The following is a 57,671-nucleotide window of genomic DNA, read 5'->3' on the forward strand; positions in this document are numbered from 1 at the left end:
TATTAATGCTGATATTAAACATTTAAACATCAATTATTTCACCGGAGCAAAGGGCAATCAAATCGTAACAGGTTTGGTGGATGGTAAAATTTCGATGACGAATATTAATGATTTGAACCTCGATGCGGATCTTCAACGCGTCACTTTTGCAAATGCCTCTCAAAAATTCCTAATTCCGAATGCAAAAGTAAAAGCATTCTTCGAAAACGGGAACAGAATCGTTTCAGTTGATGCTCCAGGCGCCGTAACTGGACAGATTTCGGGAAGATATAATCTTGGCGATTTGATGGGAATGGTGCAAAACGGAATCGGTAAAATTCTTGTGGGTCCTCCGCCAAGAAAATTATATCGTGGACAAAATTTCTCCATGAATTTTGATGTAAAACAAGGTTTGGTAAGCTATTTTCAACCTAATTTGCAAATTCCAAAAGGCGCATCTTTAAATGGTTCTTATGATGGGAATTCGAATAATTTGATTTTGAATGTCGATGCGGAAACTTTAGAATATATCATGACCACAAAGCAGGAAATCACTGATGCTGACAAAGCTTTAGCAGCTGCAAATCCTGCATATAAAATCTCCGAACGCGACAAAATTACCCGAGACAGTGCGATGGTAGACAGCCTGATGGTGAGAATTAATACTGCAAACCTCGATGAACAGATTTACGCGAAAATTAATCGGGTAGAATACAATAAAAATATCTTAAAAGATATTACTTTAAGTGGAAGAAACGAAAATAATCAACTTCTTCACATCGCGGCGAATTTTAAACACGGAACTCCGGAAGATGAAGTGAAACAAAATTTGAAAGAATATGCCATAAATCTTAATCAAACTACCAATTCTGCTGGCGATTATGTAGTAAGATTCGAGCCTACAACTGTGAAATTTAATAATGTAGCGTGGAGCGTCGATACTTCAGCCGAGTTGAACCATTCGATTACATACAGGAAGAAAACTTCAGATTTTCTGATACAGAATTTACGGCTTTACTCGGACGCCAGTGAATTATTTTTGAGAGATGCCATTTTCAAATCAGCTAAGGATTTTTCTGCCGATGGCGGAGTGAAAAACCTCGATATTTCGAAAATTTTTGCTTTGACAAAGAGTGAAAATAGCATGGATATTCAGGGAATTGCGAATGGAACTTTCGACATTAAAATGAATAAAAATAATCTGGAACCGCTCATCGATTTCAATATTAATGATATTTTGATGAACGGAAAAGATATGGGAAATGTAATGATTTCTGCCAAAAAAAGTGATACACCCAACGTTTTTGATATCGATGCAAAAATAGTTTCTGCAGGAATTATTGGGGATAATAATCTGCATCTTACCGGAACAATTAATAACAATACATCTTCACCAAACCTCGATTTGGTCGCAGATATGAAGGAATTTGATATCGCTTTTGCTCAAGAATTTGTAAAAGGAGTTTTCGGAAATCTTCGCGGAAAAGCTTCCGGCGAACTGAAGATTTCCGGAAAATTGAGTGATATCGATTACAGTGGCGATATAGCAATGAAAGATTTGGGATTGAAACTTAATTTTACGGGTGTTGATTATGCTTTTGATGACACTGTGATTTCGCTTTCCAGAGGTTTGGCGATACTGAATGACATCGGTGTTCGGGACGGAAGAACCAATTCTCGAGGCTCAATTTCTGGTGCGATCCAGTTTGAAACTTTAGCTTCAATGGGTGTCAACTTGGTGATGAGAGCAGATAATTTAATGCTTCTCAATACAACGCAGAAAGACTTTGATCTGTTTTGGGGCAGAGTATATGGCACAGGAACGATCTATGTGGACGGACCAGTTTCCGCGTTGAATATTTCGACTCCGGAAATGAAAGTGCTCAACAACAGTGTATTTACTTTTAACTCGAATTCTACTTCCAACATTGAGGAATTTAAAATGCTTCGATTCTTGAAAAGAGACGAAACCGGTGTAGTTTCTGTAGAAGAAAGGAAAAGATCCAGCGCGAATATGAATATCGATTTTACACTTTCTTTAGATCGCGGAACTACGGTAAACGTTTTGGTAGGAGATGATATCGGTGATATTACGGTTCGTGGAAGTTCTGAAAGTCTGCGTTTTGTGATGAACCGATCTGGAGCGATTTCTATGAACGGAAATTATTTTGTGGACAATGGAACTTTTGTTTCTAAAGCGATTCTGAATAGAACTTTCCAAATTACCAAAGGAAGCAGCATCCGATGGGATGGCGATGCAATGTCGCCGGAACTCGATATTGACGCTACTTATCTGAGAACAGTAACAAATGCCGGATCTTATCTGGGAATGTCGAATTTGCAGCCGATTAATGTTTTGCTTTCTACTAAAATTACGCAAACGCTTAAGAATCCGAACGTTCAGTTAGGGGTTTCTGCTATGGATGTTTCAAGTAATTTAAAAGAAACGCTCGCCCAAAAAATGAGTAATGAGGATGAAAAAATCATTCAATTCGGGTCTATTTTGGTGTTGAGCAGTTTCAATGAAGCAAATGCAGGTTTCGGAAATCTTAATCTCGGAAATACTTTGGAAACCTCGGGTTACAACATGCTTTTCAAACAACTGGGTTCGGTTTTAAATACCATTAGCAACGAGTTTCAGGTGGACTTGAATTATTTGCAAGGCGACACCAATTCCAACAGTGGCGATCGTGCGAACGCAAGTGTGAGCTTTAGTCTTTCTCCAAGAGTAAAAGTGAAAACAGGTTTGGGAATTCCTATTTCTAAAACGCAAAATACCAATGCCGAATATCTTTCAGGCGAGGGAATTATTGAATATGACTGGTCTAAGAAAAACGACGGAACCCGACTTCTTCGAGCTTATTCAAAACCAAGTAACATCGGATTGAACGGTGCTGTCGCCGGAAATGCCAATGCGAACCAAAGCTACGGAGTGGGGGTAGTTTATAGTAAAAGCTTTAATACAATATTTAAAAGGAAGAAAAAAGATAAAAAAAATAAAAGTTCAACCGGTGATATCATAAGAGATTCTATTAAAAAAGATACAATAAGATAGGAATAATAATATGAAAATTATCATTTACGTTAAAAGTTGTTAATATATCATTATATTTTTTCATTTTAATATTTTTTCATAAATTTGCAAAAATATTCACGGAGTATTATTAAATACATAAAATTCAAAAATGAACTATCAACTTGACGAAATAGATAAAAAAATCCTTGATTTTTTAGTAGAAAACACAAGAATGCCTTTTACAGAAATTGCTAAACAAATGGACGTTTCTGCAGGAACCATTCACGTAAGAGTAAAAAAGATGGAAGATGCGGGGATTATCCTGGGATCTTCTTTAAGCATCGATTATGGTAAATTAGATTATCATTTTACCGCTTTCATCGGAATTCTTCTTACCAAATCAAACAGAACTCAAGAAGTTTTGAAGGAATTAACTACAATTCCAAACGTAATCGAAGCGAGTGTAATTTCTGGTAAATACAACATTTTCTGTAAAGTGAGAGCTAAAAATACCGAAGATGCAAAAAGAATTATTTACCAAATCGACGATATCCAGGATGTGATGAGAACTGAAAGTATGATTTCGATGGAAGAATACATCTCGGATAAAAACAGATTGATCGATGCAGTAACCATCTAATTATAAAACACTTTAACATATATTAAAAAACTTTTGAATCTATTCAAAAGTTTTTTTACTTTTACCCTTATGAATAACGAATTTGCCAACGAAAATCCAAAAAAAGATTTAGGTTTTATCCTTTCACTTGCCGCGCTGCTTTTGTTCACATTGATGGGCGTAGGAATCGATTACGACGAGTTTTTGCAAAAAGATGAAATCAATATTCCAGATTTTTATTTCCTACTCATTTTTTTTGTAGATTTTCTAATGATCGTAGGATTGGTGCTCATTTATTTCTACCGAAAAATTGGGATTTATCTTTTTCCAATTGCTGTAGTTTTACATTTCATGATGCACAATTATTATCTTTCCACTTTCCTCTACACCGATGTTACCAATCTTTTCCTTTATATCTCGGTAGGATTACTTGCTATAATTCCAAAGTGGCAATTTTTTAAGTAAATGAAGAATTATTTTTGCAGTGTTAAGATTATTATTTGAAAATAAAAAACCCGTTTAGCAGTTCTAAACGGGTTTACTTTTTCGATTGAATTTCCTGAATTATTTTTCTAAAATTCTTTTCACAGCTTCTTTTACTGCAGTGGAGTCGATTTTGTATTTTTTCATCAATTCGGCAGGCGTTGCAGATTCCCCGAAAGTATCATTTACAGCTACAAATTCTTGTTTTGTCGGTCTTTTTCTAGCCAGCATTCCAGCAACAGATTCGCCTAAACCTCCTAAATAATTGTGTTCTTCAGCAGTTACAATTTTTCCTGTTTTCTCCACAGATTTCAGGATAATTTCTTCGTCTAAAGGTTTAATGGTGTGAATGTTAATAACTTCACAAGAAATGCCTTCTTTCTCCAGTTCTTCTGCAGCAACCAAAGATTCCCAAACTAAATGTCCGGTTGCCACGATGGTTACGTCCGTTCCTTCTTGTAAAAGAATTCCTTTTCCGATTTCAAACGGCATATCCTCTGGAATGAAAACTGGAACTACAGGTCGTCCGAATCGTAAATAAACAGGGCCTTCAAAATCTGCAATGGCTAAAGTAGCGGCTTTCGTTTGGTTGTAATCGCAAGTGTTGATCACTGTCATTCCCGGAAGCATTTTCATCATTCCGATGTCTTCCAAAACTTGGTGTGTAGCGCCATCTTCTCCTAGGGTTAATCCAGCATGAGAAGCACAAATTTTTACATTTTTATTGGAATAAGCGATTGATTGACGAATTTGGTCATAAACTCTTGAGGTTGAAAAGTTTGCAAAAGTTCCGGTATAAGGGATTTTCCCATTGATGGTTAATCCGGCTGCTATTCCCATCATATTGGCTTCTGCAATTCCGACTTGGAAGAATCTTTCCGGGGCTTTTTCAATAAATTTTTCCATTTTTAGCGATCCGATAAGATCTGCGCAAAGTGCAACTACATTTGGATTTTTATCTGCCAATTCAGCCAATCCGGCTCCGAAACCGCTTCTCGTATCTTTTTTTTCTGTATAGGTGTATTTCATTTCTTTCTTTTTTGTTTTACGAATTACTTCAAATATTAAAAATTTAGTAATCCGCCGGCGCTTCTAAATACAATTGTTTGAAGGCAGTGATTAATTGCTCATCATTAGGTGCTTTTCCGTGCCATGCGTGGGTTCCCATCATATAATCTACGCCAAATCCCATTTCTGTATGTAGGATAATCGCGATTGGTTTCCCGTTTCCGGTTTTGGCTTTGGCGTGTTCCAGAACTGCAATAACGGCTTCCAAATCGTTTCCGTTTTTCTCTTCCAAAACGTCCCAACCAAAAGCACGAAGTTTTGCATTTAAATCTCCTAAACTCAAGACATCATCAACGTTACCGTCAATTTGTCGGTTATTGTAGTCGATGGTTGCGATGAGGTTATCTACTTTGTTGTGAGCGGCATACATCAATGCTTCCCAAATTTGCCCTTCCTGAAGTTCTCCGTCACCATGTAGGGTATACACTAAGCTTTGGTCTCCGTCCAATTTTTTTCCTAACGCTGCACCAATTGCGACTGAAAGTCCTTGTCCTAAAGAACCTGAAGCAACACGAACTCCCGGTAAACCTTCGTGCGTCGTTGGGTGACCTTGTAATCTGGAATTTAACTTTCTGAAAGTCGCCAATTCTGCAACCGGAAAGAAATCAAATCTTGCCAGAGTGGAGTAGAATACAGGCGAAATATGCCCATTGGAAAGGAAGAAAAGATCCTCATTTTTGCCTTCCATGGTGAATGGCAATTTGTAATTCATCACTTTACCATAAAGTGCGGTGAAAAACTCGGTACAGCCCAAACTTCCTCCTGGATGGCCCGAATTTACAGCGTGAACCATTCTTAGAATGTCTCTTCTGATCTGTGTTGTAAGAGATTTCAGCTCTTCAATACTTTTACTCATTTTTTTGATTTATTTGCAAGCGAATTTACGAATTTTTGATGGGTTAAGAAAATGGAAAACCATTGATTTTATATCGACGAAAATTATTTTTTTCTAATCAACCATAAACCAATAAAGGTGAGTAATCCATTGATAATCAATAATTCTAATCCAATTTTAAAATCTCCGAAAATATTTTCCTGGAATTTATCGATAAAGTAAGAAATTACCGGAGCAACAACGCAAACGTAAGGTACCAAATGATCTTTTACTTTGAATTTGGTGAAAATTCCGAATGCGAAAAGTCCCAAAAGTGGTCCGTAAGTGAAGCCGGCAAGTTTAAGAATCAAACCAATCATCGAATTGTCATTAATGATTTTAAAAATCACCACCATTATCAAAAATGCAAAAGCAACAATTAAGTGAACTTTTTTTCTGAATTTTTCTTTTTCTTTCTCTGAAATATTTTTTTCCTTTAAGCCAAAAATATCAATGCAAAGTGAGGAAGTAAGCGCCGTCATCGCTCCATCAGCACTCGGAAAAAGCGCGGAAATTAATGCGATGATGAAGATAATGGAGATTACAGGCGGCATGTGATTTAAGGCAATATCCGGAAACAACTGATCACCTGAACTCGCTACATGTTCTGTGGTTCCATAAAGGTGTAGCAAACCGCCCATGAAGAGGAATAAGGAAATTACGCCTACCAAAATAATTCCAAGAACAACCATATTTTTTTGTGAATCTTTCAATTTGGTTACGGAAAGCGATTTCTGCATCATTTCCTGGTCGATTCCCGTCATTGTAATCGTGATAAATGCTCCTGCTAAAATCTGTTTAAAGAAAAATGCTTTTGAATTGATATCAGTATTGAAAACTTCGGTGTATCCGAGTTTATTCATCTCTTTTAAACTTTCAAAAAAGCCCAAATTCAGATGGTTCAGCATATATGCGGAGCAAATGATGAGCCCCAAAAGCATACAGGTTGTTTGTAAAGTATCCGTCCAAACAATGGTTTTTACCCCTCCTTCGTAAGTATAAAGAATAATCATCCCCAAAATCACCAAAGTAGTAACGATAAAAGGAACTCCCAAACTATCGAGAATGGTAAATTGAAGAATATTTACTACTAAATAAAGTCGCGCTGTAGCACCAACTAATCGGGAAACAATGAAAATCCAAGCTCCGGATTTGTAGGAAATCTGGCCCATTCTTTCTTGAAGATACCCATAAATTGAGGTGAGTTTCAACCGATAATACAATGGCAGAAGCACATAAGCGATAATTACATAACCAATAAGATATCCAATGGTGATTTGTAAATAATGAAATTTATCCGCACCCACTGCACCCGGAACCGAAACAAAAGTCACACCCGAAAGGGACGTTCCAATCATCCCGAAAGCAACGAGCATCCAATTCGATTTTCTGTTTCCGATGAAGAAACTGTCGTTGTTACTGCCTTTTCCGGTTCGGTAAGCTACCCAAAGTAAAAGCGCGAAATAGGCGATGATAATACACAACAACACAATCGGATTCATAGAATTTTGTTTTTGAAAATTTCACAAATATAGTTTTTTTGGGCAAATGAAAAAACGCACCGGTTTGGTGAGTTTTATTTTAGAAAAATTAAGAAATTTCACGAAAGTACATCCTGAAATTGCAGAGTCTTTTCAATGGTTTTTTTGGCAAACGAACATAACGGTATAATCTTTATTCCTTTTTCTCGGGCATATTCCACGCCGGCGTAAATCAGTTGTTTAGCATATCCTTTTCCGTTAAAAGCTTCGTCAACACCGGTGTGATCGATGATGAATTTATCGGTTCCTGCCCAAGTATATGTCATTTCTCCGGCTTTTACGCCATCTTCATAAATTTCGAAAACGCCGTTTTTCTCGTTGTTTTGGTGTTTTATTTCTGTCATAATATTGTTTATTTTTTGTTTAATTAAAATGGTTTTTCCTGAAAATTTTATTCAATGAAACTAGTGTTAACCTCCATACTTCCGTGAAGAATTTTGTGTACAGGGCAAGCCTCGGCAACAGTAAGTAGGTGCTTAAGCTGATCTTCATCCAAAACCGCACCTTCATAACTGATTTTTCTGATGAAAATTACATTTTTGGTTAGCGGATAATTTTCCAGTTCTACTTCCACATTAATTTTCGGAATTTCCCAACCTTTTCGGTCAATATACATTCTTAAAGTCGCCGCAGTACAACTCGCCAAAGAAGTTGCCAAAATTTCAAGTGGATTGAATCCTTTGTTTTGGCCACCTTTTTCCAACGGTTCATCGGTGATGATTTTGTTTTCGCCTGCAGTAAATTCTGTATAATACTTTTCGTTTCCTAAAATTGCTTTTACCGTAACACTCATATTTATTTTTTTTTAATTAAAAATTTTCCGTTAGTGCAACGAATTTAATTCCAATACCTTATACAGTGACATTTTTTTTTAAAGATTGCGACATTCTGTTATTTTGAAAGTTTTCCGTTCAAAATCGCTTTTGGAAGTGGCACATATTCTTCTTCATCACCCGGAACGAGTGGAAAAGCTTAGTGGTTTTGCTCATGCCAGTTGATTTTGGCTTTTTCGATGATTTCTTTATCAAAAAAGTTTCCTATGTCCGCAGCTTTTTCTTCAATGATGAGTCCGATGTTTGACATGATTAAATTGGGTTTTTAATGATATAAAAAAGGTCATAGAATAAGCAATATCTGCAATATTTTAGTTGAGTCCTAATTTTCTTTTGACCTCAGGAATGACCTGTGTTGCAAACAACTCGATGGATTTCATCGTCATTTCATGTGGAACAAATCCCATGCTCGCCTGCGCAAAAAATCGGGTAAAGCCGAAAAGTTCGTATTCATAAATTATTTTTTCAACTACTTGTTCTACACTTCCTACCATCAGTGATCCTTCCGGACTTCTCATGAACTCAAATTGTTCGCGGGACATCGGTTGCCAACCGCGGCTTTTTCCTACACGATCCATCATTTGGGCGTAATAAGGAAAAAATTCGTCAGCAGTTTTTTCCCCATCTTCTCCTACAAACATATGGTTATTGATTCCCACTTGAAGATCTTCCGGTTTTACTCCATTTTCTAAGGCAGATTTTTTATAAAGATTAATAAATGGCACAAACTGACTTGGCATTCCACCGATAATTGCAAGCATTAATGGAAGCTTAAGTTTTGCAGCTCTCACTGCCGAAGCGGGAGTTCCGCCCACAGCAAGCCAAATTGGAAGTTCTCCGTTTAATGCTCTTGGATAAACGCCTAAATCATGAATCGGTGCACGAAGTGTTCCTCGCCACGAAACTTTTTCTTCTTTATTAATTTTAAGCAAAAGATCGAGTTTCTCATCAAAAAGCTCGTTATAATCATTCAAATCAAACCCAAACAATGGGAAAGATTCTATGAAAGAACCCCGTCCGGCCATGATTTCTGCTCTCCCTCCGGAAATTGCATCCACCGTAGCAAATTGCTGATAAACGCGAACCGGATCTTCAGAACTTAAAACTGTTACCGCACTCGATAATTTAATGTTTTTGGTGATTGCAGCAGCAGCCGCCAAAACGGTGGTTGGTGACGATACTGCGTAATCCGGCCGGTGATGTTCGCCAATTCCGAAAACATCAACGCCCAATTCATCGGCTAGTTTTATTTCTTCTAAAAGATTTTGTATTCTTTGGTGTGCATTAAATCCTTTACCGGAAACAGGTTCCGGAGCCATATCGGCAAAGGTCATCAAGCCAAATTCTATTTTTTTCATGCTTTTCATTTGGTTTAATAAGCCGCTGTGAAAATCTGATGTTTGAATTTTTTGTTTTTAAGTTCATCAACAACCGCTACTGCCAAATCCTGAACAGAATGTCTGGAGCGTCCTTCCTCATCAAAAACCGGTGAATCGGTTGCCAATCGGTATTTTCCGGTTTTGGTTTTGTCTTCGCTGAACATGCTCATTTCCAGAGCAGGGCTGAAGAATTCCCAATCGAGGTTTTCGTTTTTAGAAAGATTTTCAACAAAATATTTTTTCACCGCACTTGCAGCGGGATAAATTTCTTTAGGGAAATTCGGTCCGTCAACGAGGTGATTTCCATCAATTTTTAAAGTTCCTGCACCTCCGATAACGATCAATTTCTTCACGCCTGAATTTTCAACTGCATTTTGAATGGAAGCTGCACCTTTTTGATATTCATCGTGAATGTTGGGATTGGTCCATCCCGGGTTGTAAGCGCTTATTACGGCATCGCTGCCTTTCACGGCTTCAGCCAACTCCGCTTCACTAGAAACATCAACATTTTTTTTCTCTAGATTTTCGTTTTCGATAGTGATTTTATCTGTATTTCTTGCGATTGCAGTTACTTGATAATTTCTTTCTAAAGTTCGTTAAGAATTGCATTTCCTACAAAACCTGTAGCGCCGATAAGTGATATTTTCATTTTTTTATAATTTAAAATTTAATTTTTTTTTTCATTAATTAAAGGTAGAGGAAAAAGAACAACTCAAATAGTTTGTAGTTATTTTTAACAAAACTTTAATCTTCCAGATAGCCAAACTTGCCTGTATTGAAATCATCAAAAGCTTGAATGATTTCTTCTCGGGAATTCATTACGAAAGGACCGTGAGGAAAAATTGGTTCGTTCAACGGTTCACCGCTAATGATTAAAACGATAGCGTTTTCCGATGCCTCGATGGTGAAATCTTCGCCTTCATTTTCGAACAAAACGAAATGATCGGTCGGAGCATTTTCTTCACCATTAACCAAAATATTTCCTTCAATCACCAAAGCTGCCGTATTGAAATGGGGAGGAAAACTGAAATTTGCTTTCCCATTTGCTTTTAATTTTGCATTCATCAAATTGACAGGACTGAAAGTGGAAGCCGGACCTTTTTGGCTGTTGTATTCTCCCGCAATTACTTCTATAAAACCATTTTCTCCTAGATCGACCTTGGTCATATCAGAGTTTTTAATGGCTTGATATTTTGGAGCGCTCATTTTATCTTTCGCAGGCAAATTCACCCACAATTGCACCATCTGGAAAATTCCACCTTCTTTTGCCCATTCTGTTTCGTGAAATTCTTTGTGAAGAACTCCGGAGGCAGCGGTCATCCATTGCACATCGCCTTCACCGATAATTCCGCCACCACCTGCGCTATCGCCGTGTTCTACACGACCTTTGTAAGCGATGGTTACGGTTTCGAAACCTCTGTGAGGATGCACGCCAACTCCGCGTGGAGTTTCTGTTCCTGAAAAATGAAATTTCGAGTTATAATCGAGTAATATGAATGGATCCATTCTTTTCATATCCAAACGAAAACCGCTTGGAATAAAGTTGTGTACCCGAAAACCATCGCCCACGAAATGGGGCGGTCGGGGAGCTGCTACTATTTCTACTTTTTTTGTTGACATTGTGTTCTTTATTTTGTCTTACAAAAGTACTTCAAGCGAAACAAAAAAACATTGATGTAGGGTAAGAATGTAGGGTGTTGAGAATCAGTAGTGTTAATGAAAACTGAATTTTAAAATTATTCAGATCTCATGTTTTCGCCATCTTTTATATGAAGTCTTCGGAACACAAAACCTGAAAGAATGGTGAGAATTCCGACTACAAAAAAAGTATAACGAAAGGCGAGGTGTGGATTTTCAAACTTTGCTTCAAATGATTTTAAAATAATCAGTCCAAAAGCGATTCCGAAACCAATGGCCAATTGTTGATTTACGGCGAGCAAAGAGTTTCCGCTGCTCGTATGATCATTTCGCAAATCGGCGATAGAAATCGTATTCATCGAAGTGAACTGAATGGAATTGAAAAATCCGAGCACTGCAATAATCGGAATAAACCAGAAAATGGAAGTATGAATTCCCGGAATTCCGAGGCAACAAATGAGTGCACCAATGATGAAAGTATTGGTCATCAACGTTTTTCGGTAACCGAATTTATTTAAAATATGAATCACGGAAGATTTTCCGAACATCGCTGTTATCGCCATCGGAGCTACGATCCATCCGGAAATTACCGCACTTTCCTTATAAGCAATTTGTATTAATAAAGGTAAAAGCAAAGGAATGGAACTGATTCCTAATCGTGTAGCGAGATTTCCTAGAATTCCTACTCGAAAGGTTCTAACCTGAAAAAGGTTTAAAGGAAAAATCGGATTTTTGGTTTTAGTTGCGTGTTTGTAATAGTAATAAATCATTAAAAATCCCAAAATGAAAATCAGCAAAACGGGAGTGGTGTGCGTCGTATTTCCAAATAATTCCAAGGAAACCGAGAGCAGCAAAGACGCTGAGGCGAAGATGATAAACCCTTTCAAATCAAATTCCGAAGACGCAGACTGATAATTTGGCATGTACCTGAGTCCTAAAATTATTCCCAGCAAACCAATAGGAATATTGATGAGAAAAATCCAGTGCCAAGAAAGATAATCCACCATGTATCCGCCAACCAGTGGCCCTAAAACCGGACCGATTAATGCAGGAATAATTGCGAAATTCATCGCTTTTAGCAATTCGTTTTTCGGAAAAGTTTTGATCAGTGCCAATTTGCCCACTGGTGTCATTAAGCTTCCGCCAATACCCTGTATCACTCGGGAAATTACCAAATGCATCAGGTTTTGAGATATTGTACAAAATATCGACCCTGCACTGAAAATAATTAAAGCGAAAATGAAAACTTTCTTGGTTCCGAATTTATCGGCCAAAAAACCGCTTACCGGCATGAATAAAGCTAAAGTTAGTACATAGCTGATAATTGCATTTTGCATATTCATTGGCGATTCGTTTAAATCTTTTGCGATTGATGGCAACGATGTGTTCAGAATAGTAGAATCAAGCATTTGCATGAAAATTGCCGTTGCAAGAATTATCGGGAGAAATTTTTTAACAGATGAGTTTGGTGTATTAATGGATTCAGACATTAAACAAAAATAAAAAAAAATCCCGTGACAACTCGCGGGATTTAGAATGTTAAACGACGTCTTCTTTTTCTTTTCGGATACGTGTAATTCTTGTCACTTCGCTAGATTTTTCTTTTAATTCATTTTCAATATCATAATCATCTTGAAGTCCGAGCCAAAATTTCGGAGAATTTCCAAAATATGCGCTTAATCTCACTGCGGTATCGGCAGAAATTCTTCTATTTCCTTTAATGATTTCCGAAATTCTGGTTTGTGGAATTTCCAAATCTTTCGAAAGTCTGTATTGTGAAATTTCGAGTGGAACCAAAAATTCCTCTAATAATATTTCTCCGGGTGATATATTTCTCAACTTTTCCATGTTTTTTCAATTTAATGATAATCTATAATTTCAACTTCAAACGCATTACGATTTTCCCATTTGAAAGTAATTCTCCACTGATTATTAATTCGAATGCTATAAAATTCTGATAAATCACCTTTTAGTTTCTCAAGCCGATTTGCGGGTGGAACTCTAAGGTCAGCAATATCAACGGAGTTATTAATCATCCTCAGTTTTCTTCTGGCAACCTCCTGAATTTCTCTTGGAAGTTTTTTAGAAACAACTCCATTCCAGATTTTTTCTGTTTCTTTATTTCCAAAATTGATAATCATCCTCTTTTGCGTTACTAACGTCAAAGGTAAGTAAAAATTTTTGAACATGAAGAATGTTTATCTTGAATAATCTTCACTCCAAAAAAACACCCCTAAAAAGCTTAAACTTCTTAAGGGTATTTCAAATTTTTTAAATGTAAATATCGATTAGTAACTGTCTTCGTGAACGGTTTTCACGGCTCTACCACTTGGATCGTTGGCGTTTTTGAAAGCTTCGTCCCATTCTAAAGCGATAGGAGTGGAGCACGCAACCGATGGAACCGATGGAACTGTAGCGGCGGCGGTTTCACTTGGGAAATGCTCTTCGAAAATGGTTCTGTAGCGGTATTCTTCTTTGTTTTGTGGCGTGTTTAGTGGGAATCGGAATTTTGCATTCACCATCATCTCGTCTGTCACTTCTTTTTCGGCAACTTCTTTTAAAGAATCGATCCATGAGTAGCCAACTCCATCTGAAAATTGCTCTTTTTGTCTCCACGCGATAGATTCCGGCAACAAATCTTCAAAAGCTTTTCTTAGCATCCATTTTTCGATTTTTGGTTCGTGTGCGGTGACCATTTTGTCTTTTGGGTTTTGGCGCATCGCAACATCCATAAATTCTTTATCCAAGAAAGGAACGCGGCCTTCGATTCCCCAACTCATCAATGCTTTATTGGCGCGCAAACAATCGTATAAGTGAAGTTTTCCTAGTTTTCTAACGTTTTCTTCATGAAACTCTTTAGCGTTTGGAGCTTTGTGGAAATACAGATATCCTCCAAATAATTCATCACTACCTTCCCCGGAAAGCACCATTTTAATTCCCATTGACTTGATGACTCTCGCTAATAAATACATCGGTGTGGAAGCCCTTATGGTAGTTACATCATAAGTTTCCAAGTGATAGATCACATCGCGAACTGCATCCAAACCTTCCTGTACGGTGAAGTGAACTTCGTGGTGAATAGAACCGATATGATCCGCAGCTTTCTGGGCAGCTACCAAATCCGGGCTTCCTTCCAAACCTACCGCAAAACTGTGTAAACGCGGATACCAAGCTTCCTGAGTATCACCACTTTCAATACGGTTTCGCGAATATTTTGCAGTTACCGCAGAAATAATCGAAGAATCCAATCCACCGGAAAGCAAAACGCCATAAGGAACGTCACTCATCAATTGTCTGTGAACGGCTTCTTCCAAAGCTTTTCTCAGTTCCGCCAAATCGGTGGTGTTGTCTTTTACGTTTTCAAAATCTTCCCAATCTCTTTTGTACCATTGCTGCAATTCGTAACCTTCGGGGCTGTAAAGAAAATGTCCCGGTAAAAATGTTTCAATGGTTTTGCAAACACCTTCCAAAGCTTTCAGTTCAGAAGCTACATAATAATTTCCGTGTTGATCCCAACCTTGGTAAAGTGGGCAGATTCCCATGTGATCACGGGCAACAAAATAGACATTGTTTTCGATATCATATAAAGAGAATGCGAAAATTCCATTCAGTTTATCCACGAAATTTTTTCCGTATTTTTTGAATAAAGGAATGATTACTTCGCAGTCGGATTCGGTTTGGAAATCGTAGTCCGGAAATTCATTTCTAAGTTCGCGGTGGTTGTAAATTTCACCATTTACGGCGAGAACGATTTTTTTATCATTAGAAAATAATGGCTGTTTCCCGGAAGTTGGGTCAACAATCGCCAATCTTTCGTGGGAGAAAATTACTTTTTCGTCCTGAAAAATTCCGCTCCAATCTGGTCCGCGGTGACGAATTTTTTTAGACATTTCTAAAACCTGAGGTCTTAGAGTTTCCGTTTTTTGTTTGGCATCAAACAAGCATACAATTCCGCACATAATTCAAATATTTTTATTTTGGTAACTTTTAATTAAAATTCTACTGCAAACATATTGCAAATGATTAAAAATAGAAACAAAAATTAATAAAATATGAATATTTTACTAAAATTAATTATTAGAAAGGAAAAATTTAAGTTCAATCGCTGATTCTGTACTTTTCAGCGGAAAAAATTCCAAAAAAAATAGCAGATTTTTGTCTGCTATCCATTTTTATAAACTTTTCAGTTACGCTTTTCTTTCGATTAATGCCATGTAGAAACCATCGAAACCATCGCTCGGCATTATTTTTTCTTCTTTTATTAAAGAAAATCCATCGTTGTTTTTAAGGAAAGTTTCCACTTGTTCATTATTTTCACTTGGCAAAATAGAACAAGTTGCGTAGATCATTTTGCCGCCTTTTTTTAAAATTTTAGAATAATCTTGAAGGATTTGTTGTTGCTCTTTTTTAATTCTGTCGATAAAATCCTGGTCAATTTTCCATTTAGAATCGGGGTTTCTTTTCAGAACTCCCAAACCTGAACATGGTGCATCGATTAACAGTCTGTCGGCTTTTTCATGAAGTCTTTTGATGACTTTATTGTCGTCGATGTATCTTGTTTCGATGTTGTGAGCCCCGGCTCTTTTAGCGCGGCGTTTCAGTTCTGCGAGTTTCCATTCGTAGATATCTAAAGCGATAATCTGACCTTTATTTTTCATCAAAGCCGCTAAGTGAAGAGTTTTTCCACCGGCTCCGGCGCATGCATCTACAACGCGCATTCCTTCGTGAACGTCCAAAAGTTCACCAATTTTCTGCGATGAAGCATCTTGAACTTCAAATAAACCGTCTTTGAATGCCGACGTAAGGAAAACGTTTTTCTTTTCCGCAAGCTGAACTGCATCAGGATAATTTCTAATCTGGAAACTTTCTACATTTTCGTCATTCAAATCGGAAATCAATTCTTTTGCCGTGGTTTTTAGGGTGTTGGCTCTAAGAATCGTGGGAGCTTGCTCGTTCAGTGCTTCCATTTCGCGTTCCCATTTGTTGCCCAATTCTTTTTCTAAAGTTTCGGCGAGCCATTCAGGAATTGAATATTCCACCGCTTTCGTAGGAACCGTATTTTTCTTGAGTTTGTTGAGGATGTCGGCATTTTTAATTCCGTCAAACTCTTCAAATTTTTTGTAATGTGTTTTGGTCCAAAGGCAATATGCGAGAATCATTTTATAGATGTTGCCTGGTTTTGCGCCTTCACCCATATAATATTCGAGGCGTTTTTTCCAACGGATGATATCGTAGAAAATCTGTGAAACTACTTTTCGGTCTTCGCTGCCCCATTTTCTGTTGGCTTTCAAAAGGCGTTCTATGACCTTGTCCGCGTATTTTTTATCTTCAAAAAAAGTTTCTTGCAAAGCATCGTGAATTCCGATGAGGAGGTTTCTGTGTATAAGTTCCATTGGGAGATTTTAATAGTTGAATTTTAGTTTTTTAACCTAAAATTTTTTGCAAAAATACAGAATTTAAAACAGAAAGTGGGAACCGTTTTTTTGTAGTTAAAATTTTAGTGATCGTGCTATATTGACAAGCATCATTAAATATCGTATTTTTGGATGATAAAAAATTGAAGAAATGAGCGACACAATGATCTGCCCAAAATGCCAATCCGAATTTACCTATGAACAGGATAACTTGATGGTTTGTTCCCAGTGTTTTCACGAGTGGGATCCGAAAGAAACATCAAATGATGATAAAATTTTAGATATCAACGGAAATGAGCTGCAGAATGGCGATTCGGTGATCGTGATGAAAGATTTGCCGGTGAAAGGTGCCCCAAAACCAGTAAAAGCCGGAACGAAAGTGAAAAATATCCGTTTGAGACCGGATTCCGACCACAATATTGATTGTAAAATTGATGGTTTCGGTGCGATGGCTTTGAAATCTGAATTTGTAAAGAAAGCGTAAATAATTTTCAAATAACAATATAAAAAACACGTTTCGGCGTGTTTTTTACTTTTTGGGCATAAAAAAAGGAAAGATTTGGACAGGGTTCTTTTCCGGACTTGGTTGTTCGAGAACCGAACTAATTTCGTCTTAAAGGTAGAAAGAGAATTAACCAAAAATTTCCTTATTCGGGAAGTGTAAAGTTAGGTTTTTACTTTGATAAGTGCAAAAAATTCCCCTGATATTTTTTCATGAAAATGAAAATTCTAAATGAATTCGATGTTTACATCGCCTACTAATTCATGGTTGGTATAAACAACCAATTTTTTGTCGTTCCAGGAAATTTTGTTCCAGAAATGGTTTCCTGCGAAGCGGCTTTCCATAACTTTTGCATTTAATTGTTGCTGATTTTCGCTAACTGAAATTTTTATTTCGTGTGGAAACCAGAAGGTTTTTGCAAGATTCCAAAGTTTTTTTTCTTCATCGGAAAATACATTCACTTCACCAAAAAGTTTTGCAACATATTCATTGTAAGGGTTTTTGTAAGTTTCTATGGGCGAATCGTTTTGGATCAATCTTCCTTCCTGCAGTACAATTATCTGGTCTAGCCACGGCATCACTTCCTGTATTTCGTGCGTAGAAATCAGCATCGAAATATTTTTTTCTTTCGCATAATTGAATAATTTTTCTCTGAGTTCAATTTTACGCGAAAAATCGAGATTGCTGAAGGGTTCATCCAACAAAAGCAGTTTCGGCATTACTGAAAGCGCGCGTGCAATCGCAACCCTTTGCTGTTGGCCTCCACTTAGATATTTAGGCAAAATCAATGCGTATTCTTCCAGCCCAACGACCTTGAGCAATTCCATTACTTTCGCTTTTTTCTCAGTCAAATTAATGTTTGAGATAAATTTCCCAACGTTGTCTGCTACGGTCGCATATGGCATTAAATCGTAATTTTGTGCAACCAATTTCATTTCTGGTTCTCCCGGAACAAGGTTTTTCTTCGGCCCAAAAATCGGTTTTCCAGAGAAAATAATTTCTCCTTTTTCCCAATCGAGCAAGCCATAAATTAAGCTCAGCAAAGTGGATTTCCCACAACCGCTCTCGCCGGCAAGAGCAATAATTTTGCCTTCGCTAATTCGCAGATTGAGGTTTTGAAAAAGTTTTTTTTCGGGCGTGTATGAAAAAAATAATTGATTGATTTCTAAAAGCATACTGCGAAAATAAGATTTTTATAAATAATCTGAATTTTTTTATTATTTTAGCGGAAACAATTAAAAATTCAATTTTCTAAATGAAAACGGTATTCAAAACTACAATTTTTTCAGCATTTATTGCGGGAATTTTACTGGTTTCTTGCGGGAAAGATAAACCGTTAACCAGCGAAAGCAATACTGTTTCTACCACAAAAGAAGGAGATGTTTTCGTGTTGGATACGCTCAATAGCCGTATAGAATGGAAAGGTTTTAAAGTGGTGAAAACCGACAATACCAGTCATTTCGGAACTATAAAGTTTGAAAGTGGGGAAGTAACTGCAAATAAAGGAAAACTGGAAAGTGGGAAATTTGTAGCAGATATGAATTCGCTGACTTCCGTTGATTTAAAAGATGATCCCGAGCAATTGAATAAATTGAACGGTCACTTAAAAAGTGCCGATTTCTTCGATGTAGAAAAATTCCCTACAGCTTCTTACGAAATTACAAAGGTTTCTGAAAATACTTCCGGAGGCGATTACAACACTGTTTTAGAAGGAAATCTTACCATTAAAGGAATTACAAAACCGGTACAGTTTAATGCCAATGTCTCGGTTAAAGACGGCATTGTAAGCATTGCCACTGAACCTAAAGATATCAATAGAGAAGATTTTGGAGTAAAATTCCAAATGCCAATTGAAAATGGTTTAATTAAAAATGAAATTAATATTCAGATTTTAGTTAAAGCCATGGAAATGAAATAAGAATAATTTTTTTTTATTAAGTGTAATAAGTGATGTTGATTCGTCTCGTTTTTTAGCGAGACGAATTTTTTTTAATTACTTCTCCCTCATCACTTCAGATAATTTTTCCGGTAGCGAATTTGCGTTCAATTTTCTCCCAAAATTTCCTAAATTTGCATGCTTACCAAAAAGCCAAAAGCAACCGCTAACAGCAAAACTCAACTATGACTTCACAACAAATACGAAAACAGTTTTTAGATTATTTTAAAGAAAAAGGACATCTTATCGTTCCTTCAGCGCCTATTGTACTGAAAGATGATCCTACATTGATGTTCTCCAACTCCGGAATGACGCAGTTTAAGGATTATTTTCTTGGTTACAAACAACCGAAAGCGCCTCGAATTGCCGATACCCAGAAATGCCTCCGCGTTTCCGGAAAACACAACGATTTGGATGACGTTGGTAGAGATACCTATCATCACACGATGTTTGAAATGCTCGGAAACTGGTCTTTTGGTGATTATTTCAAAAAAGAAGCGATTGCTTTCGCATGGGAACTGTTGACAGAAGTTTATAAAATTCCAAAAGAAAATCTTTACGTAACTATTTTTGAAGGGGATGCGTCTGAAAACTTAGAACGCGATCAGGATGCCTACGACTACTGGAAAACCCACATTGACGAAAGTAGAATTATCAACGGAAACAAGAAAGATAATTTCTGGGAAATGGGAGAGAGCGGACCGTGCGGACCTTGCTCGGAAATTCACGTTGATTTGCGTTCCGAAGAGGAAAAAGCGTTAGTTCCGGGAATCGATTTGATTAATAATGATCATCCGCAAGTGGTGGAAATCTGGAATAATGTATTCATGGAATTCAACCGAAAAGCTGATGGTTCCTTAGAAAAATTACCTTCACAGAACGTGGATACCGGAATGGGTTTTGAGCGTCTGTGTATGGCTTTGCAAGGAAAAAAATCCAATTATGATACCGATGTTTTCACGCCTTTAATAGCTAAAGTTGAAGAACTTTCAGGGAAGAAATACACCGGAATTTTGGAAGACGAAAAAGATATTGCAATTCGTGTTGTGGTTGATCATATTCGTGCGGTAGCATTTGCAATTGCCGATGGACAGCTTCCTTCAAATGGTGGAGCGGGTTATGTGATCCGAAGAATTTTAAGAAGAGCAATTTCGTATTCTTACCGTTTTTTAGGGATGAAAGAGCCTTTCCTTTTCGAATTGGTAGCAGTTTTGAAAAAAGAAATGGGCGAATTTTTCCCAGAATTGGTGAAACAGGAAAAATTGGTAACTGAAGTTATAAAAGAAGAAGAAACTTCTTTCCTGAAAACCATCGAACACGGTTTGAAAAGAATTGATTTAATCATCAATGAAACCCTATCGAGAAATGAAAAAACGCTTCCTGGTGCTGAGGTTTTTGAGTTGTACGATACCTATGGTTTCCCGGCAGATTTGTCGAGAATTATTGCTGAAGAAAAGAATTTAACCGTTGATGAAAAAGGATTTGATGAAGAAATGGAAAAGCAAAAACAGCGTTCCAAGAAATCATCGGCTCAAAAAGTTCACGATTGGGTTATTTTAGAAGAAAAACAAGAAGTTTTCGTTGGTTACGACCAAACAGAAGCTGAAACATACATCACTCGTTACCGGAAGATTGAAAATAAAGACGGTGAATTTTACCAAATAGTACTTTCGAAATCGCCTTTTTATCCTGAAGGTGGTGGACAAATCGGTGACAAAGGACTTTTGATTCCAAGTTATACCGAAGGTTTCGATATTGCGAACCCAGATGTTTTTGATATCACAAATTGCAGCGACGTTGTTGAGGTTTTGGAAACCCGCAAAGAAAACAATTTGATCGTTTCTTTAATTAAAGATTTACCGAAAGATGCAGGTGCTGTTTTTTATGCAAAAGTAAATACTACTGACAGAAAAAACACTCAGGCGAACCACTCGGTAACGCACTTGTTGCACGAAGCTTTGCGCGAAGTTTTGGGAACTCACGTTGAGCAGAAAGGATCTTTTGTTGGTCCTGATTATCTCCGTTTCGATTTTTCTCATTTCTCAAAAATGAGCGAGGAAGAATTGAAATTGGTGGAAGATAAAGTGAACGCAAAAATTAAAGAAAATATTGCGTTACAGGAATTTAGAAATATCCCAATTGCAGAGGCTTTAGAGAAAGGAGCAATGGCGCTTTTCGGTGAAAAATACGGCGATACCGTGCGAATGATTCAGTTCGGTACTTCCCGGGAATTGTGCGGAGGAACACACGTGAAAAATACTGGTGAAATCGGTTATTTTAAGATTCAGAATGAAAATTCTACCGCTGCAGGAATCCGTAGAATTGAAGCGATTTCCGGAGATAAATCTGCGGAATATTTCCAAAGTTTAGAGCTTCAGTTTAAAGAAATTTCTGCTTTGCTCAAATCCAAAGATTTAGCAAAATCTGTAGAAAAATTAATCGAAGAAAACGCCACTTTGAAATCAGAAGTTGAATCCTTGAAAAAAGAGAAAGCAAAAGGCGAAACCGCGAATTGGAAAAATGATTTTGTAGAAAATGGAGGCAAAAAATTATTGGTAAAAAAAGTTTCAATGGATGCCGGTAGCGTGAAAGATATCGTTTTTCAGTTGAAAAAAGAAGTTGAAAACGCTGTGATCATCATTATTTCCGATGCGGATGGAAAACCGATGATTACGGTAGGTGTTTCGCAGGATTTGGAAGCTCAATACCACGCCGGAAATATCGTGAAAGATTTGGCGAAAGAAATCCAAGGTGGAGGTGGTGGAAATCCAGGATTTGCTACTGCAGGTGGGAAAAATCTAGATGGAATTGAAAGTGCTTATCAGAAAGCACTAGGTATATAAAAAAAACAGAAGCCCCAAAAAAATCCCGAATGAATTTTCGGGATTTTTTATTATGTATAGTTTGTTATTTGCTTCCGCCGCCTCTGGTGATCAATGCGATGATGATGATTAGAACTACTGCTCCAATTACCCAAACGATCGGGTTGCTCATCCATTCTGCGCCCATTGCGTCGCTTCCTTTATTGACATCAACATCAACTTTTAAGTCCGCAGCTTTGTCTTGTGCTTTTACGATAATTGCAGCGAAGTTTGCGAATAATGCTAATGCTAGCATCTGAATCTTGGTGAATAAATTTGCGCGTGTCATAGGTTTATTTTTTAATGTTATGATTTTAGACATTCTAAAATTGTACCAAAAAATTTTTAATGAGCAGTTTAATAATGATTAAAGGAAAAATTCCATCAAAGAATCATCCATCACATACCCATTTCCGATTTCGAAAATTGCTTCTTTGTAAGTTGTAAATCCTTGTGATTCATACATTTGCTTTGCAGGATTGTTTTTGTTGACATTCAGAATGATTCTTTTGTCGGAAGTTTCGGAAGTTTTTCCTTTCAGGAAGTTAATCGCAGCTTTTCCAAGACCTTGACCTTTGAAGTCTTCCAAGAGATAAATTCGATGAAGTTTCGTAGTAGCATTTTCATAGTGAAATTCAAAACCAATGAATCCTGCCGCTGTTTCAGCTTTTAAAATTAAATAATAGTGATAATTCGGATTTTCCAAATGATTGGAAATTTCTTCTTCCGAATACATTTGCTGTAACATATAATCAATTTGATCTTGCGAAATAATATTTTGATAAGCTGAATTCCACGACTTTTTTGCCAATTCCTGAATTTGTGGAATATCAACTTTTGTGGCTTTTTTAAATGAAATCATTAGACTTAAAAAAAAAATTAAACGAGTTCTATTAAGGTAATTTCCGGCTCAATTCCGACTCTTCCTGGGAAGGCAATTACGCCGAAACCTCGGTTTACATAAAGGTATTTACCGGAACTTTCATATAAATCCGCCCATTTTTTATATCGATACTGCACAGGAGACCAACGAACATTTTTCAAATCGAGGCCAAATTGCATTCCGTGGGTATGTCCGGAAAGTGTTAGTTGTACATTGGCAGGGTGGTTTTTCACCACCGCATCGAAATGGGTAGGATCGTGGCTCATCAATATTTTCGCTGCCTCAGCGGGGATTCCGGTGGAAGCCTTATTTAAATCACCGTATTGTGGAAAAGGTTTTTCGCCCCAGTTTTCAACCCCGAGAACATAGAGCTTTTCACCATTTTTCTGGATAACTCGGTGTTCATTTCTCAGCGTTTCGAAGCCGGCTTGCTTTTGTAATTGAATTAAATTGGGAATATTTTGGGCTTTTTCTTCAGCGGAATTCCATTCGGCATAATCTCCGTAATCGTGATTTCCTAAAACTGAAAATTTCCCGTCTTTCGCTTGAATGCTAGAAAATAATGGTACAAATGGCGCAAATTCGCTGGCAAAATTATTCACCATATCACCAGTGAATAGCACTAAATCAGCTTTTTGCTCATTGATTAAATCAACTGCTTTCTGCAATTTTTCGGGATGAAAAAAACTTCCCGAATGGACATCAGAAATCTGAACGATTTTGTAACCTTTGAAAACATCTGGTAAACCGGTGATTTTCAATTTCACTTTTCTTACATGGTGGCGGTATTTCCCGAAGATAATTCCATCGATTACCAAAGCAGAAAAAATTCCGGCAATTCCTACTCCGATGAGACTGATGAATTGTCTTCGCTCGGGAAAATAACTTTCCGGTTTTGCAAAAAATGAGAATAAATACCTAAAAAACCTTCCGATATCTTCAATTAAAAGGAAAAAAACGATGAAAAGTTTAGGAATTAGAAAAATTAAAAAAATAGAAGACACTATTTGTATGCGATGATGATCTCGGTCGCTTCGCCTGAAATTGAGTAATTCATAAAGTAAGAAGCCGTACACCAACAGTGTTACGGCCCAATATCCGATACGCAACCAATTGTTGGAAGCGATGGTTTTGAACGCTTGATAAACGTAAAATTCCAGAATAAAAATAATTCCGGTGATGATTAAAAAATTTTTCTGCATGCGATAATTTTCAATAAAAAAGCACAAAATGGATTTTTGTGCTTCTTATGTTTTGTTTAAATGCTTTATTTTAAAAATTGTGGTTTAAGGAAATCTGTAAACAATCGCGTTAATGTTCATTCCTGCACCAACGGAAGCGAATACGATATTTCCTTTGTCTTTGAATTGATGACCTTTCATATTTCCTTTTCTGATTAAATCAAACATCGTAGGAATTGTAGCAACCGACGAATTTCCGAATTCCTGAATCGTCATTGGCGCAATATCGTGGCTGTAATCAGTTTTTCCATAGAGCTTGTGCAATCTCGAAATCATTGCATAATCCATTTTAGCATTGGCTTGGTGGATCAATATTTTATCGATATCATCAATAGTTAAATTTGCTTTATCGATGGTTTCTTTGATCGCATCCGGAACGTATTTCAACGCGTATTCATAGATTTTTCTGCCGTGCATTCTGATGTAAAGAGGTCTTCTGTCTTCATCTTTTTTCAATGAAGGTGCATTTTCCAGGTAATTTAATTCTAAATTATTATCACAAATTGTAGCATCAGCGATAATTCCTACATTTTCTTCATCAGTAGCTTTTACTACGACAGCGCCGGCTCCGTCCGCAAAAATCATTTTGTTTCTATCGAAAGGATCAGTTACGCGGCTCAACGTTTCGGTACCTACCACCAAAATCAGTTTTGCTCTTTTTGCTTTAATTAAAGTATCAGCCAAAATCATTGCTTCTATCCAACCTGGGCAACCGAAAATCATGTCGTAATTGATGCATTTCCTGTTGAGGATTCCCAATTTGTTTTTGATGCGTGCAGACATAGAAGGCATGAAATTAGTCATTCCATTTTTATCCACCTCGCCAAAATTGCTGGCACAAATAATATAATCAAGTTCTTCTTGATCAATTTTGGCATCAGCAATCGCTTCCATTGCAGCTTTATGTCCAAGATCCGAATTGAATTCATCATCTTCCAGATATCTTCGATTTTCTATTTCTGTGATGTCCACAAATTTTTGGATGATTTCCGGATTGGGTTTATCGATTTTTTCACCTTCGTCAGTGTAGAAAACTGAATCCATAAAGTGTTCCCGGCCGATAACTTTTTTAGGAATATAACTTCCTGAACCTATAATGATTGTATTGGGCATATTTTTTTTGAAAATTTCCGACAAAGTTAAGAATTATATTGTATCGGCTTAAATGAAAATTATTATTAAATTTGCAAAAGTTTTTTCAAGAATAAATTATGAAAATGAGTGCGTCCACGAAAGGTTTGATTATATCGGTGATTGCGGTGCTCTTTGCGTTTGGAATTTATTTTTTGTTTTTGGCTAAAAGAAATTATTATCTGGTTGATAATCCTACCAATAATACATTTTACTTTAAAATCAACAACGGATCTGAAAAAATCATCGCTCCCGGACAAAAACTTCAGGTAGATTTAGCGAAAGGGAAAAACCAAATCAAGGTTTTCGATGGACAGAAGAAAATGCTCTACGATTCTGGTTTTGTAGTAAATAAAGATCGGGGTTTGCTGAATATTGCACACCAAGATTATTACATCAATGAGCAATTTTACGGTTATGGACTCAACAAAGATTCACTGATCGCCGCTCGTGGTGCTACTATCATTGATGGGAAAAACTATCTTAACGAGCCCAAACTCTTCAATAAATTATATACTGACGATTTCTACTTCAATATTGACGAAGATTACGATAAAGTGGTAAAAAACGTCCAGAAAATAGAATCCCGAACAAAGATTTTCAGAAAACAGGATTTTCTCAATTATTATAAAGAGTACTATCAATTTTAAATAAAGCATTTTGAGCCAAGTAAAACCATACAACACAGAAGCAGGGAAAAAGAGCGAAGTTGAAGACATGTTCGACAATATCGCTCCCAAATATGACTTACTGAACCACGTACTTTCTATGAAAATAGATGTGCTCTGGAGAAATACTTTGGTAAAATGGATGCAGAAAGACCAACCGAAAGAAGTTCTAGATGTAGCGACAGGAACCGGAGATTTGGCCATTGCCGTACAAAAAGGAACTTCGGCGAAAGTAGTAGGTTTGGATCTTTCCCAGCAAATGCTGAACGTGGGAATCGAGAAAATCAAGAAACTCAACTTGGATCAGCAAATTTCCATGCAGAAAGGTGATGCGGAAAACCTTCCGTTCGATAGCAATAAATTCGATGCTGTTTCCGTTGCATTTGGAGTAAGAAATTTCGAGAATTTAGAAAAAGGATTAGCAGAACTCAGAAGAGTAGTGAAGGAGGAAAAAAGCGTATATATTTTAGAATTTTCTAAAGTGGAAGGCTTTTTAGGACCTTTTTATATGTTTTATTTTAAAAATATTTTGCCACAAATCGGTAAATTGGTCTCCAAAGACAACAGAGCTTACACCTACCTTCCGGATTCGGTAAACGCTTTTCCTTATGGTGAAAAAATGAAAAACATTCTTCTAAATATCGGTTTCAAGAAAGTGGAATATAAAAAACTAAGTTTAGGAATCGCAACGATTTATAAGGCAACCAAGTAAAATATGGGTAAAATAGGGTTAAAAATTAATTTGCTCACGGCAATTTTTGTTGCATCATTATTGAATGCGCAACTTTTCCGTACCAAAGACCGAATGGACAATCTGGAAGGATTTGATGACCAAAAGCTCAGCTACGGTTTCTATCTTGCTGCGAATAATTTCGATTATAAATTGGTTTTGGATCCGAAATTTGGGATGAATAAGGGCAAAAATCTTGTGAGAACTAAATCTTCCTATAGTTTTGGTGCCGGATTAATCGGGAAATTCAGATTGAATGAAAATTTTGATTTAAGATTCGAACCAGGTTTACATTTCGTGGAAAGAGAAGTGTATTTCGATACTCAATCGAATGATCAATACGCCGGTGGAACCACTGCATATCCAGCTTTTACACCAAGACCACTCACCGATGCAGATAAATTAAGAACCGTAAAATCGACTTATGTCGATTTGCCGTTGCTCATCGAAGTTCATGGTGACAGATGGTACAATTCTCGTCCTTATGCGGCAGCCGGAGTGAATTGGATGATGAATTTGCAATCAAACAACAAAGCAACCGACGATAACCAGCAAGGACTTTTCCGAACTACCGCAAGCAATTTTGCATGGTCTGCAGAAATCGGGATTCAGTTTTATTTCAGCAGATTCAAGCTTACACCAGGTTTCCGCGGAACATTTATGATTAACGATGAAATGGTAGCAGACAATCCAGAAACGCCACCATATTGGAACGCAGCTATCGCCAGTGGAAAAACCCGTGCATTCATGTTTGTTTTGAAATTTGAGTAAAGAAAAACATCGAGATAAAAATTAAAGAGAAAGTAAATCAATGCTTTCTCTTTTTTATTTCAATAAATTGTTGAAATAATTCATCAATTCAAATTAAAATTTTATATTTTTGCTAAATAGTTAGAATTAATTAAGCCTGAAAATGCTCAAAGATTTAGAAAACAACTTTTCGGTTTTAGAAAAAAAAATTCTTAGTGTAACGAAGAATTACCGGGATTTGGACGAAAAGTATGCGGAATTATCGAAAGAGCACAACGAATTGAAGAAGAAATACGACGAGGAAAAAAGAAAAAACCAGGTTTTAGCAGAAGAACAAAAGAATATAAAATTGTACTCGGCAATATCCGGAAATCCCGATCATAACCGATTGATGAAAAACCACATCAACCGCCTGATTAAAGAAGTGGATAACTGTATTGCGGAACTTCAAAACAGCGGGTTGTAATGGAAGTAAGAAGAATTACCATCAACATTGCCGGAAGAAATTATCCGCTGAATGTACCTGCCACCGAAGAAGAAACACTTCGGAAAGTAGGAAAACAGATTGAAGCAATGATTAAAGATTTTGAACAAAATTTTGACGTGAGAGATAAGCAAGATGCTTTGGCAATGTGCGCTTTAAAACTAGGCACGAATGCAGAAGTATCAGCAATATCCAACGAAAAAAATATACAAGCTTCCAACGAAAGATTAATGCAAATTAACCGCCTGTTGGAAGAATTGGAAAAGTAGATTTTCTTTTCCAAAACACAACTGCCTACAATAGTTCTAACACATTAAGGTAAACTCAACGCTAAACAATTTCCGAACGAAAGTTCACTTAATGGCGCGCCGACTTGCTCGGATTACAGAAAGTGAAAATCAGTTCAAATCGTGAAGATTAGGAGTTTACTCTAAATCTCTGAATTATTGTAGGCTTTTTTTATCTTAAAAAATGGATAAAAAATAATTAAAAACAACGATTTCAAATTGGAAAATCCACCTTTGAAATCATTAAATAAAGGAACATTTAAACTAAACATATATGACAACAGCAACCGCAATTATTATCGGTATTGTTTGCGTTGTTTTGGGAGCCATTATAGGAATGCTATTTTCTAAAAGCTCACTCAACGCAAAAGCAAAATTCATCATTCAAGATGCAAAGAAAAATGCCGAAAACCTTATAGAAAAAGCCAACGTACAGGCCGAATCCATTAGAAAAGAAAAACAACTCCAGGCCAAAGAAAAGTTTTTGGAATTGAAATCTCAGCATGACGCCGATATTCAGGCGAGAGAAAAAAAGATGCAAGATGCCGAAAAAAGAATTAAAGAAAAAGAAAATAAGCTTAATGATGAATTGAGCAAAACCGGTAAACTGGAAAAAGATTTGGACCGACAAATTGCCGATTACAGCAAAAAGCACGAAATCCTCGAAAGAAAACAGCAAGAATTAGATATTGCTACTTCCCAAAAAGTAGAAATGTTAGAAAAAATAGCAAATTATTCTGCCGATGAAGCAAGAAATGAATTGATAGAATCCCTGAAAGCAGAAGCGAAAACCAGAGCTCAGGCGCACGTTCAGAGCATTATGGAAGAAGCTAATCTTAACGCAAAACAAGAAGCGAAAAAGATTGTTATTCAAACCATTCAGCGAATCGGAACCGAACAGGCGATCGAAAATTCAGTTTCAGTATTCAATATCGAATCTGATGAGGTAAAAGGTAGGATTATCGGTAGAGAAGGTAGAAATATCCGTGCTTTGGAAGCTGCAACCGGCGTTGAAATTATCGTTGATGATACTCCGGAAGCGATTTTACTTTCATGTTTCGATCCTGTAAGAAGAGAAATCGCAAGACTTTCGCTTCACCGTTTGGTAACCGACGGAAGAATTCACCCAGCGAGAATTGAAGAAGTGGTAGAGAAAACCAAAAAACACATCGAAGAAGAAATCATCGAAGTGGGTAAAAGAACAGTGATCGATTTAGGTGTACACGGACTTCACCCGGAATTGGTAAAAATCGTAGGACGAATGAAATTCAGATCTTCTTATGGCCAAAACCTTTTGCAACACTCCAGAGAAGTAGCGAATATCGCTGCAACGATGGCTGCAGAACTGGGTTTAAACGTAAAAATGGCGAAAAGAGCAGGTTTGCTTCACGATATCGGGAAAGTTCCGGAACAAGAGTCCGAACTTCCACACGCGCTTTTGGGGATGCAATGGGCCGAAAAGTATGGTGAAAATCCTGAAGTAGTCAATGCAATTGGAGCGCACCACGATGAAGTTGAAATGACTTCGTTGTTGTCGCCGATTATTCAGGTTGCCGATGCAATTTCTGGAGCTAGACCGGGCGCACGTCGTCAGGTTTTGGAATCTTATATCCAACGATTGAAAGATCTGGAAGCAGCTGCTTTGAGTTTCGATGGTGTTTCCAGTGCTTATGCGATTCAGGCCGGGCGCGAACTTCGCGTAATGGTTGAAAGCGGAAAAGTAAGCGACGATAAGTCCGCACAGCTTTCTTATGATATTTCAGAGAAAATTCAGAATGAACTTACGTATCCAGGACAGGTGAGAGTTACGGTTATCCGCGAAACCAGATCCGTAAATATTGCTAGATAATTTCTAGTTATTGATAACAAAAAACCTTCCGGGAAATCGGAAGGTTTTTTTATGAAATGAATTTTTATAAGAACGGTTTCATCTCGTCCTCGATTTTTTTTCGCAAGTCCATGAGTTTTACGGCGTACTGTTCCATTTGTTTTTCGGCTTCGGTTTCCGGTTCGAATTTTGGGACTTGTAACGAATTACCTTCATCGTCAACCGCCACAAAAACAATGATGCAGTGCGTTTTCTTTTCAAAATCTTTCCGCTTGATGTTTCGGGAGAATACATTGATGGCGATATGCATACTCGTACTTCCGGTGTAAATTACCTCGGCTTCCACTTTTACGATATGCCCGATTTTTATTGGCGAATAAAACCTAATTCCACCCACATAAACGGTTACACAGTAACTGGAGCTCCACGAACTTGCACACGCGTAGCCCGCCTGATCAATCCATTTCATAACACTTCCGCCGTGTACATTTCCACCATAATTTACATCGCTTGGTTCAGAAATAAACTGAAAGACCGTTTTAGTCACCATTATTTTCTTAAATTTAAATAAAGATATTGATAAAATTTTTAATTTCCTTTTATTAACCCTATTTTTGAAAAATGAAAAAAGTATTTTATTTAAAAACCTGTGATACCTGCCTGAAAATTCTTAAAAAATTTAATTTGAAAGACTGGGAACTTCGGGAAATAAAAATAAATCCTGTAACAGTTGAAGAGCTGGAAGAAATGTACAGACTTGCAGGTTCCTACGAGGCGCTTTTCAGTAAAAAATCAAACCAAATCAAGCTCCGGGAAATAGATCCGAAAACATTGCAGGAAAACGATTACAAGGAACTTATCCTGGATCATTATACTTTTCTTAAACGTCCGGTTTTTATGACAGATAAAGAAATCTTTATTGGTAACGAAAAGAAAACCCTGGAAGCTTTACGCGGATATTTTGCAGATTAAATCATGAAATTCCTGTCGGTTTTTCTGTTGTTATTTGCCCTGACTATTTCAGCACAAACTGTTTATAAAACACCTTCCGGCTCGAAGTACCATTTGTCATCCTGCCGGATGGTAAAAAATGTTTCATCATCATTAAGCATTGAGAAAGCACTTAAACAAGGACTCGAACCGTGTAAAATCTGTAAGCCTCCTTTCAGGCAGGGATTGGGAATTGTTTCAAAGCCTAAGAAAACAGCGGGACAGAATTCCGCAAACCGGTGTTTTGCCATTACCAAAGCCGGAACCCGCTGCACAAGAAATACGAGTATCGGAAATAATTTTTGCTTCCAGCATTTGCCGAAATAATTTCAGAAGTTTCAGCATCTTGTGAACTCGATTTATGACATAATTTCCGGAAGATCAGCTTTGTTAAGTAATTTTGTCCGCAAATTGTAGCGGGCATTTTTTTTGAGGAAAATACAGTAATCAGTTACAAAATGTTTAACCTTTAAATTTAATGTCATGTCAAATTTAATCAGAAGCAACAGTTTTTTCGATGATTTCCTTACGAAAGATTTATTTGAATTTAACAGACCGAAATTTACCCGATCTGAATTAACCTTGCCTTCAGTTAACGTGAAAGAACTCGATAATGGTTTTGAAATTCATGTAGCTGCGCCCGGGCTTAGAAAAGAAGATTTAAAGATTAATCTCGAACGAAATGTTTTAACTATTTCGAGCGAAACTAAAACAGAAAATGAAGAAAAGGATGAGAAAGGGGCTTTTACCCGAAGAGAGTTTAATTACAGTTCATTCAGTCGTTCTTTCACCCTTCCCGAAGATGCCGAACCGGAAAAGATTGAAGCATCCTATGAAGACGGTATTCTGAAAATCACCGTTCCTAAAAAAGAAGTAGTGATGGAGAATGTGAAAACGATTGAAGTCAAATAATCCTTTTTTGGCAATAAAAAACAAAAATAAAAACCGTTTGAAATTTTCAAACGGTTTTTTTATTTATTGAAAGATGTTTTTTATACAAATGGCAGTTTTACCACCTTTGCAGGAACATTTTTATTTCTGATCTGGATGAAAATTTCCGAACCTACTTTAAAGTGTGGTTTTGCCACGTAAGCAAGACCGATCCCGATATTTTTCATCGGGCTCATGGTTCCTGATGTTACTTTGCCAATTTCTTTACCTTCCGCATCCACCACAAGATAATCGTGTCTTGGGATGGCTCTTTCCTGCATTTCGAAACCAACCAATTTTCTGGTAACACCATCTTCTTTTTGTTTTGCAAGAAACTCTTTGTCCACAAAATCCTTATCGAATTTGGTAATCCAACCCAAACCTGCTTCCAACGGAGAAGTAGTATCATCGATATCGTTTCCATAAAGACAGAATCCTTTTTCCAATCTCAAGGTATCTCTGGAAGCCAGTCCGCAAGGAATCAAACCGAATTCTTCGCCCGCTTCTGTCAGCGAATCCCAAATTTTTTCAGCACTTTCATTTTTAAAATAAACCTCAAAACCACCGCTTCCGGTATAACCTGTGTTGGAGATAATCACATCTGAAACTCCTGCAACAGTTCCCACAGTAAAGTGATAGTAAGGAATATCGGAAAGTTGTGTGTCGGTTAATTTTTGAAGGGTTTCGGTAGCTTTTGGACCTTGGATGGCGATCAAGGACATTTCGTCTGAAGCATTAGTAAGTTTCGCGCCGAATTTTTCGTTGTATTTGGAGATGTGATTCCAGTCTTTCTCGATGTTGGAAGCATTGACCACCACGAAATATTTTTCGTCTTCCATTTTGTAAATAATCAAATCATCTACTATTCCGCCGTTTCCGTTGGGCAAGCAAGAATATTGAGCTTTTCCATCTTCCAGAGCATCCACATTATTGGTGGTAACATATTGCAATAAATCTTTTGCAGAAGGTCCTTCCACAAAAAACTGCCCCATGTGGGAAACATCAAAAATTCCTACTTTTTCGCGTACAGCGAAGTGTTCTTCCGTAACACCGGAATATTGTACAGGCATTTCGAAACCTGCAAAAGGTTTCATTTTTGCGCCCAAAGAAACATGTTTGTCAAACAGGGCAGTTTTTTTCTCCATTCTTCAAATTTATTTATTAGATTATATTTCGATTATTTTAAAGATGATCTTTGTATTCCTTTAAAATGATTTTAAACCATTCTGTGAATTTTTCAGGATTTGCGTTCATTTCCTCATCGAGCTGTTGCATGGAAATATATCTTATTTCCGAAACTTCTTCTTCATTCAGCGCGAAATTTCCTTCGTAATTTCCTGTAAAAACGTGGTCTAGCTCATGTTCCCAAAGATTTTGGCCTACATCGGCTTTGTAAATAAAGCTGAATTTTTCCGTAAGATCAGTGGTAATACCCAATTCTTCATTCAATCGGCGTTGTGCGCCTTTGAGATAAGTTTCATCGATTTTTGGATGCGAACAAACGGCGTTGGTCCACTGATTTGGGGAATGATATTTTCCGGAAGCGCGCTTCTGAAGTAGCATTTCGCCTTTATCATTAAACAAAAAAACAGAAAATGCACGATGAAGAATTCCGTTTTCATGGGCATTCATTTTTTCCATCAGTCCTAAAATTTCATCATTTTCAGAAACTACAACTACTTGTTCTTCCATATCTCACAAATTTAAGTTTTAAAACTTAGTTGGTAAAATTTTTAATAAAAATTTATGCTTTCTGTTTTTTTATTTAAAAACTCAAAAAATTTAACTGCTGTAAACCAATCAAAATTTGTAATTTTGCCTCTTAAAATTTTTGTGATATGGAACTGGATTATAAAGATCATTTGAGCCCAATACTGAAAGGTGGTGTAAAGAATTACCTCATTGATATCGACGGAACGATTACCGACGATGTGCCCAATGAAGAGCCCGAAAGAATGATCGATTGCGAGCCGTACCCCGATGCGCTGGAAACCATCAACAGATGGTATGATCAGGGACATATCATTTGTTTTTTCACTTCGCGTACCGAGAATTTAAAGCAAATTACCATCGACTGGCTCGATAAACACGGGTTTAAATATCACAGCGTTTTGTGCGGAAAACCGAGAGGTGGGAACTATCATTGGATTGATAACCACCTCGTGAAAGCGACCAGATACAAAGGAAAATTTACCGATATGGTGGAGAGACAAGTAACAATTGAAGTATTTAAAGATTAATAAATGAAGATATTAGCTAATGATGGTTTAGACCAATCCGGGATTGATGCGCTTACAGAGAAAGGTTTCGAAGTAATTACCAACAAAGTTCCTCAGGATTTGTTAATCAATTATATTAATGAAAATCAAATTCGCACGATCCTTGTAAGAAGTGCAACACAAGTAAGAAAAGAACTCATCGACGCTTGTCCAAGCATCGAAATCATCGGAAGAGGTGGAGTAGGAATGGATAATATCGATGTCGATTATGCGCGTTCGAAAAACATTCACGTAATTAATACACCGTCAGCTTCTTCGGAATCGGTGGCGGAACTCGTTTTCGCGCATTTGTTTTCCGGAGCTCGCTTTTTGCAAGATTCCAATAGAAAAATGCCGGTTGTAGGAGATTCTGAATTTGCTAAACTGAAAAAATCTTACGAAAAAGGAATCGAACTTCGAGGGAAAACCATCGGAATTGTAGGGATGGGAAGGATAGGGCAAGAAGTTGCTAGAATCGCATTGGGATTAGGGATGCGGGTAATTGCAGCCGACAGCAATGTAGGCAGAGCAAGCATTAAAGTGAAATTTTACAATAACCAATTTATCAACGTAGATATCGAAACTGAGCCAATTGAAGGTGTTTTGAAACATGCTGATTTCATCACTTTGCACGTTCCAGCACAGAAAAACGGTTATATGATCGGTAAAAAAGAATTTGATTTGATGAAAAACGGCGTAGCAATCGTAAACTGTTCCCGAGGCGGAGTTATAGACGAAGAAGCGCTGATTGCCGCATTGAATTCCGGAAAAGTGGCCTTCGCAGGATTAGATGTTTTCATCAACGAGCCAACTCCTTCAAAAAATATTTTGAATCATCCAAAAATATCTCTTACCCCGCATACCGGAGCTTCAACTTTGGAAGCGCAAGACCGAATCGGACTTTCTTTGGCTCATCAAATTTGCAGCATTTTGCAAATTCAATAATTTTTGAAAGAACATATCTGAACAAAAAAATCCCGGAATATCCGGGATTCTATATGATGATGGAATAATAATTTATTTATTCTTCAGTAAATCTCTAATTTCTGCCAAAAGAACCTCTTCGTTTGAAGGTCCTGCAGGTGCAACTTCAGCCGGCTTAGAGACTTTATTAGCCGCCTTTATCAACCAGAAAAGTACCATCGCAATACATAGGAAACTAATCACCGCCGACAGGAAATTTCCGTATTTCACGCCGTTCCAGCTCAGTTGTGCGATGTTTTCTGCGCCTACTGCTTTCAGCGTAGGATTTAGGAGTAATGGTGTAATTACATCTTCAACCAAAGAGGAAACAATTTTACCAAATGCAGCTCCAATGATCACACCGACTGCCAAATCTACCACATTTCCTTTGAAAGCAAATGCTTTAAATTCTTGTACAAATCCCATAGTTTTTTATTTTAATATGTTTAAGTTCAGCTAAATTAATAAATAATTTTAAAATTTGTTGATAAATCTTATCATTTATTGATTTTAAAGGTAGAAATAATGCTGAGTTCTCAATTTTCATTAAATTTATTAACTATCTAAGCTCTTTAAAAATGTAAATATTTTCCGCTCAGCGAACCTCATTTTTTTACGGAGCAATATTCGTCGAATCCATCAAAGGTTTTTGGGATTTGGCTTCATTGAAAGCTTGAGATTTTTCCGTAGAAAAACGTTCAGAAGCGGTGATTCAGCGTTCAGTTTTGATTGATGAATTGGGAAATGTTTTTAAAATTTTATCATAAAAAAACCTTTCAAAAAATTTGAAAGGCTTTGCTAGTTTTATTTAGAAATTATTCCGGTTGACCGTTTTCTTCTTCGGTAATTTTGTTGTTTTTAGAATACCACATGCTTAAAAAACCTGCAATCATAAAAGGGATTGAAAGAACTTGGCCGGTATTTAAACCTGCAAATTGAATAAATTCGTCGCCTTGTGGTTCTTTTAAAAATTCTACAAAAAATCTTATTGCCCAAAGAATGATGAAAAACACTCCAAATAACCAACCTTGTTGATATTTTTTGTTGGTGTAGCGGTATAGAATCCACAATAAGATAAAGAGTAGGAAGTAACCTATTGCTTCGAAAAGCTGGGTAGGATAGCGCGGAACGATGGCGCCGTACTCGGAACTTTGCTGAGGGAAAAGTATAGCGAATGCAGATCCTTCGGGAGCGGGTTTTCCTATGATTTCTGAATTGAAAAAATTTCCGATTCTTACAAAGGCACCTCCTAAAGCAACTACAATTCCGATTCGGTCATATACCCAAAAAGGATTTTTCTTAATGATTTTAAAGGAATAATATAGCGTGGTGAAAATTAAAGCAATAGTAGCACCGTGACTCGCTAAACCAGAAAAACCAGTGAATTTGAACTCTGGCTTGGTTTGAATCGGAAGAAAAACCGACCAGAAATCTTGTTTGAAAAGTTCGGGTTGGTAGAAAATAACATGTCCTAATCTTGCCCCAAGAATAGTTCCCACCAAAGTCCAGGTGAAAAGCGGTTCTAGATATTTTTGGTTGACATTGTCGATTTTGAAGATTTTCGCCATAATCGCATAGCCAAGTCCGAATGCTAGAACAAACATTAAACTGTAATAGTGCAGCGTTATTGGACCTAAATTGATACCGGTTGACGGATCCCAAGTGGTATATAAAAATGAAACCATATTTTTTTATTTATTTTTTTTAATGTTGATGTTCGCTTTTCGGAGGTACCGGATCATAGCCTTCTCCGCCCCAAGGATGGCATCTCGAAATCCTTTTTGCTCCCAACCAAAAACCTTTGAAAAGCCCATGAACACGAAGCGCTTCCACCATGTAATGAGAGCAAGTTGGTTCATATCGACAGTTTTTCGGAAGAATCGGCGAGATAAACCACTGATAAAACTTTATCAGTACAACCAAAGGAAATGTGATGATTTTGTTGAACATTGCGTTGCAAAAATAACGAAATAGTTTAATTTTGTTGAAAGTTTATGGCTAAACTTATCTGGCCGGCCATTTGCAATCAAATAATTTCAATTTTCTATCTTGAATTCAAATATTCCACTTGCTGAATTGCTGCGTCCGAAATCTCTAGATGAAGTTTTGGGTCAGGAACATCTTACCGGAAAAAATGGTACGGTGAGAAAAATGCTGGAAAATGATACGCTGAACTCGCTGATTTTTTGGGGACCGCCTGGAACCGGAAAAACAACTTTGGCAGAAATTGTTTCAGAGAAATCCGGAAGGAAATTTTTTAAGCTCTCTGCAGTTTCCAGTGGTGTGAAAGACGTTCGGGAAGTGATAGAAGATGCCAAAAAGCAAAATCTATTTTCCGGAAAATCACCTATTTTGTTTATAGATGAAATTCACCGATTCAATAAATCTCAGCAAGATTCGCTTCTTCACGCGGTGGAAAAAGGTTGGATCGTTCTCATCGGAGCTACGACTGAAAACCCAAGTTTTGAAGTGGTTTCAGCGTTGCTTTCGCGCTCGCAAGTTTATGTTCTGAAATCTTTAAGTTATGAAAAGCTCGAAGAACTGGCAGAAATTGCTTTCAAAAAATACAACGAAAAAGAGCACACCGATTTTAAACTTAAAGATAAAGAAGCATTCATTCAATATTCCGGCGGAGATGCCAGAAAGCTCATCAATTCTGTAGAAAATGTTTTGAATAATTTTAAAAATTCAAAAAAACAAGAAATATCCAATGAAGATGTTTTGGAGGTTTTGCAGGAAACGATGGCGCTTTACGATAAAAATGGAGAGCAACATTACGACATTATCTCTGCTTTCATTAAATCCATGCGCGGATCGGATCCGAACGGTGCAGTTTATTGGCTAGCAAGAATGTTGGCAGGCGGTGAAGATATTAAATTTATTGCCCGAAGAATGCTTATTTTGGCTTCCGAAGATATCGGTTTGGCAAATCCAAATGCATTGGTGATTGCCAATAATTGTTTTCAGGCGGTGAATGTCATCGGAAATCCCGAAGCGCGGATTATTCTTAGTGAAACAGCGGTTTATTTAGCAGTTTCGCCAAAAAGTAACTCGACCTATTTAGCGATAAATGAAGCGATGGCGTTGGTGAAAAAGACGGGAAATTTGCCGGTTCCGCTTCATTTAAGAAATGCTCCAACCAAATTGATGAAAGATTTGAATTACGGAAAAGATTATCAGTATGCCCATTCTCACGAAGGCAACTTTGTTGATTTGGAGTTTTTGCCGGAAGAAATTTCAGGAACGCAATTCTATGAACCGGGCAATAATTCTACCGAAAATAAAATCGCGGAACAGCTTCGCAAGAAGTGGAAAGGTAAATATTGAAAATTTTGGGTCTACAAAAAATATTATCCTTCCAGCTCGTATTCGCTATAGTGACCCGCAAATCTCACCTCGGCGCCGATAGATTTTAGTTCTTCCAAGGAATTTTTATAAAGTATGTTTTCCCAATTTCCTTCGACATTGATGTAGAAAAAATAATTTCCAAGTCCGGTTTTTAGGGTTCGGCTTTCAATTTTCGAAAGGTTCATTTTGCGCCAAGCAAAAACCGATAAGACTTGATGCAAACCACCGGCATGATCTTCGGGAAGTGTTATTAATAAAGAAGTTTTCTCAAAAGTTTTCTTGAAGTTGAGTTGTAATGCTTCGTTTTCTCTGGAAATTACAATAAATCGGGTATGGTTTTGCTCAAAATCCTGGATGTTTTCATCGATGATTTTTAAACCATATAATTTTGCTGCGTAATGATTGGCAATCGCCGCGATTTTTTCCTGAGGATTTTCCGCAACCAATTTGGCAGAAGCAGAAGTTGAAGAAAAATCTTGAGTCGGAATATTGCCGTATTTATTGACTCTAAAATGAAATGTTTGCGCCAATGCTTGCGGATGCGAAATAATTTTCTCGAAATTTTCGTTTTCCGGATGTATCATCAGATGATGCGAAATCGGCATAATCACTTCGCTCTGAATGTAAATTTCATTAAACTGATAAAGGTAATCGAGCGTCATCGAAACGGTTCCTTCGATGGAATTTTCCAATGGAACCACCGCTTTTTCGGCTTCTCCATTTTTCACTGCAATGAAACAATCTAAAATACTCGATTGTGGAAGGAGCTCGTCTGTCGGGAAAATTTGCGAACAGGCAAGTTGTGTAAAGCTGGCTTGCGGACCGAGAAATGCTATTTTCATGCAACAAAAATAGAAAAAAGATGGCTTCTTGAATTTTAATGAAGATATAAACTTGCGTTTTGAAATAAAAATAAGGTTTTGAACAAAATTCCAAATGAAAAATCTGCTTTTTTTGTGGTGAAATTTCCAAGTATCTTTGTGTTTTAATTATCGCAGTTATGAATATCGTTCTTGCTTCTACTTCCACGCTTTTTGGTGGTAATTATTTGGAATATCTCACGGAGGAAATCAAAATTCTTTATAATGGAATTGATGAAATTGTCTTTATTCCTTATGCAAGACCCGGCGGGATTTCTCATGAAGAATATACTGAAAAAGCTAAAGGTTTTTTTGCACCGCTGGGATTATCGGTAAAAGGCTTGCATGAATTCGATGATAAAAAGACTGCGATAGAATCTGCCAAAGGATTTTTCACTGGTGGCGGAAATACTTTTCTTTTGGTAAAAACTTTACATGATGAAAATTTGATGCAGTTGCTGAAGGAAAATATTGAGAGAGGTAAACCTTATCTTGGTTGTAGTGCAGGTTCTAATATAGGCGGTGTGAACATGAAAACAACGAACGATATGCCCATTGTTTATCCGTCGAGTTTTGATTGTATGGGATTGGTTCCTTTCAATATCAATGCACATTATCTTGATCCTAAGCCGGATTTAAAACATAACGGCGAAACCCGCGAGACACGTATTAAGGAGTTTTTAACCCAAAATGATGTTAAGGTCATTGGTTTGCGGGAGGGAAACTGGATCCGAAATAAGGACGGAAAAATCAGTGTAGAAGGAAGTGAAATGACCAGGGTTTTCGAAAAAAACAAAGCTCCTTACGAAATAGAACCAGGAACATTCCTTTAATTATTCTTGCCATTTTTTTTCGATGAGGTCCATCAGGTAAGCAGGACATTTTATAATGTTATTGGTTTTGGAATCCAGAAAAAAGAGGGTAGTTTTTGCCTCCGTAATTTTTTGTTGAGAATTGTTAAAGATTTCATATTCAAACTCAATTCTTACACCAGGCTTTTTTTTGATGTAGGTGTGGATTTCCAAAATTTCATCATATAAAGCCGGCTTCAAATACTTAATGGAGAACTCCGAAACAGGTAACCATATCCCCTGATTTTCAATCTCATCATACGACATTCCGAGCTCGCGAAAAAGTTCCACTCTGGCTACTTCGAAGTATTCAGCATAATTGCCGTAATAGACGTATTTCATCGGGTCTGTTTCTCCGTAACGTACTCTTAATGAATGTGTTGTGTGTATCATAATGATTGGTAAATCTTTCATACAAATATATTTTTTAATAACCAATAGCACAAAAATTTTTTTATCAAATTTAAAAATTAGATATTTGTCTTCCTGTCCTAAAAACGAAATTTGCCGGAAAAAGCTGAAAGAAAATGAATGAAAATTTAACTATTATCTGGGAGAAATGTCTACAGTTCATGAGGGATAACCTTAATGCGGCAGAAGACAATACTGACCTGAAAAAACTCGAAAACTCTTTTGATTTACTCTTTGATAATGTGCGACCAGTTTCATTGGTAAGCAATAATCTTACGCTTTTGGTACCGAGCGATTTTTATAAAGAATATATTGAAGATAATTATTTGTCTTTATTATCAGCTGCACTGAAAAAGAATTTAGGAAAAGGAGTGAAGCTCTGGTATTCCGTAATGGAAAACAAACCGGCCGGTCAGGAACAGCCCATTACGATGAATGTTAAGGGCAAAAGCATACCTACTCCCAAATTACAGGAAACTCTGCCACCTTCTTTTTCAGCAAACTTGATCAACCCGTTCGTGGTTCCGGGAATGAAAAAAGTGAACATCGATTCTAATTTGAAAGCCGATTTCTCTTTTGATAATTATGTGGAAGGAGAAAGCAATAAGTTTGCAGCAACCGTTGCAAGATCGATCGCAAAAAGACCAGGCGCAACGGCGTTCAACCCCTTGTTTTTATACGGAGGTTACGGAGTAGGGAAAACGCATTTGGGACACGCAGTTGGATTGGAAGTAAAAAATGCCTTTCCGGATAAAGTGGTTCTATATTTATCTTCAGAAAAATTTATTCAGCAATTTGTTTCGGCAGCAAAAGCTCATAAACAAACCGAATTTGCGAATTTCTACCAAATGGTAGATGTCTTGATTATTGATGATATCCAGTTTCTTTCCGGAAAAAAATCAACTCAGGATAGTTTTTTCCATATTTTCGATTATTTGCACCAAAACGGAAAACAAATTATCCTAACTTCCGATAAAGCGCCTGTTGATATTTTGGATATTCAGGACCGTATTGTTTCCCGTTTCAAATGGGGGCTTTCCGCTGAAATTAAATCTCCGGATTTCGATACCAGAAGAAAAATTATTGTAGATAAACTGAGCCGCGACGGAATTGTTTTGACCGAAGATATGCTCGATTTCCTTGCATCTGAAGTGAAAACGAATGTTCGTGAATTGATCGGTGTGATCAACTCGGTAATCGCTTATTCTACGATTTATAAATCAGATCTAAGCCTTGAACTTCTCAAGGAAACGATTAATAAAATTGCTGCCAACCAGAAAAAGGTTATCAATATTCCTTATATTCAAGAGGTGGTTTGCGAATATTTTGGTATTCAGCGAGAGCAACTTTTATCGAAAACCAGAAAAAGAGAGATTGCCTTGCCAAGACAACTTGCGATGTATTTTGCAAAAGAATTTACCAATGCCACTTTCACTAAAATAGGCGAGGAAATGGGCGGAAAAGATCACTCTACTGTTATGTACGCTTGCGATACGATCAAAGATGTTTCCAAGATAGATAAGGAGCTAAAAAAATACGTAAAAGAACTTACCGAACGCATTAAGCAATAATTTTGCAGCGTTGGAATAGAAATTAATAGGATGAAGAATAGCAATATTCTTCATTTTTTGTAATATTGTTTATCACCGAAATCGTTTATCCATAATGAAAATATTAGCAGTTTGTCTCGGAAATATCTGCAGAAGTCCACTTGCGGAAGGAATTCTGAAATCTAAACTTCCGGAAAGCTTCATCATTGATTCTGCCGGAACAATTGCTCTGCACGAAGGTGAACATCCGGACAAACGCGCCATTTCCACTGCCGCAAAATATGGACTTGATATTTCAAAGCAACGTTCAAGACCGATTTTGCCGAAGGATTTTGTGGAATTTGATGTGATTTATTGCATGGATCTTAGTGTTTTTGAAACCGTGATTTCTATGGCGAAAACCGAAGCGCAAAAAAGCAAGATTTCTTTGTTTTTAAAAGAAGCAGAAATTCCGGTAAACAATTTTGAAGTTTTTGATCCCTACTGGAGCGAAATGGACGGTTTTGAGGAAGTTTATCAGCTTCTGAGTGATGCTTCAGAAAAAATTAAAACTAAACTTTTAACTTCTAATTCATAAACGCTTATGCTTTTCCTAATTCCTGCTTACCTTTCTGAAAATTCTCCAATTGAGTATTTTGCCCCTTCGATAAAAGAATATATTCTGAAGACCGATTATTTTTTTGTTGAGAACGAAAAAACCGCCAGAAAGGTGATTAAATTTTTCGCACCCGAAAAGAAACAGGCCGATCTCAAGCTTTTTCTTTTAGATAAATATTCCACAAATGTTGATTTAAAAGAAGCGCAAAAGCTGATGAAAAGCGGGCAGGACTTTGGTTTGCTTTCCGAAGCCGGGCTTCCGTGTATTGCCGATCCGGGAAATCTGATGGTGAAATGGAGCCATGAAAATAACATCAAAGTGATTCCAATCAACGGACCTTCATCGATTATCCTGGCTTTGATTTCGAGTGGTTTTAATGGTCAGGAATTCACTTTTCATGGGTATTTGCCGATCGATAAAACCGAAAAGAAAACGAAGATTCATTTTTTGGAAAATCAGGTTCAGAAAACCGGTTATTCGCAGATTTTCATGGAAACTCCGTACCGCAACAATCCGCTTTTTGAAGATTTGTGCAGGTTTCTTTCTCCCAATACGAAACTTTGTATTGCAGCTAATATTAATGATCCGAAAGAGGAATTTATTAAGACTTTAACCATTAAAGAATGGCAGAAAAACAAGCCAGAACTTCATAAGATTCCGGCGGTTTTTGTGATAGGGAAATAAAGTTTAACTTCCTTTAACAGCACTTTTGCACTATTGTTGCGATAGTCATGATAAATAAATTATTATGACAGAAAAAAAATTATCCGGGCTATGGCTCGATCAGCACAAAGCAATAGTAGTAAAAAATCATGATGCTCAGAACGCTTTCAAATTCTTTCTTTGTTCGCCGGTAAAAGCGGAGGTTCAACACGGAAATTCCAGCGAAAATGCTGCGAATAATGCAGAACAAACAAATAAGGCAAAGTACTTTAAAGAAATTGCCCATCTTTTGACTAATTCTGAGGAGGTTTTCATCACTGGTCCTGGAACCATACAAGAAGAACTGAAAAACTTTTTACATGAAACGGCTCAGTTTAAAAATTTGAAAATTACTTTAGGTACTGCTCAAAAGATGAGTGATGAAGAGGTTTTAAATGCTGTTAAAAGTCATTTCGGAGCTTAAAAACCAAAAAATAGGGTTGAAAAAATCAACCCTAATTTTTTTTTAATATTTAATTCCGAGTTTCTTTAAAATAAAATGCAAAAGCCAGATTGGACCTACCAAAAGAAATTGTAAATCTTTGAGGAAGCTAGGTTTTTTGCCTTCGATTTTATGACCGTAAAACTGACCAATCCAAGAGATTACAAAAACAGCAATATAAACCATCCACGATCGATGCTCGAATTGAATATTGATGAAATAGACGAAATGCTCCATCAACAGCATGAGGATAATCATCATTAAAGCAATTTGCCACGATAATCTGAAGTAAAAAACCGTCACCAAAAGCAGTGCTCCCAAGGACACCAAACTGATCGCTCCAAAATACCTCATGAAGAAATGAGGCGCGGGAATCAGCGAAACGAAACCTAGAATGGAAAAAAAAATCAATGGTACACAAATCCAGTGAATGGCTTTGTTGGTGTGGTTTTGATGGCTTTCGGCATATTCGGCGAAAAGCTGATCAATTTTTCTCATGAAAATTCATTTAATGATTAAAAATAAAAAAAAGATTTTGAATATGCTCAAAATCTTTTTTATAATGATTAGGAAGTTACGTTTAGCCAATTTCCACGCCGTTTTCTACCGGAACATCAGGCGTTACAAACGCTAATTTTCCGTCGGGTTTTGTGGTTAAAAGCAACATTCCCTGAGATTCGATACCGCGGATTTTTCTCGGCGCCAGATTCAGTAAAATCATCACCTGTTTTCCGATGCATTCTTCCGGAGTGAAACTTTCGGCAACTCCGGAAACTACGGTTCTCACGTCAACGCCCGTATCTACTGTGAATTTTAACAGTTTATCTGCTTTTTCTACTTTTTCAGCGGTAAGAATGGTGGCTGTTCTTAAATCTATTTTGGTGAAATCATCAAACTGAATTTCGTCTTTCATGGGGTTTGCTTTAGGATTAGTTTTTTTATTGGATTCTTTGGTGTTCTCCAGTTTCTGAATCTGGAATTCGATGGTTTCATCTTCGATTTTAGAAAATAAAAGTTCCGCCGGGTTGATTTGATGCCCGGTTTTAATTAAAGCTCTATCGTTTTTCAGTTGCTCCCAATTGATTTGAGGAACATTGAACATTTTCTGTAGTTTTTCAGCGCTGAACGGCATGAACGGTTCGCAAACCTGAGCCAATCCTACTGCGATTTGTGCTGCTACAAACAGTGAACTTGCTGCTTTTTCCGGGTTGTCTTTGATGGTTTTCCAAGGTTCTTCGGTTTGCAAATATTGGTTTCCGAAACGTGCTAAATTCATCATTGCAGCTAATGCATTTCTGAATTCGAAGTTTTCGAGGTAGTTTTCAATTTCGGTAGCTGACTTTGCTATTTCATGGAGCTCGACAGCGTTTTCGTCACCTGCAGGAACTATACCGTCGTAATATTTATGAATTAAAACAGCAACTCTGTTGATGAAGTTTCCGAAAATCCCAACTAATTCCGAATTATTTTTAGTCTGGAAATCTTTCCATGTGAAGTTGTTGTCTTTGGTTTCCGGAGCTGAGGATAGTAATGCATAACGCAAAACATCTTGCTGACCAGGAAATTCTTCCACATACTCATGAGCCCAAACAGCCCAGTTTCTTGAAGTTGAGATTTTTTCATTTTCAAGATTAAGGAATTCGAAAGCAGGAACATTTTTCGGCATCACATAATCGCCGTGTGCCTTCATCATACTTGGAAAAATAATACAGTGGAAAACAATATTATCCTTTCCAATAAAATGAATCAAATCTGAGTTTTCGTTTTGCCAATAATCTTTCCAATCTTTTCCATTTTTCTCTGCCCATTCCTGAGTGAAAGAGATGTAACCGATTGGCGCATCAAACCATACATAAAGTACTTTTCCTTCAGCATTCGGAAGTGGAACAGGAACGCCCCAGTTCAAATCTCTTGTCATTGCACGAGGTTTCAGTCCGTCATTCAACCAAGATTTTACTTGTCCGTAAACGTTGGTTTTCCAGTCATCTTTATGACCTTCAATAATCCATTCGTTTAGGAAATCTTCATATTCGTTCAAAGTAAGATACCAGTTTTTTGTTTCTTTTAAAATCGGAACATTTCCGCTCAACATTGATTTTGGGTTAATCAATTCTGATGGCGAAAGGGTAGCACCACATTTTTCGCACTGGTCACCATACGCACCGTCGTTGCCGCAATTCGGGCAGGTTCCCACGATATATCGGTCTGCAAGAAATTCATTTGCCTGTTCGTCGAAATATTGTTCAGAAACTTCTTCTGTGAATTTTCCCTTATTATATAGTGTGGAGAAAAAATCCTGACTTACTTCGTAGTGTTTTTTGGAAGTTGTGCGGGAATATTCGTCGAAAGAAATGCCCAGATCTGCGAAAGATTTTTTGATGATTCCGTGGTATTTGTCCACAATATCCTGCGGTGTCACGCCTTCTTTTTTTGCTCTAATGGTAATAGGAATACCGTGTTCATCGGAGCCACAGATAAATGCCACGTCATTACCTAGTCTTCTTTGAAATCTTGCGTAAACATCTGCGGGAATATACACCCCTGCTAAATGGCCAATATGAACGGGCCCGTTAGCATAGGGCAAAGCCGCAGTAATCATCTTTCTTGCTGACATAAATTGATCTCTTTTATTTTATGCAAAGATAAGGGTTAGGAGGCTTACTATAAAATTATTGAATCGATAAAAATTTCGAGTTGAGTTGCGAAATTGGGGATTTGTATATTAAAAAATGATAAACAAATGTTTAACTTTTTGTTAATATCCATATTCTTATTGATGAGACAATATAAAGGTTAAATATCTGATAATTAAAAAATTAGCTTTTATGTTCACAATAAAGATATGATTTTTCTCACATAAAATTAACGATTTTAATAAAATTTTAGGAATAATTGAATATTTGTTTAAATTGCAAGACTTCACCATGTGGAGTATTAAGTAAAGAATATTAATCCTTAAATTTTATTTTTGTGAGAAACTATACTACAGTTTTGAAAATTGCACCTGCCTTTTTGTTATTGGCGGGTACAATGTTACACGCACAAACAGCGGATTCAGTTAAAACTGCCGATATTGAGCAGGTTGTATTAATTGGTTATGGCGCCAAGAAAAAGTCTGATCTTACAGGTTCTGTTACGGCTGTCTCTGAGAAGGACTTTAACAAAGGTGCTATCGTATCGGCAGATCAGTTGCTTACAGGTAAAGCGCCAGGTGTTAGAATCACCAACGAAGGAGGATCGCCGGACTCGAAACCGAACATCCGAATCCGTGGAGGAGCATCTTTGAATGCACAGAATAACCCTCTTATTGTAATTGATGGTGTTCCACTTGATTCTAGCAATCCAGCTGGTGTCGGAAACCCACTGAACCTAATTAACCCCAATGACATTGAATCTTTCTCAATCCTGAAAGATGCTTCGGCGACCGCTATTTATGGTTCAAGAGCATCCAATGGTGTAATTATTATTACGACTAAGAAGGGTGGTGGCAAACTGAAAGTCGGTTTTAGTACCAACGTTTCCGTAGGTGAGGTAACGAAGAATCTTGACGTGATGGATTCCTCACATTTTGTAGATTACATCAAGACTAATTTCCCTCAGTACAGTTGGAGACTCGGCGTAGGTGGTGATAAAAATAATCCAACTGAAACGGGTACCATCTATAACACCAACTGGCAGGATGAAGTTTTCAGAACTACAGTTTCCACCGATAATAACGTAAGCCTTGCAGGAACACTATGGAATGCTCTTCCAATCAGAGTATCTATGGGGTATAACCGCACAGAGGGTGTAGTGCGTACAAGTGATTATGAGCGTTTCACTGAAGCAATTAAACTTACGCCAACGTTCTTCGACAAACATTTAAAAATTGATTTGAACTTAAAAGGTTCTCAGTCTAAGTTTAATGCGGTAGATGCAGGTGCAGCTATTGGAGGAGCGGTAAATATGGATCCTACAAAACCAGTTTATATTTCACAAACCGGTCTTACGGGTAGCCCCTATAACCGATTTGGAGGTTATTTTCAAAACACAGAATTTTCAGGCGGCCAGTATAGAACTTTAGGTCAAACCAACCCTCTTGCTGTTCTTCTGCAAAGAAATGCGCCGCAGAAAGTGAGCAAATTACTTGGGAACGTTGAATTTGACTACAAAATGCATTTCCTGCCAGAACTTCGCGCTGTCTTGAATTTAGGAATGGAAACGTCAAGTTCTGATCTGAAGACTGTTTATGCAGATAATGCAATTCAGACTTATAGAACGCCAAGTGGATCACAGTTCCCGAATGATTATATCTTCAACCCCGGCGTAGATTACGCCGAGCATCAGGACATCTTCAACAAAACGATGGATGCCTATCTGGTTTACAACACAAAAGTTTCGGATTTCCTTACGAACTTCCTTATTCAAGGTGGATACTCCTATCAAAATTTTAAGAACGAAGGATATAAAGACAAGTATATTTATCACGAAACAACAGGAGTTCGAACACCGTTCGTAGATAATGACCTCAATCCTACAAATGCTTATTACAATGAACTGAACTTGCAGTCATTTATTGCAAGATCAAATATTGATATCTTAAACCGTTATTTATTTACTCTTACTTTCCGTGCGGATGCTTCCTCGCTGTTCAAGAAAGATCAGCGGTGGGGTTATTTCCCTGCAGTAGGTTTCGCCTGGAAAGTGAATGAAGAGAGCTTCCTGCGTGATGCAGAGGCTGTACGCGAACTGAAGCTTAGACTTGGTTGGGGAAAAACCGGACAACAGGATATTACAGGACTCGTTGGTTTTTATCCGTCAAGGCCCCTATTCGCATTGGGTAGTTCTAATGCACAGTATTTCCCTGGAATCGGTACGTACAGTGCGCTTCCGTTTAACGAAAATCTTACGTGGGAAACAACCACTACCATTAATGCAGGTTTAGATTTCGGATTCTTTCGTGGAAATCTCCTGACAGGTAGCTTTGATATCTATGAAAGAAAAACAACGGATCTTCTTTTGTGGACTCCTCTTGCCCCAGGCCAAGGTCTTACTAACCAGTTTATTGACAATGTAGGTGAAATGACCAACCGAGGTGCTGAAATGAACCTTACAGTAACGCCGGTGAAGAACAGCAAGGTAACTTGGAGTATTTCCGGAAATGCTGCGTACAACTTAGGTGAGGTGACCAACCTGAAAAATGTCGAAAGCATTGCAGCTTCAGACAGTGGTTTGCCTGTAGGTACAGGGGTAAGCCTTGCATACCATCCAGTAAACGGGCAGCCCTATTCAGCTTGGGTATTCCAGCAGGTTTATGATAACAATGGAAATGCGATGCAGGGTGTTGTGATCGACAGAAACGGTGATGGTTTAATTAATAATGATGACCGTTATTATGAAGCGTTAAGACCGAACTGGACTTATGGTTTCAGCACTTCACTTAATTACCAAAACTGGGATTTCAGCGCTAACTTCCGCGGGCAGGTAGGTGGCAAAGTATATAACGCCAGAAAAATGTCTCAAGGCTTCCGCGAGTATGCAGTTCCACAGAACTCGAACTCTCTGAACAACGTTCTTACCTTTGCTGAAAATACTCCGTTCACTAACCTTACAGACCAGGTGATCTTCTCAGATTATTTCCTTGAAGATGCTACCTTCCTGCGTTTGGACAACGCGACTGTGGGGTATTTGTTCAAAGATTTATTTAACTCTACTGACCTACGCGTTTACGGTTCCGTGAGCAATGCATTTGTAATTACAAAATATGAAGGTTTGGACCCAGAAAATTTCAATGCGATTGACAACAATTTTTATCCAAGACCACGAACTTATACCATTGGTTTAAACTTTAATTTTTAAATAAAACAAAATGAAAAATATTAAATTCAAATTATTGGCTTTTGCAGCGGTAGTGATGCTGTCCACGCAGTCCTGTCTCCGGGATCTGGATACTGAGCCAAAATATGATATGACACTTGAATATATACTGCAACAGGATCCTAAAGCAGTGGAAGGAATGCTTTCCCGTCTTTATGCAAGTTTCGCTCTTTCCAGTGTTAAAGGTCCTGGTGATTCTGACATCTCTGGTGCTGACCCGGGAGAGTCGCCATTTATCCGTGGTCTTGTAAATCTTCAGGATTTTACGGCAGACGGAATGAAAAACCGTTGGGGAGATAACGGACTTGACCAACTAACCACTACCAGCAACTGGACCGACAATAATAAATTCTTCAAGTATGCATACGACAGAATTTATTATACAGTTCCTCAGGCAACTAACCTTATCCTCATCATGAAGAGCGATAACGTAAAATATCAGAACAAGGAGCAGGTGGTGAGCGAGCTTCGGTTTCTGCGTGCACTTTCTTACTATTATCTTATCGATCTTTTTGGTAAAGGCGTATTGGTAAATGATGAAACTTTCAATACGAGTACACCGCTTCCAGAAGCTTCACGAACTGAACTTTTCACCTTTGTTGAAACTGAACTTAAAGATATCGAAGGAAAACTTCCTGCCCAAAATTCTTATGCACGTGCAAACAAATCTGCGGCAAGAATGCTTTTGGCTAAACTTTATCTGAATGCTGAAGTTTATACAGGAACGCCGCGATATAATGATGCTGCCGCATATATTAGTAAAGTAATTAGTGAAGGTGGATATCAGTTGGAAGGAAACTTCCGCAAGAATTTTTCTGCTGACAACAATACTTCGAAAGAGATTATCTTCCCACTTATAGCTGACGCTGCAAGCAGCCAGAGTTTCGGTAACACTACTTACATCGTTAATGGAAGCATCAGTACGGATACCATGACGCCTGCAGATTTTGGCGCGACAGATGGTTGGGCTGGTCACCGGGCAACTAAAGCATGGTATGGTTTATTTGCAGGTTCTGCAGCTGGTCTTCAGAGCAGTACTGACGTACGTGCAAAGCTTTTCTGGTCAACAGGTCACAATTGGGAGATGAATGATTATAAAACTTGGACTGACGGTTTCCCTTCAGACAAATTCTGGAACAAAAATTCTGATGGTAGTGGGAGCGCAACAAGTTTCTCTTCTACAGATTTCCCTCTGTTCCGTTTGAGTGATGCTTATCTAATTTATGCTGAATGTGCGATTCGTGGCGCGGCAGGTACTTCAATGGGGCAGGCAATCACTTATTTCAACCAGGTTCGTACAAGAGCTGGAGCTCCAGTTGTTTCTGTTCTTTCACTTGACGAAGTTTTAAATGAAAGAGGCCGTGAACTCGGTTTAGAAGGTGTGCGTCGTCAGGATCTTATCCGTTTCGGGAAATTTACAGGTGGTTCTTATCTGTGGCCTTGGAAAGGTGGTGTGAAGAACGGTACTGCGATTTCGGACAACTACAAATTGTTTCCTATTCCTAGTACTGCGCTTCAGGCGAATCCAAATCTGACCCAAAATCCAGGTTACTAACTTTAATTTAATTCAATAATGAAAACCAATAATTTATATAAAATACTTCTTGCAGTGCTGGTCTTTTTCGGCATTACAGCCTGCGAGGACCGGGAACTGATTATGGTAGAAAATCAATCAGCTCCTATTGTGATGGATCTTTCGGCTTCAACACTTTTTTTAGATCAGAATTTTCCGGCTAATCCTGCACTTACAGTAACCTGGACAGCGGCAACTTATTCAGTACCAACCGAAATTAGATATAAAGTAGAAGCTTCTGCAGATGAGAAGTTTACGAAGCCATTAGAGCTTGCTACTGTTGCTGAATCAAGCAATACGGTAACTTTCACTGTAGATGAAATGAACAAGTCAGCGATTACTTTAGGTATGTCACCGGCAGTATCGTCAAAAATGTATTTAAGAGTTGTATCTTACTTAGGAACTGGTCAAATGATGTCCGCCATTTCTAATGTAACCTCACTACAGATTACGCCTTACGTGCTTTCTTATCCCGATTTCTACCTTGTAGGTGGTGCCACCGCTGTAGACTGGACTGCGAGTGCAGCACAGATTCTTTATAAAGATGCTAACCTTTCTTATATCTACACTTATCTGAAGCCAGGAAATTTCCGTTTCCTCGGTCAGCAAGACTGGAATCCTACAAACTACAGTCTTAATGATCCTGGAATCAAAGAAAACTATAGATATTTCAACCAGTGGCCTGCTACAATTGCGCCCGACACTGCTGAACAGGAAAACATGATTTTCTCCGGCACAGAAGGTATATACAAAATTACCATTAACGCAGCTGCTGATAAAAAGACATTGGATATTGTTCCAGCTTCTGTTTTTGGTTTTAACTATGAGACGGTTTATTTGGTTGGAAGCATTGCAGGAAACAACGGGACCCCTGAAAATGGAGTTGAAATGACGAAAACAGCTGATGGCGTTTACGAGTTCACTACCACGATTGAAAATGGTACTGAATTTAAGATCCTCGGGCAAAAATCTTGGGGAGACCTTGACTGGGGTAATATCGGTGGAAACGGTAATACCGGATTCCTTGGCCCAAAAGGAGATAACGGAAACATCAAATTTGATGGTGGCGGATCTGAATACAAGATTACTGTGAATATCAAGAGAGGAACTTACAGCATTGTAAAACTTTAGAACACCGTTTATAAGTTCATTAAAATAACTGAAAAAAATGAAAAATATATTTAAAATTTTGATCGTGCTGTTTCTGCCATTAATTCTTCTGAATTCCTGCAGAAACGATGCTGACAGAGACTGGACGACTCCGGAACCGTCATTTACCTTGTATAATACCACTTTGGGAGCTGTAGTTTTGTATCCTACAATGGAAAATAACCCTTTCATATTAAGATGGGACAATTCTAAAACTACAGGAGGAACTTATTCTGTTGTTGTTTCAAAGACAGAAGATTTCGCTACGAAAGTAGAGTTGGGTACTTCCACTTCCAATACCTTCACTACTACAATTGGCGCACTGAATACTGCAATGTTGCAAGCTGGTCTTTCTCCTTATTCTTCGCAAAATGCTTATATTAGAATAGAGACTGGTGCTGAAGTGTCGAATGCGATTAATTTTGTGGTAACTCCTTATCCTTCTGAAGTTCCGGTGATCAAAAATCCTAGTGCAGGTCAATTGATTACTTTGAATGCTGAAGCTCCATTAGAAACTGCTACCACTATTCTTTGGGATGATTATTCTTACAGTGTGGCTGTTGAATATAAAGTAGAACTTGCTGCGTCAGGATCATCAAACTTCCAATTATTAGGAAGCACTACCGATGAAACTCAGTTGGCGGTTTCTAATTATACTTTGAATGATATCGCTATCAAAGCAGGTCTTCCTGTGAATGTAGCATCTTCTGTTGATATCCGCGTTACTGCAACTACCACATCAACTGGTGGTACCATAACTAAAACTTCAGATGTTGTTACCTTTAAAGTTGCACCTTATCAACCAGCGTTTGTAGATTTCTATCTTGTAGGAGGTGGTACAGCAGTGGGCTGGAATGCTTCTGGAGCACAGTTGTTGAAACAAACTGAAGAAATTTCTGAAATTTATACTTATTTGGAAAACAATGGAGAATTCAGATTCTTAGGTCAACAAGATTGGAACCCTATTAATTACAGTCTAAACGCTGATGGTATCAATGATTCTTTTAAGTATTTCAATACTTGGTCTAGCAATTTAGAGCCAGCAGGATCGGAAAACATGAAATTCACAGGGAATTCCGGTATGTATAAAATCACGATTAACCAAAACTCAAGAAACATCACAGTGACTCCTTCTTCTGTTCCTACTTTGCCAACCAATGTTTATTTGGTAGGATCTATCCAAGGTTGGAACGCTGGATCAGCATTAGAAATGACTCAAGTTGGTGATGGAGTTTACGAATATGTAATTGAAGTTCCAGATGGAGCAGAATTCAAATTCCTAGGTCAGCAAGATTGGTCTGGTACGGAATGGGGTAACATCCATGGTGCTGGAAACTCCGGTTTCTTAGGACCAAATGGTGATAACAATAATATTCAATACAACGGTGGCGGCGCTACTTATAAAATTACTGCCAACATCAAATTGGGAACTAATAAACTGACTCCTCAGTAAGTTTTATTTTCCTTGAAATTTATAAGAAACTGTTGCTTTTTAGCAGCAGTTTTTTTGTGTTTTTGAGGATAAATATTGCTCAAAAACTTGGTCATTACTAGCATTTTATCTAAATTTATTGATTCGAAATAATCATTATGAAAAATATAAAAATCTCAGCACTTATTCTATTGTTAGGAAGTATTTCCCTGAATGCACAATCATTAAAATCTCCGGATGGAAAGTTTGAAATGAACTTTCAACTCAAAAATGGAGCGCCTTTTTATAACTTAAAATACCAAGGAAAAACCGTTGTTGAAGACTCCAAATTAGGATTAAGACTTTTAAGAGATGGCGACATTCAGTTTGCTTCCGAGATAGAAAGTAAAGACCAAAAAGGCAAAGATTTATCAGAAGGATTTACCAAAACAGATGAAAAATTCGATTCCAAAAACGAAAGTTGGAATCCGATTATGGGCGAAAAAAAATCGTATGTAAATCATTACAATGAACTTGCAGTTACGCTTAATCAAGATGTAAATGATCGCCATATTGTGTTGAAATTCAGGTTATTTAATGATGGACTTGGTTTTAGATATGAATTTCCGCAACAGAAAAATCTGAACTATTTCATCATCAGGGAAGAAGACTCCGAAATCGATCTGCCAACCGATATGAAAGCGTGGTGGCTCGCCGGAGATTACGATTCTCAGGAATACCAGACGCAGACCACAAACCTTTCTGAGATTCCTGCAAAATGGCCAACTTCCTACGACGGAAATGCTTCGCAATCTTTAATTAAAAATGCAGTTCAGACGCCTTTAATGCTGAAAAAAGAAGGAAAAGATCAATTGTACGTAAACATTGCAGAAGCTGCAGTTATCAATTATCAGGCTTCCAACTTGGAATTGGATGCGACTGAATTTAAGTTTAAAACCCACTTAACTCCTGATGCTCAAGGTGCAAAAGGTTATATGCAAACCCCGGCGGTTTCTCCGTGGAGAACGATCATTGCTTCCCCTAAAGCAGAAGAAGTTTTGGCTTCAAAAATGATTTTCAACCTCAATGATCCTACAGAATATAAAGATACTTCCTACATCAAACCTACAAAATACATGGGTGTTTGGTGGGAAATGATCATCGGGAAATCTCAGTGGGCTTATTCCACAGCCAACAACGTACATATCGGGAAAACTGATTTTTCTAAACTCACCCCGAATGGAAACCACGCTGCCAACAATACCAAAGTCAAAGAGTATATCGATTTCGCTTCAGCACACGGCTTCGACGCATTACTTATCGAAGGCTGGAACATAGGCTGGGAAGACTGGTTCGGTCACAGCAAAGAATTTGTTTTCGACTTCATCACGCCTTATCCTGATTTCGACATTAAAATGCTGAATGACTACGCTCATTCAAAAGGCATGAAACTTATGATGCATCACGAAACTTCTGGTTCTGCAACCAATTACGAAAGATGGGCCGACAAAGCTTTCCAGCTGATGAACAAATACGATTATCCGTCTGTGAAAACCGGTTATGTTGGGAATATTATTCCGCGTGGCGAACATCATTACTCACAGTGGACGATTAACCATTATTTAAGAATCGCAGAGAAGGCCAACGAGTATAAAATCATGGTCAACTCTCACGAATCTGTTCGTCCTACAGGTTTAAGCAGAACCTATCCGAACTGGATCGCCGCTGAAGCCGCACGTGGAACAGAATACGAAGCATTTGGCGGAAATAATCCGGATCATCAGACCATTCTTCCGTTCACCAGATTTATGGGTGGCCCAATGGATTACACACCGGGAATTTTCCAAACCAAACTAGATTATTATTTTCCCGGCGACAAGCGTTTTGTGAAAACAACCTTGGCAAAGCAGTTGGCGCTGTATGTAGTGATGTATTCTCCGCTACAGATGGCGGCTGACTTACCGGAAAACTACGCACGGCATTTAGATGCGTTCCAGTTCATCAAGGATGTTGCGGTAGATTGGGATGATACCAAAATTCTTTCGGCAGAACCTGGCGATTATATCCACACGGCCAGAAAAGCAAAAGGCAAAGATGAGTGGTATGTAGGCGGAATTACCGATGAAAACACAAGAAATTACACCGTAGATTTCTCCTTCCTTCCGAAAGGGAAAAAGTACGAAGCCACTGTATATGCCGATGGCGACGATGCAGATTATATCAACAATCCTCAATCCTATAAGATTTACAAAAAGACGGTTACCAGCAAATCGAAATTGCCGATGAAACTCGCTAGAAGCGGTGGTTATGCGATTTCAGTGAAGCCTGTAAAGTAGGTGATGTGAACAGGTACCAATTAAACCTTATAGGTTTTCAAAACCTATAAGGTTTCTAAGGTTTCTAGTTTTCGCCACTCCAAATAAACAGTACCATGATAGAGAGCAGATATCGCGAAAGTTTCGACTTCAACGGAATTTTTCATGTGTACACGCACGTGAACGGAAACGAATTGGTTTTTCGTGAAGACAAAAACTATATTTTTTTCCTTGAAAAACTCAAGCATTATCTGTTACCGGTTTTAGATATTTACGCTTATTGTTTAATGCAGAATCACATTCACCTGTTGGTAGCATTTAAAACGGGTGATGAGGTTGGTAAGAATTTGACTATTGAAACTGCAGAGGTGTATGGTGAAAAATCGCATCGGCTTCTGATGAAGCCGTTCAGTAATTTACTTAATTCGTATGCGAAGGCTTATAATAAAATGTACGGCCGGCGAGGGGCATTATTTTTAGATTATTTAAAGAGAATCAGAATAGATGACGAAAAATATTTATTAAATACCTTCAAATATATTCACAGAAATCCTATAAATCACGGTTTCGTTCGTGATGTGAGTGAATGGAAATTTTCATCCTATCGAAGTTATCTCCATCCGGAAACCGCATCGGCAGTAACACGCGATTATATGCTGAAATATTTTCGCTCGATGGATGAATTTATCGAATTTCACAGTTATCCTGAAATGAATCCTCAAACCTCATAGGTTTCTGAAACCTATGAGGTTTAACTACAGCTAGACAGCTAACTAACCAACAACCAACCATGAAAAAACTACTCTTATTATTGTCGCTATACATCAGCACGACGTTGATCGCCCAAATCCAGAAAGTAGAACCCGCCTTCTGGTGGAAAGGGATGAAAAATCCCGAACTCCAGATTATGGTTTATGGAAAGGATATTTCCAAATATGCGGTAGAACTTTCCGATCAAATCCCGGTTAAAGATCTTACCAAAACTGAAAACCCAAATTATGTATTCATCACCGTGAATACCAATGAAATCAACAATTCTCTTTTTAGAATTAATTTTAAAGAAAATAATAAAACCGTTTATTCCTACAAATACGAACTCAAAAGTAGAAAACCCAATTCTGCTAACAGACCTTCATATTCTTCGAAAGATGTGATGTATCTTATTATGCCCGATCGGTTTGCAAACGGAAATCCTTCAAATGATTCCCAAAAAAATCTTACCGATAAAGCGAATAGAAACGAACCGACTGGAAGACACGGGGGCGATTTACGCGGTATTATCAATAATCTTGATTATCTTCAAAATTTGGGTGCAACTG

General features: G+C 37.6%; 58 protein-coding genes (2 of these 58 cut by a window edge). 29 read left to right on the plus strand and 29 right to left on the minus strand.

Annotated features, from left to right (window positions below; genetic code table 11):
• The 3 genes from AP75_RS02730 to AP75_RS02740 form a co-directional block, all read left to right on the plus strand.
• Window positions 1-3,034 carry the 3' portion of a translocation/assembly module TamB domain-containing protein gene (locus AP75_RS02730; RefSeq protein ID WP_088263576.1) on the plus strand. It extends 1,751 nt beyond the left edge of the window, so only the last 3,034 of its 4,785 coding nucleotides appear in the window; the start codon falls outside the window, past its left edge; its stop codon occupies window positions 3,032-3,034.
• A 130-nt stretch (window positions 3,035-3,164) separates the two neighbouring features.
• Window positions 3,165-3,635, plus strand: coding sequence for an Lrp/AsnC family transcriptional regulator (locus AP75_RS02735; RefSeq protein WP_031502165.1), 471 nt, complete (start codon window positions 3,165-3,167; stop codon window positions 3,633-3,635).
• A gap of 69 nt (window positions 3,636-3,704) precedes the next feature.
• A complete protein-coding gene (locus AP75_RS02740) occupies window positions 3,705-4,079 on the plus strand; it encodes a hypothetical protein (RefSeq protein ID WP_031502164.1) in 375 nt (124 codons plus the stop codon).
• Window positions 4,080-4,178: 99 nt separating this feature from the next.
• Here the strand turns inward: AP75_RS02740 and AP75_RS02745 are convergent, their stop codons facing one another.
• From AP75_RS02745 to AP75_RS02810, 13 genes are all read right to left on the minus strand, one after another.
• Window positions 4,179-5,126, minus strand: a complete 948-nt coding sequence (locus AP75_RS02745) for a transketolase family protein (protein ID WP_031502163.1) — start codon at window positions 5,124-5,126, stop codon at window positions 4,179-4,181.
• Window positions 5,127-5,169: 43 nt separating this feature from the next.
• Entirely contained in the window at window positions 5,170-6,021 is an 852-nt protein-coding gene (locus AP75_RS02750) for a transketolase (RefSeq protein ID WP_088263541.1), read from the minus strand.
• Between the two features lie 83 nt (window positions 6,022-6,104).
• Window positions 6,105-7,541 (minus strand): sodium:solute symporter, encoded by a 1,437-nt coding sequence (locus AP75_RS02755; RefSeq protein ID WP_088263542.1) that lies wholly within the window; start codon window positions 7,539-7,541, stop codon window positions 6,105-6,107.
• A 98-nt stretch (window positions 7,542-7,639) separates the two neighbouring features.
• Window positions 7,640-7,924, minus strand: coding sequence for a GNAT family N-acetyltransferase (locus AP75_RS02760; protein ID WP_031503175.1), 285 nt, complete (start codon window positions 7,922-7,924; stop codon window positions 7,640-7,642).
• Window positions 7,925-7,971: 47 nt separating this feature from the next.
• Window positions 7,972-8,373, minus strand: coding sequence for an OsmC family protein (locus tag AP75_RS02765; protein ID WP_031503173.1), 402 nt, complete (start codon window positions 8,371-8,373; stop codon window positions 7,972-7,974).
• Between the two features lie 351 nt (window positions 8,374-8,724).
• On the minus strand, window positions 8,725-9,771 hold the full coding sequence (locus tag AP75_RS02775) for an LLM class flavin-dependent oxidoreductase (protein WP_084186108.1): 1,047 nt from the start codon (window positions 9,769-9,771) through the stop codon (window positions 8,725-8,727).
• A 14-nt stretch (window positions 9,772-9,785) separates the two neighbouring features.
• A complete protein-coding gene (locus tag AP75_RS02780; RefSeq protein WP_317043823.1) occupies window positions 9,786-10,355 on the minus strand; it encodes an NAD(P)-dependent oxidoreductase in 570 nt (189 codons plus the stop codon).
• A 181-nt stretch (window positions 10,356-10,536) separates the two neighbouring features.
• The gene (locus AP75_RS02785) at window positions 10,537-11,412 is read right to left on the minus strand and encodes a pirin family protein (RefSeq protein WP_031503170.1); all 876 of its coding nucleotides are present in this window, start codon (window positions 11,410-11,412) and stop codon (window positions 10,537-10,539) included.
• Between the two features lie 116 nt (window positions 11,413-11,528).
• Window positions 11,529-12,920, minus strand: coding sequence for an MFS transporter (locus tag AP75_RS02790; protein ID WP_088263543.1), 1,392 nt, complete (start codon window positions 12,918-12,920; stop codon window positions 11,529-11,531).
• A 49-nt stretch (window positions 12,921-12,969) separates the two neighbouring features.
• Window positions 12,970-13,278: a HigA family addiction module antitoxin gene (locus AP75_RS02795; RefSeq protein ID WP_031503168.1), complete on the minus strand. Its 309-nt coding sequence runs from the start codon at window positions 13,276-13,278 to the stop codon at window positions 12,970-12,972.
• Between the two features lie 11 nt (window positions 13,279-13,289).
• Window positions 13,290-13,571, minus strand: a complete 282-nt coding sequence (locus tag AP75_RS02800; protein ID WP_031503166.1) for a type II toxin-antitoxin system RelE/ParE family toxin — start codon at window positions 13,569-13,571, stop codon at window positions 13,290-13,292.
• A 147-nt stretch (window positions 13,572-13,718) separates the two neighbouring features.
• Entirely contained in the window at window positions 13,719-15,389 is a 1,671-nt protein-coding gene (asnB, locus tag AP75_RS02805; RefSeq protein ID WP_088263544.1) for an asparagine synthase B, read from the minus strand.
• A gap of 228 nt (window positions 15,390-15,617) precedes the next feature.
• Window positions 15,618-16,823, minus strand: a complete 1,206-nt coding sequence (locus tag AP75_RS02810; protein ID WP_031503164.1) for an RsmB/NOP family class I SAM-dependent RNA methyltransferase — start codon at window positions 16,821-16,823, stop codon at window positions 15,618-15,620.
• 172 nt (window positions 16,824-16,995) lie between these two features.
• Between AP75_RS02810 and AP75_RS02815 the strand changes: the two genes are divergently transcribed.
• On the plus strand, window positions 16,996-17,328 hold the full coding sequence (locus AP75_RS02815; RefSeq protein ID WP_031503162.1) for a zinc ribbon domain-containing protein YjdM: 333 nt from the start codon (window positions 16,996-16,998) through the stop codon (window positions 17,326-17,328).
• A gap of 245 nt (window positions 17,329-17,573) precedes the next feature.
• Here the strand turns inward: AP75_RS02815 and AP75_RS02820 are convergent, their stop codons facing one another.
• Window positions 17,574-18,521: a sulfate/molybdate ABC transporter ATP-binding protein gene (locus AP75_RS02820; RefSeq protein ID WP_031503160.1), complete on the minus strand. Its 948-nt coding sequence runs from the start codon at window positions 18,519-18,521 to the stop codon at window positions 17,574-17,576.
• 80 nt (window positions 18,522-18,601) lie between these two features.
• Here AP75_RS02820 and AP75_RS02825 point away from each other — a divergent pair, with 80 nt between their 5' ends.
• Both AP75_RS02825 and alaS read left to right on the plus strand, forming a co-directional pair.
• Entirely contained in the window at window positions 18,602-19,264 is a 663-nt protein-coding gene (locus AP75_RS02825; RefSeq protein ID WP_031503159.1) for a YceI family protein, read from the plus strand.
• A gap of 203 nt (window positions 19,265-19,467) precedes the next feature.
• Window positions 19,468-22,125, plus strand: coding sequence for an alanine--tRNA ligase (gene alaS / locus AP75_RS02830; RefSeq protein ID WP_088263545.1), 2,658 nt, complete (start codon window positions 19,468-19,470; stop codon window positions 22,123-22,125).
• Window positions 22,126-22,189: 64 nt separating this feature from the next.
• Here alaS and AP75_RS02835 read toward each other — a convergent pair whose 3' ends face one another.
• The 4 genes from AP75_RS02835 to AP75_RS02850 form a co-directional block, all read right to left on the minus strand.
• Complete coding sequence (locus tag AP75_RS02835) at window positions 22,190-22,432, minus strand: hypothetical protein (RefSeq protein WP_123904465.1); 243 nt, start codon at window positions 22,430-22,432, stop codon at window positions 22,190-22,192.
• A 78-nt stretch (window positions 22,433-22,510) separates the two neighbouring features.
• Complete coding sequence (locus tag AP75_RS02840; protein ID WP_031503156.1) at window positions 22,511-23,005, minus strand: GNAT family N-acetyltransferase; 495 nt, start codon at window positions 23,003-23,005, stop codon at window positions 22,511-22,513.
• 17 nt (window positions 23,006-23,022) lie between these two features.
• Window positions 23,023-24,228: a metallophosphoesterase gene (locus AP75_RS02845; RefSeq protein ID WP_088263547.1), complete on the minus strand. Its 1,206-nt coding sequence runs from the start codon at window positions 24,226-24,228 to the stop codon at window positions 23,023-23,025.
• Window positions 24,229-24,312: 84 nt separating this feature from the next.
• On the minus strand, window positions 24,313-25,380 hold the full coding sequence (locus tag AP75_RS02850; RefSeq protein ID WP_031503154.1) for a 3-oxoacyl-ACP synthase III family protein: 1,068 nt from the start codon (window positions 25,378-25,380) through the stop codon (window positions 24,313-24,315).
• Between the two features lie 98 nt (window positions 25,381-25,478).
• On the opposite strand from AP75_RS02850, the gene AP75_RS02855 reads away from it, so the two are divergent.
• From AP75_RS02855 to rny, 6 genes are all read left to right on the plus strand, one after another.
• A complete protein-coding gene (locus tag AP75_RS02855) occupies window positions 25,479-26,048 on the plus strand; it encodes a hypothetical protein (protein ID WP_031503152.1) in 570 nt (189 codons plus the stop codon).
• 7 nt (window positions 26,049-26,055) lie between these two features.
• Window positions 26,056-26,778 (plus strand): bifunctional demethylmenaquinone methyltransferase/2-methoxy-6-polyprenyl-1,4-benzoquinol methylase UbiE, encoded by a 723-nt coding sequence (gene ubiE, locus AP75_RS02860; RefSeq protein WP_031503150.1) that lies wholly within the window; start codon window positions 26,056-26,058, stop codon window positions 26,776-26,778.
• 3 nt (window positions 26,779-26,781) lie between these two features.
• Window positions 26,782-27,567, plus strand: a complete 786-nt coding sequence (gene porT, locus AP75_RS02865; RefSeq protein WP_088263548.1) for a type IX secretion/gliding motility protein PorT/SprT — start codon at window positions 26,782-26,784, stop codon at window positions 27,565-27,567.
• Window positions 27,568-27,709: 142 nt separating this feature from the next.
• Window positions 27,710-28,012: a hypothetical protein gene (locus tag AP75_RS02870; RefSeq protein ID WP_088263549.1), complete on the plus strand. Its 303-nt coding sequence runs from the start codon at window positions 27,710-27,712 to the stop codon at window positions 28,010-28,012.
• Window positions 28,012-28,299 (plus strand): cell division protein ZapA, encoded by a 288-nt coding sequence (locus AP75_RS02875; RefSeq protein ID WP_031501432.1) that lies wholly within the window; start codon window positions 28,012-28,014, stop codon window positions 28,297-28,299. The genes AP75_RS02870 and AP75_RS02875 overlap by 1 nt, the downstream gene beginning before the upstream one ends.
• A 292-nt stretch (window positions 28,300-28,591) precedes the next feature.
• Window positions 28,592-30,166, plus strand: a complete 1,575-nt coding sequence (rny, locus tag AP75_RS02880; protein ID WP_088263550.1) for a ribonuclease Y — start codon at window positions 28,592-28,594, stop codon at window positions 30,164-30,166.
• Window positions 30,167-30,230: 64 nt separating this feature from the next.
• Here the strand turns inward: rny and AP75_RS02885 are convergent, their stop codons facing one another.
• A complete protein-coding gene (locus AP75_RS02885) occupies window positions 30,231-30,695 on the minus strand; it encodes an acyl-CoA thioesterase (RefSeq protein WP_088263551.1) in 465 nt (154 codons plus the stop codon).
• A 71-nt stretch (window positions 30,696-30,766) separates the two neighbouring features.
• Between AP75_RS02885 and AP75_RS02890 the strand changes: the two genes are divergently transcribed.
• Window positions 30,767-31,117, plus strand: coding sequence for an arsenate reductase family protein (locus AP75_RS02890; RefSeq protein ID WP_088263552.1), 351 nt, complete (start codon window positions 30,767-30,769; stop codon window positions 31,115-31,117).
• Between the two features lie 62 nt (window positions 31,118-31,179).
• Here the strand turns inward: AP75_RS02890 and AP75_RS14075 are convergent, their stop codons facing one another.
• Window positions 31,180-31,386 (minus strand): hypothetical protein, encoded by a 207-nt coding sequence (locus tag AP75_RS14075; RefSeq protein ID WP_143755785.1) that lies wholly within the window; start codon window positions 31,384-31,386, stop codon window positions 31,180-31,182.
• Window positions 31,387-31,618: 232 nt separating this feature from the next.
• On the opposite strand from AP75_RS14075, the gene AP75_RS02900 reads away from it, so the two are divergent.
• The gene (locus AP75_RS02900; protein ID WP_088263553.1) at window positions 31,619-32,047 is read left to right on the plus strand and encodes an Hsp20/alpha crystallin family protein; all 429 of its coding nucleotides are present in this window, start codon (window positions 31,619-31,621) and stop codon (window positions 32,045-32,047) included.
• An 80-nt stretch (window positions 32,048-32,127) separates the two neighbouring features.
• Here AP75_RS02900 and gcvT read toward each other — a convergent pair whose 3' ends face one another.
• Window positions 32,128-33,210 (minus strand): glycine cleavage system aminomethyltransferase GcvT, encoded by a 1,083-nt coding sequence (gene gcvT / locus AP75_RS02905; protein WP_031501434.1) that lies wholly within the window; start codon window positions 33,208-33,210, stop codon window positions 32,128-32,130.
• Window positions 33,211-33,247: 37 nt separating this feature from the next.
• Entirely contained in the window at window positions 33,248-33,757 is a 510-nt protein-coding gene (idi, locus tag AP75_RS02910) for an isopentenyl-diphosphate Delta-isomerase (protein WP_088263554.1), read from the minus strand.
• A gap of 146 nt (window positions 33,758-33,903) precedes the next feature.
• Here idi and AP75_RS02915 point away from each other — a divergent pair, with 146 nt between their 5' ends.
• On the plus strand, window positions 33,904-34,305 hold the full coding sequence (locus tag AP75_RS02915) for an LNS2 domain-containing protein (RefSeq protein WP_031501435.1): 402 nt from the start codon (window positions 33,904-33,906) through the stop codon (window positions 34,303-34,305).
• Between the two features lie 3 nt (window positions 34,306-34,308).
• Window positions 34,309-35,268: a D-2-hydroxyacid dehydrogenase gene (locus tag AP75_RS02920; protein ID WP_031501436.1), complete on the plus strand. Its 960-nt coding sequence runs from the start codon at window positions 34,309-34,311 to the stop codon at window positions 35,266-35,268.
• 72 nt (window positions 35,269-35,340) lie between these two features.
• On the opposite strand, the gene mscL is transcribed toward AP75_RS02920, so the two are convergent.
• The 3 genes from mscL to yidD form a co-directional block, all read right to left on the minus strand.
• A complete protein-coding gene (gene mscL, locus AP75_RS02925; RefSeq protein ID WP_031501437.1) occupies window positions 35,341-35,712 on the minus strand; it encodes a large conductance mechanosensitive channel protein MscL in 372 nt (123 codons plus the stop codon).
• 389 nt (window positions 35,713-36,101) lie between these two features.
• A complete protein-coding gene (lgt, locus tag AP75_RS02930) occupies window positions 36,102-36,971 on the minus strand; it encodes a prolipoprotein diacylglyceryl transferase (protein WP_088263555.1) in 870 nt (289 codons plus the stop codon).
• A 19-nt stretch (window positions 36,972-36,990) separates the two neighbouring features.
• A complete protein-coding gene (yidD, locus tag AP75_RS02935) occupies window positions 36,991-37,236 on the minus strand; it encodes a membrane protein insertion efficiency factor YidD (RefSeq protein ID WP_031501438.1) in 246 nt (81 codons plus the stop codon).
• A 99-nt stretch (window positions 37,237-37,335) separates the two neighbouring features.
• Here yidD and AP75_RS02940 point away from each other — a divergent pair, with 99 nt between their 5' ends.
• Entirely contained in the window at window positions 37,336-38,613 is a 1,278-nt protein-coding gene (locus tag AP75_RS02940) for a replication-associated recombination protein A (protein ID WP_031501439.1), read from the plus strand.
• A 23-nt stretch (window positions 38,614-38,636) separates the two neighbouring features.
• On the opposite strand, the gene pheA is transcribed toward AP75_RS02940, so the two are convergent.
• Complete coding sequence (gene pheA, locus AP75_RS02945; protein ID WP_088263556.1) at window positions 38,637-39,476, minus strand: prephenate dehydratase; 840 nt, start codon at window positions 39,474-39,476, stop codon at window positions 38,637-38,639.
• Window positions 39,477-39,634: 158 nt separating this feature from the next.
• Here pheA and pepE point away from each other — a divergent pair, with 158 nt between their 5' ends.
• Window positions 39,635-40,327, plus strand: coding sequence for a dipeptidase PepE (pepE, locus tag AP75_RS02950; protein ID WP_088263557.1), 693 nt, complete (start codon window positions 39,635-39,637; stop codon window positions 40,325-40,327).
• On the opposite strand, the gene AP75_RS02955 is transcribed toward pepE, so the two are convergent.
• Window positions 40,328-40,738 carry an acyl-CoA thioesterase gene (locus AP75_RS02955; RefSeq protein WP_088263577.1) on the minus strand — a complete coding sequence of 137 codons (411 nt, stop codon included), beginning with the start codon at window positions 40,736-40,738 and terminating at the stop codon, window positions 40,328-40,330.
• 134 nt (window positions 40,739-40,872) lie between these two features.
• On the opposite strand from AP75_RS02955, the gene dnaA reads away from it, so the two are divergent.
• From dnaA to AP75_RS02975, 4 genes are all read left to right on the plus strand, one after another.
• Window positions 40,873-42,327, plus strand: a complete 1,455-nt coding sequence (dnaA, locus tag AP75_RS02960; protein WP_088263558.1) for a chromosomal replication initiator protein DnaA — start codon at window positions 40,873-40,875, stop codon at window positions 42,325-42,327.
• Window positions 42,328-42,421: 94 nt separating this feature from the next.
• On the plus strand, window positions 42,422-42,883 hold the full coding sequence (locus AP75_RS02965) for a low molecular weight protein-tyrosine-phosphatase (RefSeq protein ID WP_088263559.1): 462 nt from the start codon (window positions 42,422-42,424) through the stop codon (window positions 42,881-42,883).
• A gap of 6 nt (window positions 42,884-42,889) precedes the next feature.
• On the plus strand, window positions 42,890-43,588 hold the full coding sequence (locus AP75_RS02970) for an SAM-dependent methyltransferase (RefSeq protein ID WP_031503298.1): 699 nt from the start codon (window positions 42,890-42,892) through the stop codon (window positions 43,586-43,588).
• A gap of 64 nt (window positions 43,589-43,652) precedes the next feature.
• Window positions 43,653-44,030 carry a hypothetical protein gene (locus AP75_RS02975; protein ID WP_031503299.1) on the plus strand — a complete coding sequence of 126 codons (378 nt, stop codon included), beginning with the start codon at window positions 43,653-43,655 and terminating at the stop codon, window positions 44,028-44,030.
• A gap of 42 nt (window positions 44,031-44,072) precedes the next feature.
• On the opposite strand, the gene AP75_RS02980 is transcribed toward AP75_RS02975, so the two are convergent.
• Complete coding sequence (locus AP75_RS02980) at window positions 44,073-44,546, minus strand: Mpo1 family 2-hydroxy fatty acid dioxygenase (RefSeq protein ID WP_031503300.1); 474 nt, start codon at window positions 44,544-44,546, stop codon at window positions 44,073-44,075.
• Between the two features lie 82 nt (window positions 44,547-44,628).
• Window positions 44,629-46,662 carry a methionine--tRNA ligase gene (metG, locus tag AP75_RS02985; RefSeq protein WP_031503301.1) on the minus strand — a complete coding sequence of 678 codons (2,034 nt, stop codon included), beginning with the start codon at window positions 46,660-46,662 and terminating at the stop codon, window positions 44,629-44,631.
• Between the two features lie 416 nt (window positions 46,663-47,078).
• Between metG and AP75_RS02990 the strand changes: the two genes are divergently transcribed.
• From AP75_RS02990 to AP75_RS03020, 7 genes are all read left to right on the plus strand, one after another.
• Window positions 47,079-49,886: a SusC/RagA family TonB-linked outer membrane protein gene (locus AP75_RS02990; protein ID WP_143755787.1), complete on the plus strand. Its 2,808-nt coding sequence runs from the start codon at window positions 47,079-47,081 to the stop codon at window positions 49,884-49,886.
• Window positions 49,887-49,896: 10 nt separating this feature from the next.
• The gene (locus AP75_RS02995; protein WP_031503302.1) at window positions 49,897-51,459 is read left to right on the plus strand and encodes a RagB/SusD family nutrient uptake outer membrane protein; all 1,563 of its coding nucleotides are present in this window, start codon (window positions 49,897-49,899) and stop codon (window positions 51,457-51,459) included.
• Window positions 51,460-51,477: 18 nt separating this feature from the next.
• Entirely contained in the window at window positions 51,478-52,608 is a 1,131-nt protein-coding gene (locus tag AP75_RS03000) for a SusE domain-containing protein (protein WP_031503305.1), read from the plus strand.
• Between the two features lie 37 nt (window positions 52,609-52,645).
• A complete protein-coding gene (locus AP75_RS03005; protein ID WP_088263561.1) occupies window positions 52,646-54,079 on the plus strand; it encodes a SusE domain-containing protein in 1,434 nt (477 codons plus the stop codon).
• A gap of 137 nt (window positions 54,080-54,216) precedes the next feature.
• Entirely contained in the window at window positions 54,217-56,373 is a 2,157-nt protein-coding gene (locus AP75_RS03010; RefSeq protein WP_088263562.1) for a glycoside hydrolase family 97 protein, read from the plus strand.
• Between the two features lie 95 nt (window positions 56,374-56,468).
• Complete coding sequence (locus AP75_RS03015; RefSeq protein WP_031503307.1) at window positions 56,469-57,083, plus strand: transposase; 615 nt, start codon at window positions 56,469-56,471, stop codon at window positions 57,081-57,083.
• Between the two features lie 59 nt (window positions 57,084-57,142).
• Window positions 57,143-57,671 carry the start of a glycoside hydrolase family 13 protein gene (locus tag AP75_RS03020; RefSeq protein ID WP_088263563.1) on the plus strand. Its footprint extends 1,331 nt past the window's final position, so the window shows 529 of its 1,860 coding nt (coding positions 1-529); it begins with the start codon at window positions 57,143-57,145; its stop codon lies beyond the right edge, outside the window.

It is taken from the genome of Kaistella haifensis DSM 19056, from assembly GCF_000735695.2.
Taxonomy (GTDB): domain Bacteria; phylum Bacteroidota; class Bacteroidia; order Flavobacteriales; family Weeksellaceae; genus Kaistella; species Kaistella haifensis.

What these genes read in the sequence shown, in the direction of transcription:
- AP75_RS02735 (WP_031502165.1), top strand. Translation starts at nt 3,165, where the DNA reads ATGAACTATCAACTTGACGAAATAGATAAAAAAATCCTTGATTTTTTA.
- AP75_RS02740 (WP_031502164.1), top strand. Translation starts at nt 3,705, where the DNA reads ATGAATAACGAATTTGCCAACGAAAATCCAAAAAAAGATTTAGGTTTT.
- AP75_RS02745 (WP_031502163.1), bottom strand. Translation starts at nt 5,126, where the DNA reads ATGAAATACACCTATACAGAAAAAAAAGATACGAGAAGCGGTTTCGGA.
- AP75_RS02750 (WP_088263541.1), bottom strand. Translation starts at nt 6,021, where the DNA reads ATGAGTAAAAGTATTGAAGAGCTGAAATCTCTTACAACACAGATCAGA.
- AP75_RS02755 (WP_088263542.1), bottom strand. Translation starts at nt 7,541, where the DNA reads ATGAATCCGATTGTGTTGTTGTGTATTATCATCGCCTATTTCGCGCTT.
- AP75_RS02760 (WP_031503175.1), bottom strand. Translation starts at nt 7,924, where the DNA reads ATGACAGAAATAAAACACCAAAACAACGAGAAAAACGGCGTTTTCGAA.
- AP75_RS02765 (WP_031503173.1), bottom strand. Translation starts at nt 8,373, where the DNA reads ATGAGTGTTACGGTAAAAGCAATTTTAGGAAACGAAAAGTATTATACA.
- AP75_RS02775 (WP_084186108.1), bottom strand. Translation starts at nt 9,771, where the DNA reads ATGAAAAAAATAGAATTTGGCTTGATGACCTTTGCCGATATGGCTCCG.
- AP75_RS02785 (WP_031503170.1), bottom strand. Translation starts at nt 11,412, where the DNA reads ATGTCAACAAAAAAAGTAGAAATAGTAGCAGCTCCCCGACCGCCCCAT.
- AP75_RS02790 (WP_088263543.1), bottom strand. Translation starts at nt 12,920, where the DNA reads ATGTCTGAATCCATTAATACACCAAACTCATCTGTTAAAAAATTTCTC.
- AP75_RS02795 (WP_031503168.1), bottom strand. Translation starts at nt 13,278, where the DNA reads ATGGAAAAGTTGAGAAATATATCACCCGGAGAAATATTATTAGAGGAA.
- AP75_RS02800 (WP_031503166.1), bottom strand. Translation starts at nt 13,571, where the DNA reads ATGATTATCAATTTTGGAAATAAAGAAACAGAAAAAATCTGGAATGGA.
- asnB (WP_088263544.1), bottom strand. Translation starts at nt 15,389, where the DNA reads ATGTGCGGAATTGTATGCTTGTTTGATGCCAAACAAAAAACGGAAACT.
- AP75_RS02810 (WP_031503164.1), bottom strand. Translation starts at nt 16,823, where the DNA reads ATGGAACTTATACACAGAAACCTCCTCATCGGAATTCACGATGCTTTG.
- AP75_RS02815 (WP_031503162.1), top strand. Translation starts at nt 16,996, where the DNA reads ATGAGCGACACAATGATCTGCCCAAAATGCCAATCCGAATTTACCTAT.
- AP75_RS02820 (WP_031503160.1), bottom strand. Translation starts at nt 18,521, where the DNA reads ATGCTTTTAGAAATCAATCAATTATTTTTTTCATACACGCCCGAAAAA.
- AP75_RS02825 (WP_031503159.1), top strand. Translation starts at nt 18,602, where the DNA reads ATGAAAACGGTATTCAAAACTACAATTTTTTCAGCATTTATTGCGGGA.
- alaS (WP_088263545.1), top strand. Translation starts at nt 19,468, where the DNA reads ATGACTTCACAACAAATACGAAAACAGTTTTTAGATTATTTTAAAGAA.
- AP75_RS02835 (WP_123904465.1), bottom strand. Translation starts at nt 22,432, where the DNA reads ATGACACGCGCAAATTTATTCACCAAGATTCAGATGCTAGCATTAGCA.
- AP75_RS02840 (WP_031503156.1), bottom strand. Translation starts at nt 23,005, where the DNA reads ATGATTTCATTTAAAAAAGCCACAAAAGTTGATATTCCACAAATTCAG.
- AP75_RS02845 (WP_088263547.1), bottom strand. Translation starts at nt 24,228, where the DNA reads ATGCAGAAAAATTTTTTAATCATCACCGGAATTATTTTTATTCTGGAA.
- AP75_RS02850 (WP_031503154.1), bottom strand. Translation starts at nt 25,380, where the DNA reads ATGCCCAATACAATCATTATAGGTTCAGGAAGTTATATTCCTAAAAAA.
- AP75_RS02855 (WP_031503152.1), top strand. Translation starts at nt 25,479, where the DNA reads ATGAAAATGAGTGCGTCCACGAAAGGTTTGATTATATCGGTGATTGCG.
- porT (WP_088263548.1), top strand. Translation starts at nt 26,782, where the DNA reads ATGGGTAAAATAGGGTTAAAAATTAATTTGCTCACGGCAATTTTTGTT.
- AP75_RS02870 (WP_088263549.1), top strand. Translation starts at nt 27,710, where the DNA reads ATGCTCAAAGATTTAGAAAACAACTTTTCGGTTTTAGAAAAAAAAATT.
- AP75_RS02875 (WP_031501432.1), top strand. Translation starts at nt 28,012, where the DNA reads ATGGAAGTAAGAAGAATTACCATCAACATTGCCGGAAGAAATTATCCG.
- rny (WP_088263550.1), top strand. Translation starts at nt 28,592, where the DNA reads ATGACAACAGCAACCGCAATTATTATCGGTATTGTTTGCGTTGTTTTG.
- AP75_RS02885 (WP_088263551.1), bottom strand. Translation starts at nt 30,695, where the DNA reads ATGGTGACTAAAACGGTCTTTCAGTTTATTTCTGAACCAAGCGATGTA.
- AP75_RS02890 (WP_088263552.1), top strand. Translation starts at nt 30,767, where the DNA reads ATGAAAAAAGTATTTTATTTAAAAACCTGTGATACCTGCCTGAAAATT.
- AP75_RS14075 (WP_143755785.1), bottom strand. Translation starts at nt 31,386, where the DNA reads ATGGCAAAACACCGGTTTGCGGAATTCTGTCCCGCTGTTTTCTTAGGC.
- AP75_RS02900 (WP_088263553.1), top strand. Translation starts at nt 31,619, where the DNA reads ATGTCAAATTTAATCAGAAGCAACAGTTTTTTCGATGATTTCCTTACG.
- gcvT (WP_031501434.1), bottom strand. Translation starts at nt 33,210, where the DNA reads ATGGAGAAAAAAACTGCCCTGTTTGACAAACATGTTTCTTTGGGCGCA.
- idi (WP_088263554.1), bottom strand. Translation starts at nt 33,757, where the DNA reads ATGGAAGAACAAGTAGTTGTAGTTTCTGAAAATGATGAAATTTTAGGA.
- AP75_RS02915 (WP_031501435.1), top strand. Translation starts at nt 33,904, where the DNA reads ATGGAACTGGATTATAAAGATCATTTGAGCCCAATACTGAAAGGTGGT.
- AP75_RS02920 (WP_031501436.1), top strand. Translation starts at nt 34,309, where the DNA reads ATGAAGATATTAGCTAATGATGGTTTAGACCAATCCGGGATTGATGCG.
- mscL (WP_031501437.1), bottom strand. Translation starts at nt 35,712, where the DNA reads ATGGGATTTGTACAAGAATTTAAAGCATTTGCTTTCAAAGGAAATGTG.
- lgt (WP_088263555.1), bottom strand. Translation starts at nt 36,971, where the DNA reads ATGGTTTCATTTTTATATACCACTTGGGATCCGTCAACCGGTATCAAT.
- yidD (WP_031501438.1), bottom strand. Translation starts at nt 37,236, where the DNA reads ATGTTCAACAAAATCATCACATTTCCTTTGGTTGTACTGATAAAGTTT.
- pheA (WP_088263556.1), bottom strand. Translation starts at nt 39,476, where the DNA reads ATGAAAATAGCATTTCTCGGTCCGCAAGCCAGCTTTACACAACTTGCC.
- pepE (WP_088263557.1), top strand. Translation starts at nt 39,635, where the DNA reads ATGAATATCGTTCTTGCTTCTACTTCCACGCTTTTTGGTGGTAATTAT.
- AP75_RS02955 (WP_088263577.1), bottom strand. Translation starts at nt 40,738, where the DNA reads ATGATACACACAACACATTCATTAAGAGTACGTTACGGAGAAACAGAC.
- dnaA (WP_088263558.1), top strand. Translation starts at nt 40,873, where the DNA reads ATGAATGAAAATTTAACTATTATCTGGGAGAAATGTCTACAGTTCATG.
- AP75_RS02965 (WP_088263559.1), top strand. Translation starts at nt 42,422, where the DNA reads ATGAAAATATTAGCAGTTTGTCTCGGAAATATCTGCAGAAGTCCACTT.
- AP75_RS02970 (WP_031503298.1), top strand. Translation starts at nt 42,890, where the DNA reads ATGCTTTTCCTAATTCCTGCTTACCTTTCTGAAAATTCTCCAATTGAG.
- AP75_RS02975 (WP_031503299.1), top strand. Translation starts at nt 43,653, where the DNA reads ATGACAGAAAAAAAATTATCCGGGCTATGGCTCGATCAGCACAAAGCA.
- AP75_RS02980 (WP_031503300.1), bottom strand. Translation starts at nt 44,546, where the DNA reads ATGAGAAAAATTGATCAGCTTTTCGCCGAATATGCCGAAAGCCATCAA.
- metG (WP_031503301.1), bottom strand. Translation starts at nt 46,662, where the DNA reads ATGTCAGCAAGAAAGATGATTACTGCGGCTTTGCCCTATGCTAACGGG.
- AP75_RS02990 (WP_143755787.1), top strand. Translation starts at nt 47,079, where the DNA reads ATGTTACACGCACAAACAGCGGATTCAGTTAAAACTGCCGATATTGAG.
- AP75_RS02995 (WP_031503302.1), top strand. Translation starts at nt 49,897, where the DNA reads ATGAAAAATATTAAATTCAAATTATTGGCTTTTGCAGCGGTAGTGATG.
- AP75_RS03000 (WP_031503305.1), top strand. Translation starts at nt 51,478, where the DNA reads ATGAAAACCAATAATTTATATAAAATACTTCTTGCAGTGCTGGTCTTT.
- AP75_RS03005 (WP_088263561.1), top strand. Translation starts at nt 52,646, where the DNA reads ATGAAAAATATATTTAAAATTTTGATCGTGCTGTTTCTGCCATTAATT.
- AP75_RS03010 (WP_088263562.1), top strand. Translation starts at nt 54,217, where the DNA reads ATGAAAAATATAAAAATCTCAGCACTTATTCTATTGTTAGGAAGTATT.
- AP75_RS03015 (WP_031503307.1), top strand. Translation starts at nt 56,469, where the DNA reads ATGATAGAGAGCAGATATCGCGAAAGTTTCGACTTCAACGGAATTTTT.